General features: G+C 67.5%; 42 protein-coding genes and 1 tRNA gene (1 of these 43 running past the window's edge). 19 read left to right on the top strand and 24 right to left on the bottom strand.

Features of this window, described 5'->3' with window-relative positions:
* From rpsS to ON40_RS03565, 10 genes are all read right to left on the bottom strand, one after another.
* Positions 1 to 273 carry the 5' portion of a 30S ribosomal protein S19 gene (gene rpsS / locus ON40_RS03610; protein ID WP_025347177.1) on the bottom strand. Its footprint begins 9 nt before the window's first position, so 273 of the gene's 282 nt are visible here — the first part of the coding sequence; the start codon lies at positions 271 to 273; its stop codon lies off the left edge, out of view.
* 14 nt (positions 274 to 287) lie between these two features.
* Positions 288 to 1,118, bottom strand: a complete 831-nt coding sequence (gene rplB, locus ON40_RS03605; protein ID WP_040818434.1) for a 50S ribosomal protein L2 — start codon at positions 1,116 to 1,118, stop codon at positions 288 to 290.
* A gap of 33 nt (positions 1,119 to 1,151) precedes the next feature.
* Entirely contained in the window at positions 1,152 to 1,457 is a 306-nt protein-coding gene (gene rplW, locus ON40_RS03600; protein ID WP_040818433.1) for a 50S ribosomal protein L23, read from the bottom strand.
* Positions 1,454 to 2,125 (bottom strand): 50S ribosomal protein L4, encoded by a 672-nt coding sequence (gene rplD / locus ON40_RS03595; RefSeq protein WP_040818432.1) that lies wholly within the window; start codon positions 2,123 to 2,125, stop codon positions 1,454 to 1,456. Before rplD ends, rplW begins: the two co-directional genes overlap by 4 nt.
* A complete protein-coding gene (rplC, locus tag ON40_RS03590; RefSeq protein ID WP_040818430.1) occupies positions 2,122 to 2,787 on the bottom strand; it encodes a 50S ribosomal protein L3 in 666 nt (221 codons plus the stop codon). The genes rplD and rplC overlap by 4 nt, the downstream gene beginning before the upstream one ends.
* Before the next feature lie 14 nt (positions 2,788 to 2,801).
* Positions 2,802 to 3,107 carry a 30S ribosomal protein S10 gene (gene rpsJ, locus ON40_RS03585; RefSeq protein WP_003938093.1) on the bottom strand — a complete coding sequence of 102 codons (306 nt, stop codon included), beginning with the start codon at positions 3,105 to 3,107 and terminating at the stop codon, positions 2,802 to 2,804.
* A 444-nt stretch (positions 3,108 to 3,551) separates the two neighbouring features.
* Positions 3,552 to 4,103: a hypothetical protein gene (locus ON40_RS03580; protein WP_040818429.1), complete on the bottom strand. Its 552-nt coding sequence runs from the start codon at positions 4,101 to 4,103 to the stop codon at positions 3,552 to 3,554.
* 58 nt (positions 4,104 to 4,161) lie between these two features.
* Positions 4,162 to 5,340, bottom strand: coding sequence for a hypothetical protein (locus tag ON40_RS03575; RefSeq protein WP_040818428.1), 1,179 nt, complete (start codon positions 5,338 to 5,340; stop codon positions 4,162 to 4,164).
* A 94-nt stretch (positions 5,341 to 5,434) separates the two neighbouring features.
* Positions 5,435 to 5,881, bottom strand: a complete 447-nt coding sequence (locus ON40_RS03570; RefSeq protein ID WP_040818426.1) for a FixH family protein — start codon at positions 5,879 to 5,881, stop codon at positions 5,435 to 5,437.
* Positions 5,878 to 7,779, bottom strand: coding sequence for a DUF8832 domain-containing protein (locus tag ON40_RS03565; RefSeq protein ID WP_051192640.1), 1,902 nt, complete (start codon positions 7,777 to 7,779; stop codon positions 5,878 to 5,880). Before ON40_RS03565 ends, ON40_RS03570 begins: the two co-directional genes overlap by 4 nt.
* 176 nt (positions 7,780 to 7,955) lie before the next feature.
* On the opposite strand from ON40_RS03565, the gene ON40_RS03560 reads away from it, so the two are divergent.
* The 5 genes from ON40_RS03560 (at position 7,956) to ON40_RS03540 (ending at position 11,059) form a co-directional block, all read left to right on the top strand.
* Entirely contained in the window at positions 7,956 to 8,432 is a 477-nt protein-coding gene (locus ON40_RS03560; RefSeq protein WP_040818424.1) for a hotdog fold domain-containing protein, read from the top strand.
* Positions 8,433 to 8,471: 39 nt separating this feature from the next.
* Complete coding sequence (locus ON40_RS03555; protein ID WP_040818423.1) at positions 8,472 to 8,807, top strand: WXG100 family type VII secretion target; 336 nt, start codon at positions 8,472 to 8,474, stop codon at positions 8,805 to 8,807.
* On the top strand, positions 8,807 to 9,103 hold the full coding sequence (locus tag ON40_RS03550) for a WXG100 family type VII secretion target (protein ID WP_040818421.1): 297 nt from the start codon (positions 8,807 to 8,809) through the stop codon (positions 9,101 to 9,103). The genes ON40_RS03555 and ON40_RS03550 overlap by 1 nt, the downstream gene beginning before the upstream one ends.
* Positions 9,104 to 9,108: 5 nt before the next feature.
* The gene (locus ON40_RS03545; RefSeq protein WP_040818418.1) at positions 9,109 to 10,491 is read left to right on the top strand and encodes a hypothetical protein; all 1,383 of its coding nucleotides are present in this window, start codon (positions 9,109 to 9,111) and stop codon (positions 10,489 to 10,491) included.
* A 136-nt stretch (positions 10,492 to 10,627) separates the two neighbouring features.
* Positions 10,628 to 11,059 (top strand): hypothetical protein, encoded by a 432-nt coding sequence (locus ON40_RS03540; protein WP_169541814.1) that lies wholly within the window; start codon positions 10,628 to 10,630, stop codon positions 11,057 to 11,059.
* 141 nt (positions 11,060 to 11,200) lie between these two features.
* Here ON40_RS03540 and ON40_RS03535 read toward each other — a convergent pair whose 3' ends face one another.
* Positions 11,201 to 11,809 (bottom strand): TetR/AcrR family transcriptional regulator, encoded by a 609-nt coding sequence (locus ON40_RS03535; protein ID WP_040818713.1) that lies wholly within the window; start codon positions 11,807 to 11,809, stop codon positions 11,201 to 11,203.
* Positions 11,810 to 11,900: 91 nt separating this feature from the next.
* On the opposite strand from ON40_RS03535, the gene ON40_RS03530 reads away from it, so the two are divergent.
* Positions 11,901 to 12,647 (top strand): SDR family NAD(P)-dependent oxidoreductase, encoded by a 747-nt coding sequence (locus ON40_RS03530; RefSeq protein WP_040818415.1) that lies wholly within the window; start codon positions 11,901 to 11,903, stop codon positions 12,645 to 12,647.
* Between the two features lie 70 nt (positions 12,648 to 12,717).
* A complete protein-coding gene (locus ON40_RS03525) occupies positions 12,718 to 13,932 on the top strand; it encodes a lycopene cyclase family protein (protein ID WP_051192639.1) in 1,215 nt (404 codons plus the stop codon).
* A 16-nt stretch (positions 13,933 to 13,948) separates the two neighbouring features.
* Here ON40_RS03525 and ON40_RS03520 read toward each other — a convergent pair whose 3' ends face one another.
* Positions 13,949 to 14,977, bottom strand: coding sequence for an SDR family oxidoreductase (locus tag ON40_RS03520; protein ID WP_040818413.1), 1,029 nt, complete (start codon positions 14,975 to 14,977; stop codon positions 13,949 to 13,951).
* A gap of 123 nt (positions 14,978 to 15,100) precedes the next feature.
* Complete coding sequence (locus ON40_RS03515; RefSeq protein ID WP_040818411.1) at positions 15,101 to 15,904, bottom strand: enoyl-CoA hydratase-related protein; 804 nt, start codon at positions 15,902 to 15,904, stop codon at positions 15,101 to 15,103.
* Between the two features lie 132 nt (positions 15,905 to 16,036).
* Here ON40_RS03515 and ON40_RS03510 point away from each other — a divergent pair, with 132 nt between their 5' ends.
* A complete protein-coding gene (locus ON40_RS03510; protein ID WP_040818409.1) occupies positions 16,037 to 17,269 on the top strand; it encodes a TetR/AcrR family transcriptional regulator in 1,233 nt (410 codons plus the stop codon).
* 6 nt (positions 17,270 to 17,275) lie between these two features.
* Here the strand turns inward: ON40_RS03510 and ON40_RS03505 are convergent, their stop codons facing one another.
* Complete coding sequence (locus ON40_RS03505) at positions 17,276 to 18,790, bottom strand: aldehyde dehydrogenase family protein (protein WP_040818408.1); 1,515 nt, start codon at positions 18,788 to 18,790, stop codon at positions 17,276 to 17,278.
* Between the two features lie 394 nt (positions 18,791 to 19,184).
* Between ON40_RS03505 and ON40_RS03500 the strand changes: the two genes are divergently transcribed.
* Genes ON40_RS03500 through ON40_RS03490 form a run of 3 tightly spaced genes read left to right on the top strand, consistent with a single transcriptional unit; the run spans position 19,185 to position 21,837 of the window.
* A complete protein-coding gene (locus ON40_RS03500; protein WP_040818406.1) occupies positions 19,185 to 20,177 on the top strand; it encodes a daunorubicin resistance protein DrrA family ABC transporter ATP-binding protein in 993 nt (330 codons plus the stop codon).
* The gene (locus ON40_RS03495) at positions 20,174 to 20,986 is read left to right on the top strand and encodes an ABC transporter permease (RefSeq protein WP_040818405.1); all 813 of its coding nucleotides are present in this window, start codon (positions 20,174 to 20,176) and stop codon (positions 20,984 to 20,986) included. The genes ON40_RS03500 and ON40_RS03495 overlap by 4 nt, the downstream gene beginning before the upstream one ends.
* Before the next feature lie 11 nt (positions 20,987 to 20,997).
* Positions 20,998 to 21,837 (top strand): ABC transporter permease, encoded by an 840-nt coding sequence (locus ON40_RS03490; RefSeq protein ID WP_373281846.1) that lies wholly within the window; start codon positions 20,998 to 21,000, stop codon positions 21,835 to 21,837.
* Between the two features lie 28 nt (positions 21,838 to 21,865).
* Here ON40_RS03490 and ON40_RS03485 read toward each other — a convergent pair whose 3' ends face one another.
* From ON40_RS03485 to ON40_RS03455, 7 genes are all read right to left on the bottom strand, one after another.
* Positions 21,866 to 22,570: a polysaccharide deacetylase family protein gene (locus ON40_RS03485; RefSeq protein ID WP_040818401.1), complete on the bottom strand. Its 705-nt coding sequence runs from the start codon at positions 22,568 to 22,570 to the stop codon at positions 21,866 to 21,868.
* Positions 22,571 to 22,593: 23 nt separating this feature from the next.
* Positions 22,594 to 23,847: an Nramp family divalent metal transporter gene (locus ON40_RS03480; protein ID WP_051192638.1), complete on the bottom strand. Its 1,254-nt coding sequence runs from the start codon at positions 23,845 to 23,847 to the stop codon at positions 22,594 to 22,596.
* A 66-nt stretch (positions 23,848 to 23,913) separates the two neighbouring features.
* A complete protein-coding gene (locus ON40_RS03475) occupies positions 23,914 to 24,909 on the bottom strand; it encodes an alpha/beta hydrolase (protein WP_083895398.1) in 996 nt (331 codons plus the stop codon).
* A gap of 261 nt (positions 24,910 to 25,170) precedes the next feature.
* Positions 25,171 to 38,655, bottom strand: coding sequence for an amino acid adenylation domain-containing protein (locus tag ON40_RS54305; protein ID WP_245567645.1), 13,485 nt, complete (start codon positions 38,653 to 38,655; stop codon positions 25,171 to 25,173).
* 230 nt (positions 38,656 to 38,885) lie between these two features.
* On the bottom strand, positions 38,886 to 44,030 hold the full coding sequence (locus ON40_RS03465) for an AMP-binding protein (protein WP_051192637.1): 5,145 nt from the start codon (positions 44,028 to 44,030) through the stop codon (positions 38,886 to 38,888).
* 193 nt (positions 44,031 to 44,223) lie between these two features.
* The gene (locus ON40_RS03460) at positions 44,224 to 45,273 is read right to left on the bottom strand and encodes a helix-turn-helix transcriptional regulator (protein ID WP_245567644.1); all 1,050 of its coding nucleotides are present in this window, start codon (positions 45,271 to 45,273) and stop codon (positions 44,224 to 44,226) included.
* Entirely contained in the window at positions 45,255 to 46,055 is an 801-nt protein-coding gene (locus ON40_RS03455; protein ID WP_245567643.1) for a M23 family metallopeptidase, read from the bottom strand. The genes ON40_RS03460 and ON40_RS03455 overlap by 19 nt, the downstream gene beginning before the upstream one ends.
* Before the next feature lie 266 nt (positions 46,056 to 46,321).
* Between ON40_RS03455 and ON40_RS03450 the strand changes: the two genes are divergently transcribed.
* Both ON40_RS03450 and ON40_RS03445 read left to right on the top strand, forming a co-directional pair.
* Entirely contained in the window at positions 46,322 to 47,365 is a 1,044-nt protein-coding gene (locus ON40_RS03450) for a nitronate monooxygenase (RefSeq protein ID WP_174435000.1), read from the top strand.
* Positions 47,366 to 47,422: 57 nt separating this feature from the next.
* Positions 47,423 to 47,815 carry an SCO5389 family protein gene (locus ON40_RS03445; protein WP_040818394.1) on the top strand — a complete coding sequence of 131 codons (393 nt, stop codon included), beginning with the start codon at positions 47,423 to 47,425 and terminating at the stop codon, positions 47,813 to 47,815.
* A 79-nt stretch (positions 47,816 to 47,894) separates the two neighbouring features.
* Here ON40_RS03445 and ON40_RS03440 read toward each other — a convergent pair whose 3' ends face one another.
* Both ON40_RS03440 and ON40_RS03435 read right to left on the bottom strand, forming a co-directional pair.
* Positions 47,895 to 49,514: an acyl-CoA synthetase gene (locus ON40_RS03440; RefSeq protein ID WP_051192636.1), complete on the bottom strand. Its 1,620-nt coding sequence runs from the start codon at positions 49,512 to 49,514 to the stop codon at positions 47,895 to 47,897.
* A gap of 12 nt (positions 49,515 to 49,526) precedes the next feature.
* Complete coding sequence (locus ON40_RS03435) at positions 49,527 to 51,161, bottom strand: long-chain fatty acid--CoA ligase (RefSeq protein WP_040818393.1); 1,635 nt, start codon at positions 51,159 to 51,161, stop codon at positions 49,527 to 49,529.
* A 238-nt stretch (positions 51,162 to 51,399) separates the two neighbouring features.
* On the opposite strand from ON40_RS03435, the gene ON40_RS03430 reads away from it, so the two are divergent.
* From ON40_RS03430 to ON40_RS53075, 5 genes are all read left to right on the top strand, one after another.
* Positions 51,400 to 52,878, top strand: coding sequence for a flavin-containing monooxygenase (locus ON40_RS03430; RefSeq protein WP_040818392.1), 1,479 nt, complete (start codon positions 51,400 to 51,402; stop codon positions 52,876 to 52,878).
* Positions 52,879 to 52,976: 98 nt separating this feature from the next.
* A tRNA-Arg gene (locus ON40_RS03425) sits at positions 52,977 to 53,049 on the top strand.
* Positions 53,050 to 53,303: 254 nt separating this feature from the next.
* Positions 53,304 to 53,900: a DUF5994 family protein gene (locus tag ON40_RS55925; RefSeq protein ID WP_373281841.1), complete on the top strand. Its 597-nt coding sequence runs from the start codon at positions 53,304 to 53,306 to the stop codon at positions 53,898 to 53,900.
* Positions 53,888 to 54,052, top strand: coding sequence for a hypothetical protein (locus ON40_RS03415; RefSeq protein ID WP_157186181.1), 165 nt, complete (start codon positions 53,888 to 53,890; stop codon positions 54,050 to 54,052). The genes ON40_RS55925 and ON40_RS03415 overlap by 13 nt, the downstream gene beginning before the upstream one ends.
* A 437-nt stretch (positions 54,053 to 54,489) precedes the next feature.
* On the top strand, positions 54,490 to 54,633 hold the full coding sequence (locus ON40_RS53075) for a hypothetical protein (RefSeq protein ID WP_169541813.1): 144 nt from the start codon (positions 54,490 to 54,492) through the stop codon (positions 54,631 to 54,633).
* A gap of 275 nt (positions 54,634 to 54,908) precedes the next feature.
* On the opposite strand, the gene ON40_RS03405 is transcribed toward ON40_RS53075, so the two are convergent.
* Complete coding sequence (locus tag ON40_RS03405; RefSeq protein WP_040818385.1) at positions 54,909 to 55,397, bottom strand: hypothetical protein; 489 nt, start codon at positions 55,395 to 55,397, stop codon at positions 54,909 to 54,911.
* 366 nt (positions 55,398 to 55,763) lie between these two features.
* Here ON40_RS03405 and ON40_RS03400 point away from each other — a divergent pair, with 366 nt between their 5' ends.
* Positions 55,764 to 56,915, top strand: coding sequence for a N(5)-(carboxyethyl)ornithine synthase (locus ON40_RS03400; protein ID WP_040818383.1), 1,152 nt, complete (start codon positions 55,764 to 55,766; stop codon positions 56,913 to 56,915).
* Positions 56,916 to 57,671 lie beyond the last annotated feature (756 nt).

The raw sequence follows: 57,671 nt of genomic DNA, 5'->3' as shown, positions 1-57,671 counted from the left end.
CTTGCTCTTCCGATCTTCCTTGACGTGGCTCCGGAACGTGCGGGTCGGTGCGAACTCACCGAGCTTGTGCCCGACCATGTTCTCCGACACGAACACCGGCACGTGCTTGCGGCCGTCGTGGACCGAGAACGTGTGGCCGATGAAATCGGGGATGATGGTCGAACGCCGCGACCAGGTCTTGATGACCTGTTTGGTGTTCTTCTCGTTCTGGACGTCCACCTTCTTGAGGAGGTGTTCGTCGACGAACGGGCCCTTCTTCAGGCTGCGTGGCATGTCTTAACCTCCTCTTAGCGCTTCTTGCCGCGACGGCGGACGATGAGCTTGTCGCTCGGACGGTTGGGTTTACGAGTACGGCCTTCCGGCTGACCCCAGGGCGAGACCGGGTGGCGACCACCGGAGGTCTTGCCCTCACCACCACCGTGCGGGTGGTCGACGGGGTTCATCACGACGCCTCGGACCGTGGGGCGCTTGCCTTTCCAGCGCATGCGGCCGGCCTTGCCCCAGTTGATGTTCGACTGCTCGGCGTTGCCGACCTCGCCGATGGTGGCGCGGCAGCGCACATCGACGCGGCGGATCTCGCCCGAGGGCATACGCAGGACGGCGTAGGCGCCTTCCTTACCCAGCAGCTGGATGCTCATACCGGCCGAACGGGCCAGCTTGGCGCCGCCGCCGGGACGCAGCTCCACCGCGTGCACGGTGGTACCGGTCGGGATCGAGCGCAGCGGCAGGTTGTTGCCGGGCTTGATGTCCGCACCGGTGCCGGACTCGATGCGAGTGCCCTGCGTCACGCCCTTGGGAGCGATGATGTAGCGCTTCTCGCCGTCCGCGTAGTGCAGCAGCGCGATGTTGGCGGTGCGGTTCGGGTCGTACTCGATGTGTGCGACCTTGGCCGGGATGCCGTCCTTGTCCAGCCGACGGAAGTCGATCAGACGGTAGGCGCGCTTGTGGCCGCCGCCGCGGTGCCGGGTGGTGATCCGGCCGTGCGCGTTACGACCACCGGACTTGCTCAGCGGACGCAGCAGCGACTTCTCCGGGGTGGAGCGAGTGATCTCGGCGAAGTCCGAGACGCTCGCGCCACGACGGCCCGGCGTCGTCGGCTTGTATTTACGGATTGCCATGAGTTCTTCTCTACTTTCTGGATTCTCCGCCGCTTACGCGACAGAGCCTCCGAAGATCTCGATGGGCTTGCTGTCGGCCGAGATGGTCACGAGCGCGCGCTTGGTGCTCTTGCGCTGGCCGTAACCGAAGCGGGTCCGCTTGCGCTTGCCCTGACGGTTGGCGGTGTTGACGCTGGTCACCGTGACGCCGAAAACCTTCTCGACGGCAATCTTGATCTGCGTCTTGTTCGAGTCCGGGTGCACCAGGAAGGTGTAGGTGCCTTCCTCGATCAGTCCGTAGGACTTCTCGGAGATCACCGGCGCGAGCAGGATGTCGCGGGGGTCGGCGATGGTGGTCACTTGCTCTCCTCCTGTGCAGCTTCGGCGGGGCCGTGCACGAAGGCGTTGAGCGCCTCGACCGAGAAGATCACGTCGTCGCTCTTGAGGACGTCGTAGGTGTTCAGCTGGTCGGGAGCGATGGGGTGCACGCCCTGCAGGTTCGCCACGCTCTTCCACGCGGTGGCATCCTCGCGGCCGACGACGACCAGGATGTTCTTGCGCTCCGACAGCTCGGCCAGGAAGTTCTTGGCGGTCTTGGTCGAAGGGGTCTGTCCCGCAACGAGTTCGGTGATCACGTGGATCCGCTCGCTACGCGCCCGGTCCGACAGGGCGCCACGCAGCGCGGCGGCCTTCATCTTCTTGGGCAGACGCTGCGAGTAGTCGCGCGGCTGCGGGCCGTGCACGGTGCCACCACCGGTGAACTGCGGCGCGCGGGTCGAACCCTGACGGGCGCGGCCGGTGCCCTTCTGCCGGTACGGCTTCTTGCCACCGCCGCGGACGTTGCCACGGGTCTTGGTCGCATGGGTGCCCTGGCGAGCCGCGGCCTGCTGGGCCACGACGACCTGGTGCATCAGCGCGATGTTGGCGGTGACGTCGAAGATCTCCGCGGGGAGTTCGACGGTGCCGTTGGTCTTGCCGCCCGGCTCTTTGACCGGAAGCGTCAGGTTGGTCTTGGTCTCGGTGCTCATGCCCGCGCACCACCCTTCACTGCACTCTTGACGATCACGACGCCGCCCTTGCGGCCCGGGATCGCACCCTTGATCAGCAGCAGGCCGTTCTCGGCGTCCACCTTGTGGACCGAGAGGTTCTGCGTGGTGACGCGGTCGCTACCCATCCGGCCCGACATGCGCATGCCCTTGAACACACGACCGGGAGTGGAGCAACCACCGATCGAACCCGGGCGACGGTGCACGGCCTGCGCACCGTGCGAGGCGCCCTGGCCGCGGAAGCCGTGGCGCTTCATGGTGCCGGCGAAGCCCTTGCCCTTGCTGGTGCCGGTCACGTCGACGTAGGTGCCCTCTTCGAACACCTCGGCGTTGAGCTCCTGGCCCACCTCGAAGGTCGAGGCGTCGGCCACGCGGATCTCGGCGACGTGACGGCGCGGGGTGACACCGGCCTTGGTGAACTGGCCGGACTCCGGCTTGTTCACCTTGCGCGGGTCGATGGCGCCGAAAGCGAGCTGAACGGCGGAATAGCCGTCGCGCTCCACGGTGCGGATCTGGGTAACGACGTTCGGGCCCGCCTTGACGACGGTCACGGGAACGACGCGATTCTTCTCGTCGAAGACCTGGGTCATGCCGAGCTTGGTGCCCAGGATGCCCGCGGCCGGACGGCTTTTGTTGTCAGTCATATTCGAAGTCCCCGTCACTGAATGTTGACGTCGACGCTGGCCGGCAGGTCGATGCGCATCAGCGCATCCACCGTCTTCGGCGTCGGGTCGAGGATGTCGATCAGCCGCTTGTGCGTACGCATCTCGAAGTGCTCGCGCGAGTCCTTGTACTTGTGCGGCGAACGGATGACGCAGTACACGTTCTTCTCGGTCGGCAACGGCACCGGCCCGACGACGCGGGCACCGGTGCGGGTCACCGTCTCGACGATCTTGCGCGCAGATGCGTCGATCGCCTCATGGTCGTAGGCCTTGAGCCTGATGCGGATCTTCTGTCCCGCCACGCTGAGTGTCCTTTTCTCCGCTTTCGTCGTGATCCGGGAGTCACCTCCCGAAGCACCCTCATTTGCATGCCCGAACCTACGAAGACAGCAGACGCATCCGTACTTGCCCCGACCGGTCTCGACCGATCCATCGCCGCTGTTCATCTGTCATGGTTCTTCCGGTACACGCGGTCGGGCGTGTCGCCTCTCCGCTCATTCTTCGGCCCCGGATGAATCTCCATTGGGCCGGTAGAACGCTGTCCCGGACGTATCCGCGCCGGACTCGACACCGATACTGAATGGGTACTGCCCGCCTCCACCGATCGGGCTTGGTATCAGCGGTTTTCACCACGGACACACGCCACCCGGTGCAGGCAACCCGACAAGTATGCACGAGCCCGGCCGCCGACTTCAAATCGGGGTCCTGTGAGAACCACGACCCCCGTCGGCGGCGCGAGCCCCTGCTCAAATGCTCAGCGGCAGCTTACCCGGACGCAGCCTGCGCCATACCACCACGAGGAATATCACCAGCCCGGCCAGCGGCAGCAGGCCCAAGGTCCAGCTCAGCGGCAGCGGCGGGCCGGGCTGATCGAGCACCTGCACGCCCGCCAGCGCGCCCTCGCCGCGCCCCTGCGGGCCGTCGATGACGAAGGTGAAACCGTAGTCGCCGGCGACGTTGAGCGATTTGACGTCCAGACCCCAGGAGTCGCGTTTGCGCGGATGCCGCACCAGCGGTTCCACCCGGCGCGTCGCCCGGCGATCCGGGCCGTTGATCTTCAGGGTTCCGGATTTGTCGGCGATGCCGCCGTCGGGCAGGAAGGTGAAGTCCAGCGACTGCATGGCCCGGATCGGCCAGGTGGTGAAGCCGACGGTGACGCCGTACGGCCCGACCTGGACTCGTTCGGTGTGCACGATGTTCACCGGCTGATAGGCCGCGGCCGGACCGGCCGTGAGCAGCCCCAGCGTGGCCACCGCCAGCAGTAGTGCCGCCAGACGGCGAGCGGAGATACGTGGCATCACAGCAGCACCTCGCTGCCGGCTTCGCCGGTGCCGAGTCCGTCGATGGTGCGTGCACTCACGAGTTCTCCTGCGGTGTGAGCGTGTTCTCCTGCGGCGCGAGGGTGCGCAGCATGGCGGCGAAACGTCCGCCGAGGAATCCGGCGGCGAGTCCGAACGGGATCCCCAGAACCGCGATGATCGTGAACATCGACGCACCGATGTGCGCGATCGGATCGGTCAGGATCGTCTGCAGCGGCAGGCCGACGCCGAGGATGACCCCCGCGACCACACCGGTCGCCAGCAGCGTGCGATGCGGTTCCAGATTCCGGGCCCTGGCCAGCGCGAACATCCCCTCCACGGCGACCGCGGCCACGATCAGGAACATCGGCATGATGCTCGGGAACGAAGGCGGCAGCGGCAACAGCCCATCCCGCAGGGGCAGGCCCACAGCCGAGGCGTACACATGCGCGGCCCACGGCGAGAACCACCACAGCAGCCCCTGCGTCACACTCATCGCCACCCCGATGGCCAGCGCGGATCCGGCGCGCCCGAGCACCACCGCGCCCATGATGAGCAGCATCGGCGCGAACAGCACGGTGGCGGCGACCATCGCGTCGACCGGCAGCCGCAGATTGTTCAGCCCGTCGGCGGGGATCGGGGCGTAGGAGATCAGCAGCACGATCGCGAACACCAGCCCGATCCGGCCCCACAGCTCGTCGCGATGCGCGGAGAACACGATGATGCTGCCGATCATGGTCGTCGAGATCGACAGGAACAGCGCCACGTGCGACGGGGTGTTGAGCACCGCGTCGAATCCGTAGATCGAATGCCACTCCAGGTCGAACAGGCCGTAGAGCAGGAACAGCGCCGCGCCCGCGCCGGAGACCATATAGCCGATCGGTGCGGTGAGCGTGCCGCCGAAGACCCGGATCGGGGTGCCGCCCGCGCGCGGCGTCTCGCGTCCCGCCCGCTGCGCCGAGGTCGTCAGCACGACCAGGGCGAGACTGGCGAATCCGGAGATCGCACTGCCGGAGTAGAGGAACAGATGCGGCAGGGTGAAGAAGGTGTCCGGCCCGACGTCGTTGTGCCACTGGATATCCCAGCTCGTCCCGACCGTGGTGACGATGATGCCGAGCAGTACGACCCAGGCCCCGGCCCGCGCCGCCGTCCCGGTGGCGTCGGCCACGGCGATCGGGCGGGTGCGCACCGATCGCTCGCCGCCGGGCGCCGCATCGAACGGTATCGAAGTACTCACCGCGTCTCCCCCGTCTGCTCCGGCGATCCGGCCGGTCGCCGCCTGTGCTCACCCATCGTGATCCTCCCTTCCGGTGCTGCCGCACCGCTGTTTCTCATCCGCTGATCCACAGCGGTACGGACAGTTGGTCGGTCGCACCGCCGACGACGATGGACACCCGCAGATCCCACGGCCCCGTCATCATGAACGACACGTCCGGTGCGCGATAGCGACCCGCACCACTCGCCGACGCGGTGACGGGCGCATCCGAATACCCCATCCGAGGTTCCACCGCCTGCACCCGGACCACGGCGCCGTCCACCGACCGTCCCGCGCGATCGGTGAGCTCGATATCGATCCCGGTATCACCCATCCGCGGGCTGTCCAATGTCACAGTGACGATGTAATCCGCTGTGCCGCTGTGCATTACGAGATGTCCGGGCGGACTCGGCCACAGCAGCCATCCGATCAGCGCAACCAGCGCGATCACGAGTGCGAGCACCCCGCCCACCCGCAGTGTCCGGGCACGCGGACCGTGGGTGACCGGCTCTACGGTGGTCATCGCGCCACCCCCGCGGCCACATCGAGAACGACCGGGATGGTGAGCACGGTGTAGTTCCGTTCGACCTGGATCCACACCCGATAGTGGCCCGGGGTCGGGAAGGTGTACGTGAACGGGACCGCCGGGCCGTAGGCGGCGACGGTTTCGTCGGGCGCGCTGTCACCGTTCACCGGGAGCATCAGCATCGAGCCGCCGGGATTCGTGGTGTTCATGCCCGGACTCGGAGCACTGGTCACCGAACCGGCGCGCGTGCCCGGCGCGGATGGAGCGGTCGAGTCGTGGCTCATCCCAGGCATACTCGGCATCGGCGCAGCGGTCGAATCGTGGTCCATACCAGGCATGCTCGGCATCGGCGCGGCACTCGGGTCGTGGTCCATACCAGGCATGCTCGGCATCGGCGCGGCACTCGGGTCGCCGTCCATACCGGGCATGTTCGACATGTCCGACCTGGACTGCGGCGATTCGTTCGGGCTCGGCTCGGCGTGCGTGCCCGGGGTCGGCGAATGACTGGAAGCCGTTGTCCCGCTGGCGGACTGGTCATTCATTCCCGACATCGACATACCACCCATGGAATGTGCGTGGCCCCAGATCTGGGCGTTCTGCACCGCGGTGCCGATATCGGCGTCCGAGTCGGGCAGTGGCCCGGCGACGATCATGTGCCCGACCATGCCGAGCCAGGGTTGCAGGTCGGAGGCGTTGCCGACGGTTGCGGTGAGGGTGATGGGCACACCGGCGGTCGCCGCCGTGGTGGTCACGGCGATCGAGGTGCCGTCGACAGCGGTCGACGCGGCCGTCGCCCCCTCACCCAGGTGGACCGGATTCGCGGTGTGCGCGAGGGGCGTATCGCCGGTCGGTCTCGGCGCGACGGTGAAACCGCTTGCGGCGCGGACCATTTGCACGCCCCCGCCGCGCCGCGCCAGTTCGGCGGACAGCGCGTAGTGCCCGGCCTCGGGCGGGGTGAGGTGAATCCGGAAGTGGCCGGGCGCGATTCGGATCGGATGCAGATGCCAGAGTTGCCCGCTCGGGCCGATCACCAGCAGGTGGATCAGCGCGCTGTCCTCGATGATCAGATCGTCGACGGCTGCGCCGGTGGCCGCATCGGTCAGGTTCAGATCCAGATCGCCGGGCTGCCCCGCTTTCAACGGCGCGCCGCCCAGACCGAGCATCACCGGCGGCCGGGAGAAGTCCGAAATCAGCGGCTGCCCAAGGGCGTACGGGTTGCTCACATTGTCCACGTCGGGGTCGAGCTGCACGCCGGGCTGCGGCGGCAGCGGCAACGAGGCGGACAGCACCGCGGCGGTGATCGCCACCGCCAGGCCCGCCACCATCCCCCCGGCAGGCAGCAACGCCCACGCGCTGCGCCGAGCTCGCACCGCCACCAGAATCGAAACCGGCAGCAGCACACCGGCGGCCAGGAATCCGCCGTAGACGAAACGTTCCGGCGACGTGGTCACCTGTTTCGCCACGACGAACGGAATCCGCGCAACCTGCTGCCCATCCCCGATGGCCAACTCCCAGGGCCCCGCCCGATCCACTCGCAACGTCGTCGAGTACATCCCGGGCGCAGCACCCAATTCCACCGCCCCCCGGTCGGTCGGCGCACCCGGTGCAGGCGACGACGCCGACGACGAGGCCCCGGTGGGCGTCACGGCCAGCGTCAGCTTCCCTCCCGCGGTCCCCGCATGCGTAACCACCTCCACCTGCAGCGGCCCCGGTACCGACGTCACCCGCCGCAGCACAACGGTCAATTCCCGATCCCCCAACGTCTGCGCGACGGACACATCCCCACCCGCCGAGGGCGCATCAGCAACCGCGGGCCCGAAGTCGACCAGCCCCACCAGCAGAAGTACCCCCACCAGCACGACCAGACGACGCCGAACCTTCCGCCCAACAGCCATCACACGCCCATCGTAGAAACGCCGACCCCCGATTCCATCACCTCGCAAGTTGATCCCGCCTCCCCCACACGGGTGATGCCGCACGAGAAATCCGCGGGTATCCCCCGACCCATTCAGCTTCGCGTCGTGCCCACCGCCCCGCCCGCCACTAACTTACTTTCGAGTAATATATGGGTATGACGAACGAGACCGCCACCTTCCGCGGCTGGAAGAAGCTTCCCGACAACCGCATCGGGCATGCGCTGTTCTCTCTGGGCATGATCGCCCGCGTGCCGTACTTCGGCACCGTCGTGCCGAACGTCGTGCGTCTCGAACCGGGCGTCTGCGAAGTGACCGCCCCCAAATGGTTCGGCATCCACAACCACCTCGGCACCTTCCATGCGATCGCCGCCTGCAACCTCGCCGAAGTAGCCATGGGCATGCTCAGCGAAGCCACCGTCCCCACCACCCACCGCTGGATCCCCAAGGCCATGAACGTCCAGTACCTCGCCAAGGCCGAATCCGGCCTCCGCGCCATCGCGAAACTCCCCGAAATCCCCGATTTCACCGCGATCACCGAAGGCCGCGACCTTACCGTCCCCGTCTCGATCTACGACAAACACGGCGTAGAGGTCGTCCACGCCGACATCACCACCTGGATCACCCCGAAGTAAATCGGCATCGGCCCGCTGTTGCCGATAACATCGGTAGCCATGGGAGAGCAGGGGAACTCATCCGCAGCGGGGCAATCGGTTTCGGTCGTTCCCGAGGACATGGCAGATCTCGGACGTTATGTCTACGGCGCCGCGGAGAATCTCCGGTCCGCTCTGAGCGCGGTGAACCGCGAGGTCGACGCATTGGCGTCGGGAACGTGGACCGGAACTGCCGCAACAACATTCGGTCAGGGCTGGCACGAGTGCCAGGACGGCGGCGGCAAGATCATCGATGCACTGACCGCGATGGCGGAAAAGCTCGGTGTCACCGCAACGAACTTCCACGCCCAGGACACCCGAACCTCCACCGCCATCTCGAGTCTGGACCTTCCCTGATGAGCGGCCTTTTCGGCGTCGACCTCGAACATCTGGATCAGGTCGTGGCCCGCCTCGACGGATTGGCCGGATACCTCAGCGAAACCTTCGACGAGATCGACCGCCGAGTCAAAACTCTCCAGAACGGCACCTGGGAAGGCGTTGCCGCGCAGGCATACGCCGAGGCCCACACCCGATGGCTCACCGGGGCACAAGAATTCACCCAGGGCGTCACCGACGCGAGCGCCGCTGCCCGCGAAGCACACGGCCACTACACCCGGGCGGTCGATACCAACGGCACCATGCTCAACGGCTGAACCTCGTGACCACGCTGAAGATCGACCCGGACACCTATTACAACGCCGCCAAGAAACTCATCCTGCTCGCCGACCAAGCGGTCCTGCCGTTCATCGCCCTGCACAACAACCTGCACGACAACGGCGGCATGGCCGGAAACTACCAGGGCGTCGAGGCCTGGACCTCCCCCTACGACACCCAGGCGCAGGACTTCCACCAGGCTTACATCGCATATATCAACGCACTCAACCACTTCGGCGACATCCTGAACGCCACCGGATACAACTGGGACATCGGGAACTACAACGCCGACAAGAACCCCCACAAAGGCAAGGAACCGGACAAGCCGACCGTAGCCACCGAACTCCTCGTCGAACCCACCCTACCGACCCCGCCCTCGGCCAAATCGGCGAATACCGCACCCGGGCTGGACGAGGGCCCACTGCACGGCCTGCTCGCCAAGATCACCCACCCGGTCCCCAACGGCGACCTCGGCAAACTGGCCGCCGTCCACAGCACGTGGGACAACTTCGCCGAACACAACGCGGTAACCAGCGCCCAAGGCGCCATCAAACAACTCATCGACACCTTCACCGACCAAGGCACCGTCGACCCCCACCTGCCCCGCATCCAGGAATACCTCACCGACCTCTCCACTGCCGCCGGCAATCTCGCCCAGGCATCGACCGCCATCACCAACACGGTCGCCAACCACCACGACCAACTCTCCACCCTGCGCGGCAACATCCAACGCGACCGCACCGGCGCCCTCATCGCCATCGGCGCCACCGTCATCACCGCGGGACTACTCTGGTGCCTCACCGTCGTGGCCACCGACGGCGCAGGCGCAGCCGCCACCGGCGTCGAAGTCGACGCCGCCCTCGCCGCCACCGACGCCGAAATCACCACCGCCGCAGCCGCAATCACCAGCGACATCACCGCCAGCACCCTCCCCGCCCTGCTCGCCGACGGCACCGAAATCTTCAGCGGCATACGCCAATTCACCAAGGCCGACGCCCAAATCCTCGCCATCCAAGCCTTGGTCGTCGCGATGGCATCCGGGGACAGCGCACAATCACAGTCTTCTGATGGCGAGGATCTGACTGCCAAAGCCAAGAAGGTACGCGATATCGTCACCGACAGCAGCGGTAATTTGATCGGCGATGAGGATGCTACTGGTGTGCGAATCGTATCCGAGGCAGAACTCGAGAAAGCACACCAAGAACTCGAGGCCACACTCGGGAAGCCCGAGGTGAAAGTAACCCCGAAGGGAAATATCGAAGTTTGGAAATTGTCAGGCGATCCCAAGTCGACAGTCACTTACCGGCCTTTCAGCGCGTCCGGCGGTGAAACATTGGACTTCAACGATGTTCCCAACGTCCCGACCAAACGATGGCATATAAAGTGATACGTGAGTACAGTCGACCCATGGAAGCGCGAAGGACGGTGCGAGGATGACCGCTATAATTCGCTATGAGGGACGAGAGTTCATAAACTTTCGCGACTTCGACTTCGATCCCGGCAGCAGTCATAGATTCCAGTGGGTGGACATCAAAACCTTTCGTCTGCTGGACATGGACGCCGATGACCACCTGGTTCTCGAGGCTCTGATTCGCACAATCGAGTTCAGGGATGATTATGTAGGAGGTGGCGTAAACCCGGACGGAGATGTTCACGGACCGTATTTTCTGGACAAGCTCACACCGGATGCGTTCACACCAGCACGCAGCAGCACCCTTCAGGAAACCTTCAGAAAGTGGACGAACCTGTGTGGATCATTACCCGACAGGCTTCGTGACACTCTGCTCGATCAGGTCATAAACCCAATCGAGTCAGCGACTACCAGATTTCAACTGCGAAACCTCGGCGAGGTCGCAAAGAATGACTACGCAGATATTCACAATGAGTTCCACGAATTTGTTCTGATAAACCGAGTGGAACGACGCCTGATATTGATCGTGGCAACCGACGACTGACCTGTTCGGGGGCGCTACTAGACACGAGCTGATGCGACGAGCGCACCGATGGATCCGGTTGCCGGAGAGATTATCCACCCAGCCGAAGGTGTCCGATGATCGTCGGAGGCGGCTCAGGAATACGAAGTGCGCCTGCGCAGCTCAGATTGGCGGCCAGCTGAGTAAGGCTTGGTCCGCGACGTCGTGGAGTTCGGCGGCTTCCACGCCGGTGGCGGCTTGGACGGCGATGCCGAAGGCGACGGTCATGATGTAGCAAGACAATTGCCGAGCATTGGTGTGCGGGGGGAGGTCGCCCTCGTCTATGGCGCGTTGGAATCGCTCCTGTAGGTGTCGGCGGGCGGTTTGTCGCCATTCCAGGAGCATTGCGCGGGCGGGTTCGCCTGCGTCGCCGGATGCCAGAGAGCCTTGTACGCCGAGGCATCCCGAAGGGTGGCCGGGGCCGGTGGTGGTTTCCACTGCACCGTGCAGGAAAGCGGTGGCTACTGCTACGGCGGTCTTTTCCTGCATTGCGCGCAGGCCGTAGGAGGCGGGGCCGGCGGTGTAGCGGTCCAGGGCCTTGCGGAAGAGCTGTTCCTTGTTGCCGAATGCCGCGTACATGCTGGTTTTGGTGATGTTCATGGCGTCGGTGAGGTCGGTGAGGCTGGCGCCTTCGTAGCCGCGCTCCCAGAAGACCAGTAGGGCGCGTTCCAGCGCTTCGTCGGCGTCGAAGGCACGCGGACGTCCGAGGGGGGCCTTCTCCCGGCTACTCACACCGACGATCATAACCTTTCTGTACCGCTCGGTACCAATCTGCTACGGTGCTATCGGTACCGATCGGTACAGATCTAAGGAAGGGTGCACCATGGCAGGACAGCTGGAGGGCAAGACTGCGGTCGTGACCGGCGGCAGCAGCGGCATCGGCCGGGCCGTTGCCGAGCGGTTCGCGACGGAGGGGGCGCACGTATTCGTCACCGGGAGAAGGGCGGACGAACTGCACGCGGTGGTCGAGACGATCGGATCGGCCACCGCCGTACCGGGCGACATCTCGAATCCGGCCGACCTCGACCGGCTCTACGAGGCCGTCGCGGCGCGCGGGAAAGGTCTGGACACACTGTTCGCCAACGCGGGCGCGGGATCCTTCGCGACGCTCGAGCAGACCACCCGAAAGCACTTCGACGAGATCTTCGACACCAACGTCTGGGGCACGCTGCAGACCGTGCGCAAGGCTCTGCCCCTGCTCAACGACGGCGCGACCGTCATCGTGAACACCTCCGTGCGCGCCGACGACGGCATGGAGGCGTTCGGTGCGTACGCGGCATCCAAGGCCGCCTTGCGCTCCTACACCCGCACCTGGGCCGCCGAACTCACCGGACGCGGCATCCGGGTCAACGCGATCGCCCCGGGCACGATCGACACCGCCGCGCTCGCCACGGTGGGCGGTCCGGAAGACGCCGACGCGGTCAAAGCCGGGTTCGCGGCGAACGTTCCGATCGGCCGGATCGGCACGGCAGCAGAGGTCGCCGGGGCCGTCACGTTCCTGGCGTCGGCGGACAGCAGCTTCATCGTGGGCGCGAACATCTACGTCGACGGCGGTGAGAAGCAGCTCTGAGCCCCACCACGATTCGGTGGGCCGACACGCGGATGCCGCCCGACCCCGCACGGCTGATTGAATGAGAGACATGAGCGGTCAGCGTGTCGGGGAGGCGGATCTCTGCGTGGTGGGGTTGGGGCCCACCGGGCGCGGGCTGGCGCATCGGGCGGTGCGGGCCGGGATGCGGGTGGTGGCGATGGATCCGCGGCCCGAGCGGTTGTGGCCGCCGACGTTCTCGTGCTGGATCGACGAGTTGCCACAGTGGTTGCCGCACAGCACGATCGCACAGCGGATCGAGGCGCCGACGGTGTGGACGAAGACCGCGCATCGGATCGAGCGGCCGTATTGCGTACTGTCCAAACCCGGTCTGCGCGACGCGCTTCCACTCGACGACGCGACCGTGCTGAGCGGGCGGGCGACCTCGGTCGGTGCGCACCGCGTCGAGCTCGACGACGGCACGATCATCACGGCCGCAGCGGTTTTCGACACCCGAGGGCTGCCGTCGCCGGGTACGCGCCGGACCGCGAGTGCGCACGGGATCTTCGTCGATGCTGAGCGTGCCGCGCCGATGGTCGCCGATGGTGAAGGGCTGCTGCTGGATTGGCGCGCGGAGAACGGGGCCGGGCCGGATGAGCCGCCCTCGTTCCTGTACGCGGTGCCGCTCGGCGACGGCACGGTGATCTTCGAGGAGACCAGCCTGGGGCTGCGCGGCGGTATGCCGCAGCGCGAGTTGCGGCGACGCGCACTCAGTCGTCTTGCCGCACACGGGATCACACTGCGCGGTGACGAGCCCAGCGAGGCCGCGCACTATCCCTTGGACCAGCCGCCGCCCGCGATTCGCGCCGCCGCGCGGGCCGGGGATGCGGTGCCGTTCGGCTCCCGGGGCGGAATGATGCACCCGTGCACCGGATACAGCGTGGCGGATTCACTCGCCCTGGTGGACACGGCGATCGATGCGTTGCGCGCGGGCCGCGACCCGGTCCAGGACCTGTGGCCGTGGCAGGCACGCCTGGTCTACTGGATGCGCATGCGCGGGATCTACGGACTCGGCAGACTCACCACCGCCCAGTCGATCTCGATGTTCGAGGCGTTCTTCACCGCCTCACCCCGCGAGCAACACGCGCTGCTGTCCGCGCACGCGGACTACGCTCCCCTGGCCACGGTCCTGTTCATGACCGTGGCCCGCACCTGGCCGTTCCGCTGGCGCTACGACCTGGTCGGCTGGACCAACCGGAATCGTTGGGTCGGTTACGAATACGCGCCCGCCGAGCCCCGCACGCAGGCCGCGGTCGACGACATCTGAAGCCCTTGCCCGCGACTCACACCCAGTTCTCGATCCAGTACTTCCAGATGACCGGCGCGTAACCCGCCAGCGGCGGAACGCGAATATCGGTGCCCGCCAACGCGGCAGTCGTATTGCGGCAGTCGAACCAGCAGCCGAATTCGTTCTGCTCGAGCACTTCTCGCGGCACACCCAGATGCGGCAGCACCGCGCCGACGCCCGGCAGCCGCACCATCATGTCCAGGGTCTGCCGGGGCATGACCTCCACCAATCGGGGAGCGCCCGCCTCCTGCGCGAACAGATTGAGCACGTCGGCGGCACTCTGACGACGCGGGTCGACCAGGTGATAGGTGGTCCCGCCGGTGACCGGCCGATGAACGATGTGCCCCAGCGCCCGGACGACGAAATCCACTGGCACCATGTTGGTTTCGCCCAGTTTGGGCACCAGCAGCGGCAGGATTCGCGGTAACTGGGCGGCCATCCGCAGCAGCCGGAAGAAGTAGTACGGCCCGGTGATCCGATCGATCTCGCCGGTGCGGGAGTGGCCGACCACGATCGAGGGCCGATAGATGTGCCAGGGCACCGCCGAACGTTCGCGCACGACGCGCTCGGCCTCGAAGGCCGCCCGCTGCGGCGCGGTGGGCAGCACCTGCCCCACGTCGAACATGTCCTCGCCGAACAGCCCCTTCGCCGTCCCGGCCACCTCCACGGTCGACATGTGGTGCAGCGCACCGGCTTCCAGCCGCTCGGCGAGATCCACCACGTTGCCGGTCCCCGCACCGAGCCCGGCCGCGTCGTAGCCGACGGCCAGGTGAATCACATGGTCGATCGAACCACGGTGCGCGGCAATCCAACCGGGATCCAGGCCCAGTGCGGGCGCGCCCAGATCCCCGCGCACCCGTCGAACCCGCTCGCCCGCACCCCACTCCCGCGCACACCGATCGAACCGGTACGCCGGGTCGGCCCCGGGCCGCACCACGACATGAATATCACCGCTATGTTTCAGCAACTCTGGGACGAGATACCGACCGATACACCCAGTTGCCCCGATAACCAGGTAATTCATGCAGTCACAGTAACGCCCACCCGCCGACACGCATCATCCGCATGTTGCACGCTGTGTTCACGGCTTCCGCTTCGCTACAGCGGGCCGGGGCCCTATTGACCCCGGTCCCCGCCCGGTTCCGCACTACTCGGCGAAAACCGCCTTGCGCTTGGTGAGCATGGCGGTCGCACCCTCCATGAAATCGGGCGACTGGAGCAGTTCGGACTGCCCGGTCTTCTCGGCCGCCAATGCGGCATCCAACGAGGTCAGCGAGGCCGCATTGAGAGCGCTCTTGGTGAGTTCGAGGGCGCGGCGCGGGCCGGTGGACAGTTTCGCGGCCGCGGCCTCCACCTTCGCGTCGAGTTCCTCGGCGGACAGCACGCCGGTGACCAGGCCGTGGCGGACCGCGTCGGCGATCGGCAGCCGCTCACCCAGCAGCGCCATCTCCGCGGCGAGCGGACGTCCGGCCGCGGCGGCGATCATGGCCGCCGCACCGCCGTCGGGCATCAGGCCGATGTTGATGAACGCCAGCAGCAGGTAGGCATCCTCGCTCGCGTAGGTCAGATCCGCGGCCAGGGCCAGCGCCACGCCGACGCCCGCCGCCGCGCCGCGAATCCGCGCGATCACCGGCACCGGCGCGTCGACGATGGCTTTGACCAGTCGGTTCGCCGCATCCATGGTCATCTCGGGGGTGATCCCGCGCTGCGCCTCGGACACCACGCCGGACAGATCCGCACCGGTGCAGAAATCCTCGCCCTCGCCGGTCAGCACGATCGCGCGAACCGTGCGATCCTCGACGACGGCCTCGAACGCGTCACCGAGCGCGACCATGGTGTCGTAGTTGATGGCGTTCTTGCGCTTGGGATTGGCGATGGTGACACGCAGCACCCGGCCGTCGTGGACGACACGCAGGCCCGTCGGGGCGGTGGTCTGCTCGACGTTGCTCATAACAACTCCCAGGTAGGCCGTCGACGCTGGCGGCGGCGCGAGAATGACGGTTAACATTGCGAATTGTGGTTAACTTAGGTTGAGTTGTGCGGCGCTGTCAACCAGGCGGCGGTGTGAGAGAAGGAGAGGTGCATGGTCGCGGATCCCAGCGAGTCCGGACTCGCTTCCGCGCGGGGAGACGGCACGACGGTCCGGCGACGGCCGAAGAACAGGAAAGCACAAATCGTGCGCGTCGCGGCCCAGGCGTTCAGCGAGCGCGGCTACCACCCGGTCGGTGTCGACGAGATCGCGGCGGAGGTCGGCATCTCCGGCCCCGCGCTGTACCGGCACTTCCGGAACAAGTACGCGCTGCTCGTCGCCGCGGCCGAGGGCGGCGCGCAATTACTGCTGGACGCCGCGCACGCGGCCGACGACCCCACACTCGACCCCGAGGCCCGGCTCACCGCACAGATCCGCGCGCTGGCCGAGCACACCATCGACGTGCGTCGCGAGGGCGGGCTGTACCGCTGGGAGCGCCGGTATCTCGAAACCGAGGACCGCCACCGCATCCGGAAGATCTACGACGAACTGCACAGGACGGTGGAATCGGCCATCGCCGGACTGCGCCCCGACGACGATCCGGCCGACATCAACGTGCTCGGCACCGGCATGCTGGGCGCGATCGGCAGCATCACCCTGCACCGCACCACCCTGTCCACCGCCCGTCTGACCGATCTGCTGCAGGACATCTGCTGGTCGATCCTGCGCACCGAACTGCCCCCGGCGCCGACCCAACCCGCACCCGAGACGCCCGTGCGCGGCCTGCCGCTGAGTTCCAAACGCGAACAGCTACTGACCGAGGCGATCCGGATCTTCGGCCGCCAGGGATACCACGAGGCCAGCATCGAGGAGATCGGCGCGGCCGTCGGGATCAACGCCTCGAGCGTCTACCGCTACTTCCCGAGCAAATCGGATCTGCTGGCCGCGGCCTTCCACCGCACCGGTGAGCGCGTCGCGATCGCCAACTCCGAGGCGCTGGCCGAGGCGAGCAGCCGCGCCGACGCCGCACTGCGCATCGCGGACCGCTTCGCCCGGCTCACCTTCGCGATGCCCGAGATCCTCCCGGTCTACTTCGCCGAATTCTCGAATCTGCCTGCGGCCGAACAACATCGACTGCGCGCGATTCAGCGCCAGAACGTCCTGGAGTGGGCGAACCTGCTCGACGGCGATCCGGCCGAGGCGCGTTTCCGGGTGCACGCCGCCATCGCCCAGGTCGTCGACGTGGGCCGCCGCCTGCGTTTCGACCGCCGCCCGGAAAGCCTTGCCCGCGTGCACGAACTCATGCGCGCGGTACTGCTGGGCCCGAATGCGCCCGCCGAAAGCTGAACCGCCTCAGCCCTGTCCGTGCCGCATCCGGAAGACGGCCTTGGCCAGGCGCAGATTTCGCGGATGCCGGTCGAACGTGGTCAGGTCGACCATGCCGCGATAACGCTTCTGCGCGATGGACAGGGTGCGGCTGAATTCGCGCAGCCCCGCCTCGCCGTGCGTGTGCCCCTGGCCGTATTCGCCGACGCCGCCGAAGGGCATGGCCGGGATTCCGGAATAGGCCATCGATGAATTGATCGTCACCACACCGGTTCTGATGCGTTCGGCGAATTCGGGGACCATCCGCACGTCGCGGGTGAACACCGCGACCGCCAGGCCGTGTTCGGCGGCGTTGATGCGCTCCACGGCCTCGTCCATACTCGCCACCGGATTCACGATCAGCACCGGTCCCGCGGCCTCGCCGGTGATCGCCTGGGAGTCCTCGGGCACGCCGGCCAGTACGATCGGCTCGACATAGGGTTCGCGGATCGAGTCCAGACCACCGACCACCAGCCGCCCGCCCTGCGCGACCGCATCCTTGACCTGCCGCCGCACCACTTCCACCTGCGACTCGAGGATCATCGGGCCGTAGGAGGCGCGACGGTCGCCACCGGGGCGGAGCTTTCCCGCACGTGCGGCGACCCGCTCCAGGAACGGCTCGTACACCGATTCGGCGACATAGGCGCGCTGGATTCCGGCCGGACTCTGCCCGGCGTTGGACATCGCGCCGAAGACCGCGGCGTCGGCGGCGGCGTCGAGTTTCGCGTCGACCTGAACGACCATGGCGCCCTTGCCGAAACGTTCCACGACCACCGGTGTCATCGTCTGCGCGCACAGCGAGATCACCTCGCGCGCACCAGCATCCGAACCCGCGTACGCGATCTTGTCCACCCGCGCCCGGCACAGTGCCGCGCCGGTCGAACTGTCCCCGGTGACCACCTGCAGCACAGGCTGATTCGGCGCGAGCCGGGCCCAGCTCTCGGCCAACCACACCCCGACGCCCGGGGTGAGTTCGCTGGGCTTGAAGATCACGGCGTTACCGGCGGCCATGGCGTAGGCGATCGAACCCATCGGCGTGTAGACCGGGTTGTTCCACGGGCCCAGCACGCCCACCACGCCGAGTGGAAGATAGCCGACCGAGGCGCGTTCGTTGCGGGTGAACCAGCTCCCGCCCAGTCGCCGACGACCCAGGGCCCGTTCGGCATTGCGCGCGGCCCAGTCCAGATTCTCCACCGCCTGCATCACCTCGATGGCCGCATCGGCCTCGGGTTTACCGGTTTCGGCGCAGATGAGATCCACCAGTTCGCCCGCGCGCCGGACGATGATCCGCTTCCAGTCCAGTAACCAGCGTTTACGCCCGGCGAATCCGAGTGTCGCCCACCATTTCTCGGAGGACCGCGCGGCGCGGACCGCACGCGTCAGATCGACCTGGCCCATCACCGCGTAATCGCCGACGGATTCGCCGGTGCGCGGGTCGAAGGACGTCAGGACTCGGGAGCGGGCCGCGAGCCCGCTGTGCGCACCTCGGGCAGACTCTGCCATCGGTCAACCTCTCGCCGACGTGAGCCCGCGGCAACCGGACGCCTCGCTCACCGGACGAGGCTGCCGCAGACAACTGACTGTCCGTCTCTTCCCCTTGCCGTCAGCGTATGGGCGGCCGGGCCCATGCGACAAGGTTTCGTCGCACGCGCCGTACCGCCCGGTTCGTCCCCGTACCAGCAACGACAGCAAGGCCGTACCGGTCGGTTTCCTGAATTGTGAGTAACGCCACAGTTAATGACACACTTGATTCCAATCGCCCGAACAAGAGACAGCTGCTCCCTGCTCGCATTTCCAACCAGTAACATCGCCCCCGGTGGAAGGGATCACCAAACCGGACGTACGAACAGGCGATCCGGACAATCCGATTGCCGCCCCCGGCCATAGTGGAGAGTCGATGCCGAGCTTGGACAACGCAGAGTCGCCGCCCGAAACCGCGGTGCTGGTCGCCGACGTGCGCAAGTCCTTCGGAGATGTCCACGCGCTGCAGGGCGTCAGCTTCACCGCCGCCCGCGGCTCGGTCCTGGGCATCCTGGGACCCAACGGCGCGGGGAAGACCACCACGGTCAAGATCCTGTCCACGCTGCTGCGCCCGGATTCGGGCACGGCCCGGGTCGCCGGGCACGACGTGCTGAGCGATCCGGCCGGTGTGCGGCGATCGATCATGATGACCGGCCAGTACGCCGCGTTGGACGAGAATCTGTCCGGCCGCGAGAACCTGGAGTTGTTCGGGCGGCTCATGGGGTTGGGCAAGAAGGCCGCCCGCGACCGCGCCGATACGTTGCTCGAGGAGTTCGACCTGGTCGGAGCGGGCAAGCGCGCGGTGCGCGGCTACTCCGGCGGTATGCGCCGACGGGTCGACATCGCGTGCGGACTGGTCGTGCGGCCCGAGGTGGTGTTCCTCGACGAGCCCACCACCGGTCTGGATCCGCGCAGCCGCCAGGGTGTCTGGGATCTGGTCATCGCGCTGAAGAACCAGGGCATCACGGTGTTGCTGACCACGCAGTACCTCGAGGAGGCGGACGTGCTCAGCGACAACATCATCGTCATCGATCGGGGCACGGTGATCGCCGAGGGCACCGCCGACGAGCTCAAGGAGAAGACCGGCGGCAGCTACTGCGAGATCGTGCCGCTGGATCCCACGCGGGTGGGAATGGCCATCGAGGCGCTGGGCGATCTGGCCCCCGAGTCGATCGCGAAGGAATTCGCCGATCAGTCCGTCGGAGTCGACCGGATCTCGATCCCCGCGCCCGAGGGGGCGACCACCCTGGCCGAGGCGCTGCGCCGCCTGGACGCGGGCGGGGTCGAACTGGCCGATATCGGGCTGCGGCGGCCCTCGCTGGACGACGTGTTCCTCTCCATCACCGGCCATATGGGCGGACACGAGTGACACAGCAGCTCACCGAGTCCGATGGTGGTCTTTTCGCCGGGGTGACCCGGGTGCGCCCATCCGGATTCGCGCAGTGGCGGGCCTTGACCGGGCGGATCGTGCGGACCATGGCCACCAAGGGCGAACTGATCGTCGCGGTGATCACGCCGCTGGTGTTCACGCTCGGGTTCTATCTGCCGCTGCGGTGGGTGATGCGGGTGCGCGGCATCGATTACGGGCAGTTCGTGATGCCGATCATCGTGCTGCAGACCATGTCGTTCACGATGATGTCCAATGCGCAGATCGCGGCGTTCGAAACGGCCAGCGGCCTGAATACCCGCATGCAGACCATGCCGGTCGGCCGCATGGTCCCGCTGCTGTCGCGACTGTCGGCGGGGCTGGTGCGCTCGGTGATCTCGCTGCTCGCCGCGCTGGTGTTCGGGTACGCGATCGGATTCCGGTTGCATTCGGGCGTCTGGCAGTCGGTCCTGTTCTGCGCGTTCTCGCTCGGCGTGGGCACGGTGCTGGCCATCGGGGCCGATGCGCTGGGTTGTCTGACCAAGAGCCCGGAATCGCTGAGCCAGGCGCTGACGCTGCCCACATTGATCTTCGGCATGCTCTCCTGCGGATTCGTCCCGGAGACCGGCTTTCCGACGTGGATTCGGCCGTTCGTGCGTAATCAGCCGATTTCGCAATTCTCCTTCGCCATGCGGGATATGGCCGCGAGCGGAGTGAGCTGGCATGTGCTGTGGATGCCGCTGGTGTGGTTGGGCGGACTCGCGGTCTGCTTCGTGCCGCTGGCGATCTGGGCGAGTATGAGGCGGGAATGAGCGTTGTTGTGATGGAGTCCGCGCAGACCTCCGGCGAGCAGGCCCCGCTGCCGATCGTGCCACCGCAATCCGAGCGCGCGTTCGGAGCGTGGGTGCAGCACAGCCTGATTCAGTGCAAACGGCTGCTGCTGGTGTGGCTGCGCGATCCGGCGACGACCATCCAGACGCTGATCTATCCCGCCCTGACGCTGCTGATGCTGCGCGTCGTGCTGGGCGATTCGATCACCGCCGCCACCGGTATGCCCAGCGAGTACGGGACCGTGCCGATGATCACGCTGGTCGCGGCGATGTCGGGTGCGGTGGTCAGCGCGCTGGGGTTCAAGAACGAGCAGTACACCGGGCTGCTGGGCCGGCTGTGGACGATGCCGGTGCACCGGGCGGCCGGACTCACCGGACGTCTGCTGGCCGAGGCGATCCGGGTGCTGATCACCACGTTGTTCGTGATCGTGGTCGGGTTCTGCATCGGTTTCCGGTTCTGGAACGGCCCGCTGGCCGCGCTGGCGATGATCGCCATCCCGGTCCTGTTCGGCGTGGCGTTCGCGGTGCTGGTGACCGCGCTGGCCACGGTGTCGGGCGGGGTGATGCTGGTGAACATCGTCGCGATCGTGAACACCCTGCTGATGTTCTTCAACTCCGGATTCGTGCCCACCACGGTCTACCCCACCTGGATGCAGTCCACGGTGGCGAATCAGCCGATGAGTACCGCCATCGATGCCATGCGCGGCCTGGCCTGGGACGGCGCGGTCACCGTGCCGCTGCTCAAAACGCTCGCCTGGACGCTCGGCGCGATCGTCGTGTTCGCCTACCCGGCCATTCGGGGGTATCGCCGGGCCGCGGAATCCAGCGGCTGAGCACCGTGCCGCCCGCGTGTGCGGGAGTTCAGTGTCGAATCAACTCGGAGACGGTGACGAATCGGTAGCCGCGACCGCGCAATTCACCGACGATCCGGGGAATCGCGGCCAGTGACGACGCGCCCGACGGATACATCGCGTGCAGCAGGATGATCGATCCGGGGCGGGACTTCGACACCGTTTCCGCGACGATCTCGTCGGTGGTCGGATGTTTGCCGGAATCGGGTTCGACATCCCAGGTCACGGTGATCCGGTTGTGCCGCGACAGGTACAGCGGCAGTGCGAACAGCTTCTTGCCGTTGGGCGGGCGGAAGGTGATCGGGCCCGGGTAGCCGATGTTCCGGATCTGTGTGTCGGTGCGCTCTACCTCGGCACGCGCGGTCTCGGGGGTGATGAGCACCATCCGCTGGTGGTGATAGGTGTGGTTGCCGATTTCGTGGCCTGCGCGGGCGATCGCGGCAGCCCGGTCGGGGTGTGCGGCGATCTGGTCGCCGATCAGGTAGAAGGTGGCGTGGATGCCCGCGGCGGCGAGCGTTGCGAGGATCTCGGGGGTGCGATCGGACGGCCCGTCGTCGAGAGTCAGCGCGACCACCTTGTCAGCGGTATCCACCCGATGCACCAGTCGTCCGGCCACCTGGTACGTGCGGGAGTTCATCAGCACGTACAGACCGGTACCAGCGGCCAACAGCACGACCAGCACGATTGCGCCGGTGAGCATGAGCTTGCGTCGCATCCGCGGGATGCTGACAGCCGGGCCTACGCTCCCCCGCCGGTGACGGTGAGGTAGATGAGGAACAGGTTGAGGGCGGTGATCAGGACCGCGATGAGCCAGGCCAGCGCGGTGGTGACCCGGTGGTTGACGTCGACGCCCATCAGTGTGCGGTTCGCGGTCAGACGCACCAATGGGATGAGTGCGAACGGTATTCCGAACGAGAGCACCACCTGCGAGACGATCAGCGCCCGCGTCGGATCGACTCCGGCGGCGAGGATGATCAGCGCGGGCACGAGGGTGACCGTGCGCCGCGCCAGCAGCGGGACGCGGCGGCGCAGCAGTCCGTCCATGATCATCGCGCCCGCGTAGGCGCCGACCGAGGTCGAGGCGAGGCCCGAGGCGAGCAGGCCGACCGCGAGCAGCAGCGCCGCGAACGCCCCCAGCGAGTGATGGACCGCGTGGTACGCGTCCTGGATGGTCGAGACCTCGGCATGTCCGGCGAAGGTGTGCGCGGCCATCAGCAGCATGGCCAGATTCACCACACCCGCGATAAGCATCGCGATGCCGACGTCCCACCGGTTCGCGCGCAGCAGCCGGGTGCGAGCCGGACCGGGCTCGCTGTGGCCGTGCCGATCACGCGACATCCCCGAATGCAGGTAGATCACGTGCGGCATGACCGTCGCGCCGATCATGGCCGCGGCCAGCAGCACACTGTTGGTGTCCTGGAAGCGCGGCACCAGCCCGCCGGCGGTCTGCGCGACCGACGGCGGCGAGATCACCAGACTCGCCACGAATCCGATCGAGATGATCGCCAGCAACCCGACGATCACCCGCTCGAACCGCTGCTGCCCGTGCCGGTTCTGCACCGTCAGCAGCAGCATCGAGACCACGCCGGTGATCAACCCGCCCAGTAGCAGCGGCAGCCCGAACAGCAGTTGCAGCGCGATCGCGCCGCCCACCACCTCGGCGAGATCGGTTGCCATCGCGGCCAATTCGGCCTGCGCCCAATATCCGAGCCTGCTCCGCGGCCCAGCGGCCGCACGCACCAGTTCCGGCAGCGAACGTCCGGTGACCACGCCGAGCTTCGCCGAGAGATATTGCACGAGCGCGGCCATCAGGTTGGCCAGCACGACCACCCACACCAGCAGGTACCCGTACTGCGCACCCGCGCTGACGTTGGCGGCCACATTCCCGGGATCCACATAGGCGATCGCCGCGACGAACGCGGGCCCGAGCAGCAGCGACGCGGACCGGGCCCGCCGGAACGCGGCAGCCGGCGTGGCGATCGCGATGCTCATCCACCCAGTTTACGGGTACCCGAACTTTTCTCCATAGGGGAGCCGAAAATGTGACGATCCGGACTGCTACACCCCGAGACCCTTGGCCAGAACCGGCCAGGAACTCAGGAAATCGTCATGCCAGTAACCCCAGGAATGCGTGCCGGAGTTGCGGAAGTTGTAGGTCGCCGGGATGTGCAGGGAGTTCAGCCTGTTCTGCAGATTGTGCGAGCAGTAGTTGACCCCGGCCTCGATGACGCCGCCGATCAGCAACTGGTTGGCCAGGCCGTACGCGCCGGGCAAGGCGTACTTGTTGTTCATCGTGTCGTAGACGCCCGGCAGGCCGTTCCCGGAGGAGATGTAGAGGTTCATCCCGCGCAACTTGTCCGCGTGCACATACGGATCGTTCTCGGCCCAGGCCGGCGCACCGTCGGGGCCGTACATGTTCAGCACATCGCCACCGCCCCAGACGTTCACGGTGAGCTTGACGAACTCGCGGCCGACCGGATCGGCGGTCTGCGCGCACCCGGAATACGCGGCGACGGACTTGTACAGACCCGGCTTGGCGATCGCCAGATTCAGCACACTGGTACCCGAAGTGGACAGGCCCGCAATGGCATTCACGCCGTTGGTGCCCAGCGCCGCGTTGATCAGCGGCGGCAGCTCCTGGGTGAAGAAGGTCTTCCACTTGTTGCGGCCCAATACCGGATCATCCTTGATCCAGTCGGTGTAATAGCTCCACTTACCGCCGATGGGCTGGACCACGTTGACGTTCTTGTCGCTCAGGAAGCCCTTGACGATATCGGTCTTCTTCACCCACGACGCGTCGTCCTCACCGCCGCCCGCACCGTTGAGCAGATACAGCGTCGGCCGCGCCTTGGACGCGTCGGCGGGACGCTGCACGTCCACCGGATAGGTCTCGTCCATCGCCGCCGAATACACGTACAGGCGGATGTTGCGGTTGTCGGTGTAGGTGGCCCGGGTGATGTGCGAGCCGTCGGGCGCCTTCGGATCGGCCAGCAGGGCCTTGGACGCGATGATCGGATCGTCGGCCGAGGCGGTCGTCGCACCGACCCCGGTCAGAACTCCGGCGAGAACTCCCGTGGCCGCCAGGACGGCGGCGGCTCGCAGGCCACGCCGGACGTGTCGACGAATCACTTGTGCACACCTTCACTATCGGTTCGAATTTCCAGCAGTCCGGTCGGAACCGGTGCGCCGACTCCCCCGCGGGCCGTGCGACATCCCGCCCGACGATACGTCACCAGCGGCCGCCACATCATCCCGGATCGCCGCTGTCCGAAGAGATTTCAGCCCCGCGGCGCATCCGGTCGAGGTTGCGGGACATTATCGGCCCACCCCGGCATCGCTCGGCGCGGGCTCGATGTGCAGGTCCAGATCCGCGATCAGAGTGTGCGGCGCTGCCGCGATCTGCCGGATCACCGATGCCAGCCCGTAGGACAGGACATTCGCTACAGATTCGCTGATCTCTTCGGTCAGATAGCGTAGCGACAACCGGATCGGCCCGTTCAGCACCACGGCCACCGCGACCCGATCGGCGAACGCGGGCGCCGAATCGACACCGGCGATGCGGATGCCGTCGATGATTCCGGACAGTTCGGCCAGGTCGGCGGCGTCGTCGCGGAACATCACCACCGAATCCAGCAGCCGATCCACACCGAGGGACCGGGCCATATCGGCCTGACTCGGGCAGTAGTGCCCGGGGCGGGCCGACCACTCCGACCGGATCCGCAGCAGCAGTTCTTCCAGAGATTCGTCCGGCTCCGGGCGCACCCGCACCGGAACGATGCCGCCGAACCGGCCCACCAGCGTGTCGATGTGCGGCACCTGTGGGGAACGTCCAGGGGCGACGACGCCGAACACCACATCGTCGCGATCGGCGAATCGCCCGAGCAGCAGACCCCAGGCCGCCTGCACCACCATCTGCACCGTCACGCCCAGGCGGGTGGCCAGACCGCTCAGTTCCACGGCGTCGGCGGGCAGCAGCTCCACGCTGACTTCCGCAGTGGCCGAGGAGGTTTCGCGATCGCCGTCGCCGTGTGCGAACAGCGCCGGTGTGTGATATCCGGACAACGCCTCCCGCCAGACCGCCCGCGCCGCGGCGCCGTTCTGCTCGGCCAGCCACATCGGGTAGGCACGATACGGATGGACCGCGGGCAGCTGCCGCGAGCGCGGACCGCGCGCGTAGACGGTCAGCAGATCGCGCATGACCAGCCGCAACGATCGATCGTCGAGCAGCAGCGGATGTGCGGTGAGCAGGATCCGATGCGTGCCGCTCGCCGATTTCAGCAATGCGATCCGGAGCAGAGGCGCGTACTGCGGATCGAACGGCGCGAGTCGATCCGCGGCCTGATAGCGCTCGACCTCCACCCGCGCGTCGGCCGCCGCCAGATCGGTGAAATCGACTGTTCGCCAAGAGATGTCGACGGGATCCGAAATCACCTGAACCGATCCGTACGACCGGTCCCCGAAGGCCACGCGCAGCCCGTCGTGCCGGTCGAGTACGGCCTGCGCGGACAGGCGCAGTCGCCGGTCGTCGAGCGGGCCGCGCAGATCCACGGCGAATTGCGCGGCGCCGGTGCTGTGCGCGGTCGCGAGCAGGCCCATCTGCCCGGGCGCGACCGGCCAGATCTCGGCGAGATCCGGGTTGTCGTGCCGGAGCCGGTCGATATCGTCCTGGGTCAGCGGCACCATCGGGAAGTCCGAGGGGGTGAAACCGCCCGCCTCCGGCCGGGTTCCGTGCTCGGCGAGGCCGCCCAGCGACCGAACCCAGTGTCCGGCCAGCTCTTTGACCTCGTCCGCCTCCAGAACCGCGGACGCGTAATCGAATCGGGCCCGGAAGCCCTCCGCGGTCGCGTCCACGGTGATATCGAGGAACAGATCGGCGGCCGGAGTGTCCGGGTAAGGGCGCGCAGGTCGCAGGTCGCGATAGCGGAATGCCGTGCGGCCGTGGGCGAGTGCCGACATCTCCGGGGAAGTGGCCGGGTCGAGGTAACGCAGCAGGCCGTACTGCGCACCGCCTGCGGGCACCGTGCGACGCTGCTCCTTCACCCGGGAGATGGCCGCACCGGCCGAGGCACCGCCGCGCAGGGCGTCGTCCGGGTCGATGCCCTCGACGTTCGGCACCAACGGGTAGGTCGCGGTGAAACCGCCCACCGCACCGGCGGATTCACCTCCCCCGAGCGCTCGGCCGTCCACGGTCAGCTGCACCACCGGGCCGAGGATCTCGGCCGCGCGGGTATCCGGCACCATCGCCAGTGCCAGCGCCGTGAGCAGAACGTCCTCGACGTCCGTGTGATACGAGGCCGCCACCGATGCCACCGCCGCCGCACCCTCCGCGGTGATCACCAGCGACACCCGGCCGCGAGCGGTGAGATCCACACCATCCAAAGCACTTTCGGCGGGCAGGTCGGCCAGTGCGCGCCGCCACCAGGACACCTCGTGACGCACCGAATCGTCGGCCGCGGGCCGGGCGAGTGCCTGCGCGACCGCGTCGGGTGCGGCCGGCGCGGAGTCGCCGAGCACGGTGTGACCGCCCGACCATGCCTGGGACAGTTCCTCGATGATGATCCGCCACGAGGCGTCGTCCACGACCAAACCATTGGCCGCCACCACGAGGGTGCGCGAATCATCTTGCGGTTCAGCGGATTCCGGCGGGTCGATCAGGCCGAAGCCGATATTGCGGCCCTGGCCGGGATCCAGCTCCACGGCCAGCGTGCGCACCGCCATCTCCGCGACGCCCTCCGAGTGGACGAACCGGCGCGGTGAGATGTCGGGAGGCGTCTGGGCGAGTACCAGCCGAGCCTCGCGGGCCGACCCCGCGAAGACGGGCGACCACGCGCGCAACGGGTCGTCACCGGACCGGCCCGGCACCGCGAGACGTGCTGACAGCAGCGGATGCCGCTCCAGGAGCGTCCGCACGGCGGCGCGGATGTTCTCGGTGGGCACCCCGGCCGGAATGTCCAGGGCGATGGCGCGGCTCTCCCGGCCGGACGGGTCGATCTCCAGCAGCCGGACCGCTCGCGGTGGCAGCGGGAGCGAACCGTGGTCGTCCGGTTCGGTTTCGGAGGTCGATGGCATCGACTCGGCGACCGCATCCGGTTCGGCGGGCTCGGCCGCACGCGCGCCGCGCCGCGGGAGGGCGGGCGCAGAGGTGCTGCGGTTCGGGAGCGCTCGTCGGGGCGAGGTGTGCGCCGGCGCGGACAAGGCTGTGGCGCTGTCGAATTCCTCCGGAGGCGGGGCGCTCGCGCGGGCCTCGGCGATGATTCGTTCCGCAGGGGTCATCGGGCGATCGGCCGGTGCGGGGTGCTCTGCGTACTCGGACTGCTCAGGCTGTTCCGGGTATTCGCGATATTCGGAGTATTCGGCCTGCTCGGAGTAGTCGGCCTCCTGGGAGTATCCGCCCTCTTGCGAGTATCCGGCCTGTTCCGAATGCTCGGCTTCCCACGAGTACGCGGTCTGCTCCGAATACTCGGCCTCCTGCGAGTACCCGGCCTGCTCCGAATATCCCGCGTGTTCGAGTTGCTCCGACTGGTCGGCGTACTCGGCGTGTTCGGTGTATCCGGGCTGTTCCAGCTGCTCAGGCAACCCGTGGTACTCAGCCTGTTCCGCGTACGCCGTCTGCTCCGAGTACTCCTGTGCCGCGTACTGCGCCTCTTCCGAGTACCCGCCCTGCGCGGAATAGTCGTCCTGCTCGGAATATCCGGCCTGCTCGGCGTGCCACGACCCGTCCGCCGCCGAATACTCTTCTGCCACGGCGCGATCGGTCACCACGACCTCCACACCGTCCAGGGATGCGGGGTCCACCGTGCGCAGTGCCGCCTCGGGCAGGAACGCGTGCGTCACCCGTTCGGAGCGGATCAGCCGCGCCAGCTCCGGGCCGCCGCCGATGGTCGCGGGGGCCACGACCAGCGCCGCGGCCGCGCCGAGGGCCAGGACCAGTTCGAGCACGGCCTCGTCCGAGGACGGCGCCGCCAGGGCCAGCACGCGTGAATCACGGTGCAGCCGATAGTGACTCGCCTGTTCGGCCAGATCGGCCAGATCCTCGTGGGCCACCACGATGCCCTGGCTGTGATCGATGTCGGCCGACCCGTACAGCACGTACGCGCCGTCGTCCGGCAGCAAGGCGGTGATCCGCTCGGCATCCGAAATCGGCTCGCCCGCTTGTGAATCCACCTCCGCAGCGAAGTTCGGGTGGTCCAGAACCAGCCATTCGCCATCGATCTGCGGCAGGCCCGCGATGGCAGCGCGAACCGTCACGCCCAGGATCGCACCGGAATCCGACACCAGATCGGTGATCCGGTCACCGGGCAGACTCGGCTCGACCGGCACCACCGCCGCGCCGGTCTTGGCAACCGACCACAGGGTCACCAATGCCTCGAGCGAGCGCGGAATCGCCACGGCCACCGGCTTCTCCGGTCCCGCACCGAGCTGAACCAGGCGCCTGGCCAGCTTGGACGATGCGCGATCGAGCTGGAGGTAGGTGAAACTGCGACCCCGGAACACCACCGCCGGACCGTTCGGATTGGTGGCCACGGCGGAGGTCATGAGTTCCGGGATGGTGCGCGGCCGGGCGGCCTGCTCACCCAGCTGAACCGGCGTGCCCAGCGCGACCGACCAGAATTCCCACACCGCCAGATCGGATGTCGCAGCCGTCGCCAGGAGCGCGCGGCCGTCGGCATCCAAGCCGAATTCGGATGTGCTGCCGGTCAATTGTCCCACGGCACCGGCGTGTGAGACGACCACCCGCTCGGCCCCGGCGGACTGGATGATCCATGCCGGATGTGCGGCGCGCAGCGGTTCGATCCGTTCCGCATCCGCGAGCCGGTGAGTCGGAATGCCCTCCAGATTCAGTCGGTCGATCCGCACGACCATCGGCTGCCCACCCGTGGCGGGCCGGTGCGCGGGCGTGCGTCCGATCGGGGTGAGCAGTTCGGTCGGCGCGTCGAAACTCCCGTCCCCACCGGAACGATTCGACGCCACGAAGGGATACTCCGCATCGGCCAGCACACAGACCGGCCCCGCTCCCGCGAGAATCTCCCGGTTGCGTTCCACCGCCCCCTCCGGATCGATGGGCAGCGCCGCACCCCCGGCCTTCGCGACCGCGTACACGGCCACACCGAGATCCACCGATCGCCGAACAGCAAGCGCCACAACCGATCCGCGCCCGACCCCGAGTGAAATCAGATACCGCGCCAGCCGGTTGGCCCACGCATCCAACTGCCCGAGCGTGAACTCCGTTGCCCCACTTCCGCTCTCCGCGGCAGAGGCAATGATTCCCACGCCCTCGGGCCCGGCTTCGGCCGCCTCTTCCAGCAGCGAGACCAGGGTCGGCCCATCACCGGAACCCGCATCCTCGGAAGCCTCGGAATCACTACGCCACCCGGCATCCAAGCTCCGGTGATCGGCCGAATCCTCGTAGGCATCATTTCCGTACCCGGAGTCCCAACCGGCACTGTCTCGTCCACTTGCCGAGGCGACGGCATCGCTCGCGTCGACCTCGCTGCCCTGGGAACCGAGCGCGGAACCCCAACGCCCGTTGGCGGAATCGTCGCCCTGGAATTCATCCACAGGCCGGTCCACGGAATCCAGGGGGTCGGATCCCGCCTGGTTCGCAAGCTCGGTCTCCTCGGCCGACGCTGGTGCCCGTCGCAGGCTGTGCAAACCGAACACCGAGCCTCTGGCCACCTTGGTGTCACTCCGATCGTTGTCAGAACCACCGGTCTCGACCTCGTCCGCCACGAATCCCCGCGGACGTTCCGGTACCCGTCCGGAGACCTCGGCGTCATTCTCATCACCGACATCACCAGGCGATTGCGGCTCGCCGGTGCCACGCCGCTCCTCGGCCTTCTCTGGTGCGAAGCTGGACCCGCGACGCCGAGCCAACCGCGGCAGCGCGGAAAGTGCGTCGACGGACTCGGCGTCCCGGCCGGCTCGCCCGGAAACCTCGCTACCGTCCTCACCGACACCACCACCGGGCGACTGCCATTCACCGGCCGCACGCGAATTCTCGGGGCCCTCTGCGGCAGCGCCGGACCCCCGACGCCGAGCCAGCGGCGGCAGCGCGGCGATCGGATCGGCAGACTCGACATCCCGATGAGCACGGCCAGAAACCTCGGCATCGTTGTCACCAACGACATCACCAGTAGATTGCGATTCACCAGCCTCACGCCACTCGTCGGATACCTCCGCTGCGGCGCGAGACCCCCGACGCCGAGTCAACGGCGGCAGCGAGGCGATCGAATCGGCAGACTCGACATCCCGATGAGCCGGCCCGGAATCCTGAGCGGCTGTGTCGAAGTCGTCGGCTGCTGATGCATCAGAAGTTGCGCCGAGTACGGCCGGGTGGTCGGCGTTCACTGGTTGCGGAGCCGAGATCGTCAGGGCAGCAGCAGTTTCAGTGCTGTCTGCTGTCGCGTCGTCGGAGCGGGTGGATAGTTCGGGAGCGCCGATGCCGATGGCGCCCAGGGGTTGGGCGGGATCGCTGACCAGGGTGGTCAGGAGGTCGGCCAGACCGGCGGTCAGGTCTTCGGCCGCAGTGCGGTCGAAAATGTCTGTGGCGTAAGCGATTCTGCCGTCGATACCGGACGGGTTGCCGTCCGAGTCGTAGGTTTCGGTGACGGTCAGGCTCAGGTCTACCGGTGCGACCTCCAGCTCGGTGTCGATGTCCTCGACCGTCAGACCGGGCAGATCCATCGTGATACGCGCAGGGGTCTGCACCGACACGCCCACCTGGAACAGGGGGTTGTGGGCGGTGGAACGGCCGAGACCGAGCGCCTCCACCAGGCTCGCGAACGGCAGGTCCGCATGCGCGAACGCCTGCTCGCGGCTGTCTCGCTGGCGAATCAGCAAGTCACTGAACGACTCCGCGGGATCCAGGCGGGTGCGCAGCACAACCGTATTGACGAATGTGCCGATCAGATCCTCGAACTCGCCCGCGGCACGACCCGGGACCGGAGTGCCGATCGCGATGTCGTCACCGTTCGACAGACGGGCCAGGAAGGCCGCGACGGCGGTCTGCAGGACGGTGGACAGAGTCGTCGCATGGGTGTGCGCGAGTTCCAGCAGGGCGGTGTGTGTGGCGGCATCGATGTGGACGCCGGTCCACGCGCCGGCCATCGACGCCACCGCCGGACGGGGGCCACCGCCGGGCAGATCGAGTACCTCGGGCAGCCCCGCGAGTTCACCGCGCCAGTAAGCGATCTGCTGGGCGGCAACCGATTCCGGATCCGATTCCGCGCCGAGCACGGTGCGCTGCCAGCGCACGTAATCCGCGTACTGCGCCGACAATGGCGCCCACCGCGGCGAATGGTTCGCGGTCCGCGCCGCATAGGCGACCATCAGATCGCCGACGATCGGGCCCAGCGCGGAGTTGTCCGCCGCAATGCGGTGCACGACGACAGCGAGCACGTATTCCCGGCGCGAACCCGGCGCCAGATCGGAGATTTCGAACAACTGCACCCGCAGCGGCAGTTCGGTGGTCACGTCGAACGGCGCGGCCGCGAGTTCCCGCACCGCCGCCTCGACCTCGGCCGCGCCGATCCGTTGCGCTGCCAGCGCAGGGCGCGGCGCGGCGGACAGCACCTGCTGCACCGCAACCGAATCCGCTTCTGCCGCAGCCGGATATACCGTGCGCAGCACCTCGTGCCGGGCGATCACGTCGTCCAGCGCCACACCCAGCGATTCCACATCCAGGCTGCCGGTCAGCCGCAGGGCGAACGGCAGGTGGTAAGCCGCCGGAACAGGCCCTCCCGCATCGTGTTCCGCCTGATTGAGCGCCCACAGCCACTCCTGCGCGGGCGAGAGCGGCACCGGTTCGACATCCGCCGCGACAGCGACGTCCGCAGCCTCGTCCGATTCCGGGCCCTGCGGCACCGACGGGCGAGGCAGCAGCATCGTTCGAGGCTCGGCCTGAGAATCGTTGTCCGACAACCACTCCGGTGCCGAATTCGAATCCGTCTCGCGGTCGGACCGCCGCAGCGGAAGACTCGGCAGCCCTGGTGACTGCGCGGGCTGTTCCGCACCGGACTCCGACGACGACTCAGTCGGCGACCCTCCTGCACCCGAACGCAATCCACGATCGAACCCCGCCCGCAGCGAGGACAGCCCGGACTGCAGTTTCGGCGAATCCGGCTCCGCGTCCGCCGTCGACTCCTCGGACGCCCATTCCTGGTCGCCCGGGTCGGACTCGGCCAGATCGTCATCGGCCGCATCGGACTCCGGCGACGACACCACCCGCGGCAGCCATCCGGCCTCCCGACGCGACGCCCTACCGGACCCCGAACGTGCCGAATCGGACTCCGGCTGCCCGTCGTCCGCGGCGCCGGACTCCGATGAGGACACCACCCGCGGCGACCACCCGGCCGCACGACGCGGCAACCGACCGGACTCCGCTCGCGAGGACGAATCGGACTCCGCCTGATCATCACGCGCCGCACCGGCCTCGTCCGAGGGCACCACTCGCGGCGACCACCCGGCCTGCGACCTCGACCCCGGAACATCTCCGGATCCCAGCTCCGACGATCCCGAACCATCCGGCGCGGAGTCGGAATCCTCTTGCGGTGCAGTCTGATTCGAATCAGATACCGCCGCGGCTTCCGACGAGGCGGTATCCGATTCGCCGACCTCGGCCCGGCGGCGAGCCGCATCCCGTGAGCGTCGCGGAAGTGGCGTGCGCCGTTCGGACTCCGTCGAGTCCGGTCCCGCCGACGCGTCGGGATCCGACAACGGACCGAGCTTCCACTGCTTGGACAACCATCCTGACTCCGCCGCAGAATCGGGCTCGTCGCGCACCGGCGTCTCGTTCTGCACCGGGGATGAGGAAACGGGATCGCCCGTGCGTGGCGGCTCGACGGTATCGACACGCACGACCTTCAGCGAGGACGACGTCTCGACACCGAGCGAGGGATCCGGCAGCGCGCGACGGTCGAGTTTACCCGCGGTCGTGCGCGGCAGCGCGTCCATGGGGACGACGACGTCCGGAATGAACTCCTCCGGAAGGACTTCCGCCAGCGAGGCCGCCACCCGCTCGGTGACGATCCGCTTCTCCGCGCGCGGCGCGACGTAGGCGACGAGCCGACCGTCCCGCGCCACCACCACCGCATCCCCGACCGAGGACTGCGCGAGCAGCGCGACTTCGATTTCGCCGGGTTCGATCCGCCGACCGCGAATGTTGATCTGAAAATCGGTGCGGCCCAGGAAATCCAGGCGCGCGGGCAGTTCACCCGAACCCTCGCGCCACACGACCAGATCGCCGGTGCGGTACATCCGGCCCCCGGCATCCTGGCCCGAGAACGGATCGGCCACGAACCGATCCGCGGTCAGATCGGGTCGATTCGCGTAGCCGCGGGCCAGTGCCGCGCCGGCAAGGTACAGCTCACCCGGAACACCCACCGGCACCGGACGCAACCGGTCGTCCAGCACGTAGACGCGAGTGTTCCACTGCGGCAACCCGATCGGCACATTCGCCCCGTCCGCGCTCCCGGCGGGCCAGTACGTCACCGAGACCGCGGCCTCGGTCGGACCGTACAGGTTGTGCACGCGCGCATCGCTGATCCGCTGGAACGCCGTGACGGTCCACGCGGGCAGCACCTCGCCGATCACGAAGATCTCCCGCAGCGTCGGGCAGATGCCCGGCGCGGTGCGGTCCACGAATGCCGCGAGCTGCGAGGGTACGAAGTCGGTGACCGTAACACCGTGCGCGATGATGGATTCCGCGAGATACAGCGGATCCGTGCGCCCTGCGGCGGCCAACCGCAGCCGCGCCCCGGCCCGCAGCGGCAGGAAGTATCCCCACAGCGAGGCGTCGTAGGTCGGCGGGGTCTTCTGCAGGTACACGTCGTCGCTCGCCAGCGGATAGGCCGCGAGCATCCAGGCGAGCTGGTGGTCGATGGCCGCATGCGAGACCATCACGCCCTTCGGACGCCCGGTCGACCCCGAGGTGAAGATGACATAGGCCGGATGGCCGGGACGCAGTGGACGCGACAACTCTTCGGGCCGGACCGGACTCGGGTCGAATCCGCTCAGATCCATGGTGTCCAACCGCAGAACCTGCGTATCGGGCGGCACCGGAACCGAATCCGCGACGGTGCTGACCACGCAGACCGGGCGCACCGTGTCGAGGATGTACCCGATCCGCTCGGCCGGATGATCCGGATCCACCGGTACGTAGGCGCCACCGGCCGTGACGATCGCATACATCCCGATCAGCAGATCCAACGATGGTGAAATCGCCAGTACCACCATGGTCTCCGGCCCGACGCCGCGCGAGATCAGCAGGCGCGCAAGCTGATTCACCCGGACATCGAATTCGGTGTAGGTCAGTTCGAGCTCGGCGCTGGACACCGCGATCGCGTCGGGATGCTCCCGCACCGCACGCCGATAGCCGTCCAGCAGCAGTCCGGGCTCGACGGAGTACCGAGTGTTGTTCCAGTCGCCCAGGATTCGCATCCGCTCGTCGGGCTGCAGCAACTCCACATCCCCGACCGGACGGCGCGGATCGGCCGTGACCGCCTCGAGCAACAGGACGAGACGTTCGGCGAATCCGGCGACGGTGATCTCGTCGAACAGGTCGGTGGCATAGGTGAACGTGGCCGACAACCCGTCGGCTTCGCCGTCCCGCGTCCGCGGGAACACGTTCAGCCGCAGGTCGAACTCCGCGACACCGCTGTCGAATTCCACTGCGGTAGCGGACAATCCGGGCAGGTTGACCTGGGAGACCTCCTGCTCGCGAACCGTCAGCGCGACCCGCAACCACGACGGATACACCCGCGCGGACTCGCCCAGCGCCTCGGCCAGCAGCCCGAACGGCAGCTCGGCATGCTCGGAGGCGACCAGGTCGTCGTTGGTCACCGTCGCCAGCAGGTCGGCGAAGGACATGGTCGGATCGAGCCGGGCGCGCAGGATCAGCGGATTCTCGAAAAGCCCGATGGCACTGCCGAGTTCACGCGCCCTGCGGCCCGAAGCCGCTGTGCACACGACGATGTCGCCCGCACCCGACAGCCGTGCGATCAGAGCCGCGAATCCCGTGTGCAGCGCGGTGAACAGCGTGCCGCCCGCGGTGCAGGCGAGGTCCAGGAGTCCGGCGTGCACCTCGCGATCCACCGTGAAGGCGTATACCGCACCGCGTCCCGAGGGCACCGCGGGCCGCGGCCGGTCCGCCGGTAGGTCCGGGCCGTCCGTGATCCCCGCCAAAGCCGTTCGCCAGTAAGCGATCTCCTGCGCAGCAACCGAATCCGGTTGCGCCGCATCACCGAGCACGGATCGCTGCCACAACGCATAGTCGGCGTACTGCACGGGCAGCGGAGCCCACGACGGTTTGGCCCGATTGCGCCGCCCCAACAGGGCCACCGCGAGATCGCGCAGGAACGGCGTCACACTGGCCTCGTCCGCGGCGATGCGATGCGCCACGACGACGACCACATGATCGTCCTCGCCGATCTGGGCGATGCCGATCCGAACCGGAATCTCGGTGGTCACATCGAACGCGATCCGCGCGTATTCGCCGAGCCAGTCCTCGATCTCGGATTCTTCCAGCGGCTCGGGCGCCAGATCCGCGAGCACCCGATCCAGCGGCAGCACGACCTGATATCCGCGCTCGTCCGACACCGGATACGCCGTCCGCAGCATCTCGTGCCGCTCGATGACGTCGACCACCGCAACCTGCAGCGCCTCCACCCGGATCCGCGCGCTGATCCGCACGGCGAAGCACACGTTGTGCGCCGCCGTCTCAGGATCCGACCGGTTGATCGCCCACATCCGCTGCTGCGCCGCCGACAACGGCACCCCCGGCAGCTCCGTGTCCTCGAACTCCACGGTGGTCGAAGGCCGCGGCATCGCCGTGAGCGGAATTGCTACGGCACTGGTTTCGGCCTCCGGACCCGACTCCGGCTCGGCGGCCGCGTCGAGTACCGACTGCTCGCTGCCCGCATCGGCAGTCCCCGCCGATTCCCGCCCACCGACAAGATCGTTCGCATCGAACGACCGATCTTCCCTCGGCCGCACATCGGAAGTATCGGCGGAAATCGCCTCCGCCGCAGTATCTTCCGCATCCGGGTCGACATCCGCCCAGCGCGTCACCGGTTCCTCCGCGGACAGCGGATCGAACCCACTTCCCAACGCGCCGGTCGCATTCGAGTCGGCACGCTCGCCACCCGAAACATCCGCCGGACCCGAACCCGAAGCCGTTGCGCCGGACGAATCCCACACGGCGAGCGAATGATCGATCTCGGTTGAGGGCACACCAGCCGAATCCGTCTCCGCAACAACCTGTTCGCCGCGCGCCGGGCCACCGATCCGCAAGTCCGGCCCCCACTCGGCAGCCGAATCCTCCGACGCCCGACCGATCGTCGGCACGGCGGAGCGCACCTCGACGGAATCCGTGTCGGAGACACCCGCGCCCGGCTGGGCCGCATCCCCGGCACCCACATCGGCTGAACCCTCGACCGACGACCGCTCGAGCCGATCCCGCACACCGGGCATGATCCCGGCAGTCACCACCGGGGCAGCAGGGCCGACGTACTCGACAGCGCCATCGGCCGAACGACGCACCAGATCCCCGGTGCGGAACAGTCGCGAATCGGCGGCGGAGAGCCCGACGCCATCGGGTTTGCCGAGGAACGGATTCGCCACGAAATGCGCCGCGGTCTGCGCCGGCCGCCGCAGGTATCCGCGCGCCAGCTGCGCACCGGCGACGTACAGCTCGCCGGTTTCCCCGTCCGGAACCGGCGAAAGCCGTTCATCCAGCACATATTCGGTGACGCCCGGATTCGGCGCACCGATTCCGGATGCCTCGGCAGGCGAATCCGGCGCACCGACATTGGTCAGCACCGTGGTCTCCGCGGACCCGTATCCGTGCAGGAAACGACGCACCGCAGCCCCGAACGGGCCCGCGCCGATCGGCCGCGTCCAGTCGTCCACCAGCTCGGGCGGATACGACCGGCCCGCGCAGATCACCACGCGCAATTCGTCCAGTCCGGCCGGATCCAACGATTCCAGCACCTCGGACGGCAGATACGCGTGTGTGACGTCCTCGCGCAGCAGCAGCGGAGCCAGTTCGTCGCCACCTCGCACGGTCGGCGCGGCCACCACCATCGTGGCCGCACCGCCGACGGCGAGCAGCAGTTCCAGCACCGACGCGTCGTCCGAGGGGGCCGCGAACGCCAACGTCCGCGAATCGCCGTCGGCCTGATAACGCGCCCGCTGCGCATCGGACAGCGCCGACAGTCCGGCCTGGGTGACCACGACGCCGTGCGGTGCGCCGATCGCGTCGACGGTGTACACCACGTAGGCCGGATGTTCGGCGCGCAGCGGGCGCAGCCGGTCGGCGTAGGTGACCGGGTCGGCGGCGAATTCCTCAAGCTCCACGGCGATTCCGGCGGTATCGACGGCCAGCCAGGGCGTCGTGCCGGGCAGTGCCGGGCGGGTCGCCGCGACGGTCAGTCCCAGCACCACCCCCGAATCCACGACGATGTGCGCGATGCGCTGGGCCGGATCGTCCGGATCCACCGGCACGAATCCCGCACCCGCCTTGGCGACCGCCCACAGCGCGATCACCGCTTCGAGTGACCGCGGAAAAGCCACGGCCACCAGGTCTTCCGGGCCGATTCCGCGGGCGATCAGCAGACGCGCCAGACGCGTGGACCGCTCGTCCAGCTCGGCATAGGTCAGCTCCGCGAGGGTGCTCGTCGCATCCGCGAGCACGATCGCGATGCCGTCCGGATCGGCTTCGACCGCGGTCGACATCAGCTGGGGCAGGGTGATCACGCGGGTCCGGCGGCTCCGGGACGGCCGCTGGCGAGTCGGCCGGCTCATGCTGGGAACCCTTGCCGGGTCACGTTGCGCCGTCCGAACACCCGAAGCACGTTGCCTCACACCCTGCCTGTTGTTGCTCATGCGCCGCTGGGGACGCCACCCTCGATCGATCGAACACGACAGCGGCCGATATCACCATCGTGCGGATATTCCGTGGCGGAGGGTAGCCGCCCGCGGAACCAGACCATTGTGGAGTACGGAGCCCCGATGGTCACCCGGTGGGCCGGAATTCACCGGATCAACTCGTCGAGCACCATGAACATCTCGGCGACGCCGAAGCCTCCGACCGGTATCGGGCCATTGTCCACGATGACAGCTCGCAAATCCTCCAGCGGTTCCGGATCCAGCGACACGAGCCCGGCCGGATCGATGAACAGGTGCGTCACCCATTCCTCGGCCAGCACTGCGGCGTCGACCGCGCCGTCTCCGTTTTCCGGCAGCACCAATGCGGCCCCCGCAACACCCGCCGCCACGATTTCCAGCAATGCCGCCGGGGACTGCGCAGCACCCTGATGAAAGGTGCGCGATTCGATATCCAATTCGGTGCCCGAACGCAATCGCTCCACCGCCGCGGCCAATTCGTCGTAACCCAGAACGGTGTCCGCGAGGACGAACGCCGGATCGGCGCCGCGCAGCGCGCGAGTGCGGTCGGCGTAGGTCACCGGACGGGCGGAGCGGCTCTCGATCTCGGCGGCGACGTCGGGATCGGCCAGAACCAGCCAGTCGATCCGAGAATCCGCGATCCGAGAATCCCACACCGGCACGGCGGCCAACCCGACCGTCACCTGCGGCTCCGGCCCGCCGTCCGCCGTGAAGACCACGGCCGCGCCCACTTTGAGCACCGCCCACACGGCCACCACCGCATCGATCCCGCGATCGAACCGGACCGCGACACCGGCGCCGGGACCGCAGTCGCGGTCGATCAGCACCCGCGCGAGCCGCGAGGATCGCGCGTCGAGTTCGGCGAAGGACATCTCGTCGGCGCCGGACACCAGCGCGGGCCCGTCCGGATCGTTTTCGACGATCGCGGCCAGCGCCTGGGACAGGGCGGGCCCGGCGGCACTCACCGCGCGACTGTCCGCAAGCGCGGCTTCCGTTGCTACATAACCTGATTCAGGTTCGCCGAGCGGATCCTCGGCAACGGACCGGACCGGCACGTCCACCGCATCCGCCCGGATCTGCTCTCTGCGCCCGGCGTATTCGAGTACGGCCTCACCGCCGAAACCGATCCAACGCCCGGCATCCCCTGTGCGATACATCCGAGAGCCCGGCTCCCCGAACGGATTCGCCACGAACCGCGTCGCGGTCGACCCCGCACGCCCCGCATGGTCGCGAGCAAGCTGCCCACCGGCGAGATACATCTCCGCGGCAACACCCATCGGCGCCGGATGCAACCGTTCGTCCAGCACGAAACAGGCCAGTCCCGGCAGCGCCCGCCCGATCGCGCTCACCGGATCGTCCGCCAAATGCTCGTCCACCGCAAGGAACGACGCGTGCACCGTGGTCTCGGTGCGCCCGTACATGATCACCAGCTGTGGCGCATCCGAGATGTGCCGCTCGTACCAGCGCCGGATCGACTGCGGATCCACCTGCTCCCCGGCCAACACCACATAGCGCAACGCGAGCCTGGCAGATCCTGTTTCGCTGCTGCCCGCGGCCCGATCCGCCTCGACCAGCCCGTCGAACTCCGACGGTGTCTGCTGCAGCACCGTCACCTGCTCACGAATCAGCAACTCCCGGATCGTCTCCGGCGACAGCGACGTCGGCCGATCGACCACCACGACCGCCGCGCCGGTCGCCAGCGCACACCACAGCTCCCACACCGACAGATCGACCGCGTACGAATGACACAGCGCCCACACGTCGGTCTCGACCACATCGAACAGCGGCCGGGCAGCGGCGAACAGCTCGATCACATTGCGGTGGGTGATGGTCACGGCCCTGGATCGGCCCAGGGAACCCGAGGAGTACACCAGGTAGGCCGTATTCTCCGGCCGCAGCGGGGAGATCCGATCGGCGTCGGTCACCGGGGCGTCGGAGAAGGTCCCGGCCTCGTCCAGCAGAACGACGGCAGTTTCACAGCGCGGCAGGCGCTTTCGCACGTCGGCGGTGGTCAGCAGGCACACCGGCGCGGTCTCGGCGAGTACGGACCGGAGCGAGTTCGGGCCCGGAGACGGGACACCTCCGACGGTCGCGGACTGCTCGTCCCAGTCCGGGTCGACGGCAACGTATCCCGCCCCGGACAGCAGTACGCCCAGCAGCGCCACCGGCAGTTCGGCATTAGGCTCGACCGCCACGGCCACCAGCGATTCCGGTCCCGCACCGCGCTGGATCAACGCCCGCGCCACCCGATTCGCCTGCCGCATCAGCTCCCCGAAACCGAGTCCGGCATCACCGGACCGGATCGCGATCGCGCCGGGACGCTCGTTCGCCCGCTCGGTGATCAGATCCACCAGCGTCACCGGCGGCGCCGGAGTCCCGGCCGTATTCCATTCGCGCAGCACGAGTTCGCGCTCACCGGGCAGCAGGACGTCGATATCGCCGGCGATCACCCGGTCGTCGGCGGTGACGGCGTCGATCACCCGGCCGAAACGATGTGCGAAATCACGGACGGTCGCATCGTCGAAAAGATCCGTGGCATAGGTGAACCGAGCCGTCATCCCCTGCGCGACGCCGTGGTCGTCCAGGCGTTCGGTCATGGTCAGTTGCAGATCGAATTCGGCTCGCGCGGTGTCGAATTCGATGTCGTCGAGGGTCAGATCCGGCAGTTCCGGACGGGTCCGGGCGGTATTCCGCAAGGTCAGCGCGACCTGGCACAGCGGATGCCGCGCCGCGGACCGCACCGGATCCAACTCCTCGGCCAACTGCTCGAACGGCACGTCGGCGTTGGCGAGCGCCGCTAGGTCCGTATCGCGCACCGCGGTCAGCAGATCGCCGAATCCGATACCCGGATCGATACTCGCGCGCAGGACCAGGGTATTGGCGAATACGCCGATCAGCTCGTCCAATGCCACCGCACCGCGTCCGGTGACCGGCGCGGCGATCGCGATGTCGCGGGTACCGGACAAGCGCGCCAGCAGGATCGCCAGCATCGCGTGCAGGACCGTGAACAGGGTCGCGCCGTGCTCGTGCGCCACCCGGTTCAGCACGGCGTGCACCCGGGCGTCGATCTCGAACTCCAGCGTCGCGCCCCGCTGGGAGGCGATCGCCGGACGCGGCTGATCCGAGGGCAGCTCCGCCTGCTCGTGCAGCCCGGCCAGTTCCCCGCGCCAGAACTCGATCTGCTGTGCCGGAATCGATTCCGGATCGTCCTCCGCGCCCAGCACCTCGCGCTGCCAGAGCGCGTAATCGGCGTACTGCACCTCGAGCGGCGACCACTGCGGCTGCTCACCCCGGGCCCGGTCCCGGTAGGCGGTCATCAGGTCGCGGGTCAGCGGGCCGGTCGAAAACCCGTCTCCCGCAATGCGATGCAGGACGCACACCAGGACGTGATCGGTCTCGCCCGCGGTGAGCACCCGTAGTCGAACCGGCGGTTCGCCGGTCACATCGAAACCCGTGCCGACGAACTCGGATACCAGCCCCAGCAGTTCGTTCTCCGCCGCCCGGACGACCGGAACGTCCGGTGTCGCACGAGGATCGGCGGTCGGCAGGACGAGCTGATAACCCGCGCCGCGGAATTCGGGGAATACGGTGCGCAGTACCTCGTGCCGCACCACCAGATCCCGGACCGCGGCGCGCAGCGCCTCGATGTCCAACCGGCCGCCCACCCGCATCGCCACCGGAATGTTGTCGGTCGCGCTCGCCGGATCGAACCGGTTGCGTGACCATATCCGCTGCTGGACATAGGACAGCGGAATCCGCTCCGGACGCGGCATCGGCCGCAGCGCTCGCGCGGACACCGAATCCACGTGCCGCCCGATGCGTTCGGCCAGACCTCGCACCGTGGACGCCTCGAAGACGAACCGGGCCGGAACCCACAGCCCCAGCGCGGCGCCGATCCGCGCCACGGCCACGGCGGCCAGTGCGGGATCGCCGCCCAGCGCGAAGAAGTCGTCGGTCGCCTCGATCCGGCGCGGCTCGGCGTCGGCACTGATCAGCAGTGCGGCGAAGGTCTCCGCGACGGCCTGCTCCAGCAGCGCGGACGGGACGGGCCCGCGCATCGCGGAGGTCGGCTCGGGCATCCGCGAGACGAATTCGATGGAACCGTCGGAGTCGTTGCGCCGCACCAGATCCCCGGTTCGGCACAATCGCATACCGGGCTGTCCGGTTTCGGCGCCGAACGGGCTGGCCACGAACCGTCCGGCGGTCGTCCCGGGGCGGCCCGAATACCCCTGCGCGAGCACCGGTCCGGACAGATACAACTCGCCCACGATGCCCGCGGGCACCGGGCGCAACCTCGAATCCAGCACGAACGCACCGATTCCCGCGATCGGAGCACCGATCGTCGCGATCTCGCCCGGCCGGCGCAGGCCGCTGACGGTATCCAGAATCGTCGCCTCGGGAAGTCCGTACGCGGTATGGACCGCGCGTCCGTCGCGTACCCATCGGTCGATCTGCTCCGGATCGAACCGGTCCCCGACCACCGCGACGGCCTCGAGGTCCTGCAGGCCCGACGGGTCCACCGGCTCGAGCGCTTCCGGAGTGATCAGCAGATGCGTGATCCGCTCGTGCCGCAGGAGATCCGCGAGCCGGTCGCCGGACGCGTCCGGCGGGGCGACGATCAGCATCGCCCCGGTGGAGAAGGTCAACAGCAGTTCCAGCATGGCCAGGTCGGCATCCGGTGCGCTCAGCTGCAGCACATGGGATTCCCCGTCGACGCCGAGTTGCTCGCGTATCGCGTTGACCACGGTGGCCAGACCGGTGTGGGTGACCACGACGCCCCCGGTCGAGTCGGCGGGGTGCACGAGGTAGGCCGGATGCTGCTCGGTGAGCAGGCGCACCCGGTCGGTGTAGGAGATCGGATGCGCGGCGCGCGCGGCGATGCGTTCGCTCGTGCGCGCCTCATCGAGTTCGAGCCACTCCACGTCGTCGCCGAGGTCCGCGCGGTACCCGGTGGTCGTCAAACCAAGTGCCGCACCGGATTCGGCGAGAATGCGCGCGATGCGTTCGGGCGGACCGGCCGGATCGACCGGCGCGCAGGCCGCACCGGCCTTGGCGATCGCCCAGACCGACAGCACCGATTCGATCGAACGGCCCATCCCCACGGCCACGACGTCGCCGGGCCCGATGTCACGCGCGATCAACTCGCGAGCCAGCCGCGAGGATTCCTCGTCGAACTCCCGATAGCTCAGCTCTCGCGCATCGGCCGGATCACCGCTCGAGTGCGCCCGGATCGCCACCGCATCGGCGGCCGATTCCACTGCCGCGGTGAGCAATTGCCCGAGGAGGGGATTACCGGAACGTCGACGACGATTTCCCCGTGCAGTACGACGAGCTGTATGCATTCGAGCGCTGTCACCTCTCGCGTTCGGCAGGTCCGCACCGCAGAACCAAGGTCGAGCCCCACTCGCACGGTCCGAGAAAGCATATACGGCTACGGATCTCGGCGTTACCGCTGCGGAAGGTCCCTCACAACCAACCGCGGCGGATCGCCTGTACGCCCGCCTGGAACCGGGTACTCGCACCGAGCCGCTCGAGCAGACTCGCGGTACGCCGCACCACCGTGCGCCGGGACATGCCCAGCCTGCGGGCGATGGTGTCGTCGGTGGCGCCCAGGCCCATCAGGGTCAGAATGGCGCGATCGCGCTCGTCCAGGGGCTCGCTCGGATTCACCGAGATCGGCGCCGACAACGACCACAGCACGTCGAAGGTGCGCATCATCATGTCCAGGGTCGGCGAGGGACCGATCCGCAGGCCCATCGGATCGCCGCGCCGCTCGTCGTTGTGCAGCACGATCGTGGCCCGCTCACCGTCCGCGACGATCACCTTCAGCGGCGGATCGGGCAGCGTGCGCGCCTGCGCCCCGGCGGCGGTGACGGCCAGCGCGTGCCGCAACCGATCCGGATCCTGATAGATGGTGTCCTGATACAGCAGCTGATAGCGCACCCCGGCGGCCAGTCGCGCGGACTTCAGCTCGAACAGCCGCTCGGAACGTTCCGCGTCGCAGACGTACGGACCGCGTTCGATCAGCCGCACATTCTTGCGCGCGCCGCGATGCAGATCCTCGAATTCCGCGATGATCTCCCGGGTTTCGTACATCGGCACGATGACGCCGTCACCGCGCCCCGTCCGCCGCACCGACCGGAAGGTCTCGCCCAGCCGGGCCGCGGCGGCATGCATCCGGGCCGTGTCCTGCTGACGGCGACGTGCCTCGGCCTCGGACAACGCCTCGGGTGCGTGCGCATCCCAGACGGTGCGGCCCCCGGCGTCGATCCGGACCACGGCCTGCACCTCGCACAACCGGTCGAGCGCGGCCTGGACCAGTTCCAGCGGACATTCCAAATGGGCGCCCAGTTCGGCGAGCGTGGCCCGGGGATGCTGGACCAGCGTGGCGTAGGTGCGCCCGTAGAGGGAGCCGGTGTCGAACAGCTCGTGCACGTCGGTCTGACCGCCCCCGACGACGGCGAGCCGTGGCCGCGTGCGGCCCGCGGCGCCCACCGCTACTGTCCCGATCCCCACGACTGCGCCTGTAATACAACCCCTTTGGCGGCCAGATACGGTGCCGGGTCGATCTTGTGGCCGGCCGGATCCCAGATCTCGAGGTGCAGATGCGGGCCGGTGGAATCGCCGCGGTTGCCGACCGTCGCGATGGTCTGGCCCGCGTTCACCCGCTGGCCCTCGTGCACGAGGATCTGGTTGACGTGGCCGTAGACGGCGGTGGTCCCGTCGTCCTGCCGGACCCGCACCCACAGGCCGAATCCCGAGGCGGGCCCGGCCTGGATCACCGTGCCGTTCTCCACCGAGGAGATCGGGGCGCCGATCGGATCGGCGAAGTCGACGCCGTAATGGAATGCGCCCCACCGGGAACCGTATCCGGAGGTGAGCTGGCCGGAGACCGGGCGAACGGCCTGCGCCTGGGTCTGCGGCGCGGCCTGCTGCTGAAGGTTTTTGATCACCTGCTCGGCCTGCGACAGCGGCCCGGCCACCTCGGGAGGCAGATTCTGCAGCCCGAAGGGCGCGGCCGCGGGGGCGGGCGCGGCGACCGGTGCCGCCGCCGGGGCGGGGGCCGCGGCCTCCAGCGGAACGCCCGTGTGCGCCTCGGCGGTCGGCGCGGCCTGCGCGACAGCGGGTTTGAGCGCGATGGTGTCGGCGCTGTTGGCGGTGTGCGCGCCCGGCAGCGGGGCGGCCTGGGCGAACTGGGCGGTGACGCCGATCAGCGCGCCGGTCGCGACGGCGGTGCCCGCGGCCAGCCGCATCCGATCGTGGCGCGGTTCGGCCCGATGCCGGGCCGAGCGGCTCACGACGCCATCTCCGAGCAGGTCCCTGACCGATACGGAATTGGATGTCTCCCGGTGCTGCGGCAAGGTTCGTCCTAGCGTCGATTCACTTCGGTTGTGTAATGCCGGAACGCTTCCGGAAGTCGAAACCTGCAATTCGGTAACGATTCGGCATCGGTGTGACGGAAACTGTACTCCGTCGTGACCTTTTCGCAACCTTTCGCGGAATAGACGCAGGTGAGAGTGGGATCACAAGCATCCCGCGGCCCTGTCGGGGCCACACTGTGAGAGTGATCATCGACGAGCTCCGAACCCCGATCGTGCTGGCTCCGATGGCCGGTGGGCCGTCCACTCCCGAACTGACCGCGGCGGTATCGCGCGCGGGCGGCCTGGGCTTCCTGGCCGCCGGATATCTCACGGCCCCGGCCACCGCCGAGCGGATCGCCGCCACCCGCGCCCTGGACGGCGGACCGTTCGGGGTGAACCTCTTCGTGCCCGGCACCCCGACCCCCGTCGACCGGTACGCCCGATATCTGGACGAACTCGGCCGCGCCTTCTCGCTCGGCGAACCCAAGTTCGACACCGACGACTGGGCCGCGAAATTGGATCTGCTCACCGCCGACCCGGTCCCGGCGGTCTCGTTCACCTTCGGCTGCCCCTCGGCGCAGGAGATCGAACGCCTGCACGCGGCCGGATCCGAGATCTGGGTGACGGTCACCTCGGTCGCCGAGGCCCGCATCGCCCGCGAGGTCGGGGCCGACGTGCTGGTGGCGCAGGGAGCCGAAGCGGGCGGACATCGCGGCACCTTCGCCGATCGCGCCGAGGACGACGCGACCGACCCGCTCACCATCCTGGCGCTGGTCCAATTGCTCACCGCCGCCGTGGATCTGCCCGTCGTGGCCGCGGGCGGCATCGCCACCGGCGCGGGCGTGGCCGCGGCGCTCGCGGCCGGTGCGACCGCAGCCCAACTGGGCACCGCCTTCCTGGACTGCCCGGAGGCCGGAACCGCACAGGTGCATCGCGACGCGCTGGCACTGGACATTCCGACGATGCTGACCCGCGCGTTCACCGGCCGCCGCGCCCGCGGACTGCGCAACCGGTTCATGCTCGACCACCCCGAAGCACCGGTCGCCTATCCCGAAATCCATTACGCCACCGGACCACTGCGCGCCGCGGCCCGCGCCTCCGGCGATGCCGATGCGGTGAACCTCTGGGCCGGTCAGGCCCATGCCCTCGCCGGTCGGGAACCGGCCGGTGAGCTGGTGCGCCGACTGTCCGAGGAGGCGAAAGCGGCTCTGGAAAAAGCACTTTCACGGAGAATCCAGTGTTATTGACAACGTTTTTCGTTTAGACTCGTAGGGCATCATCCGCCCTACCAGGAGGAGAGCGTCATGTCACTCGACGTACCAACCGCACTGCTCGAGCGCGCCGAACGTGGTGAAGTCTCCGACGATGAATTCGTCGACTGCGTCCGCAACTCACTGCCCTACGCCTACGAGGTGGTCAGTCGCGTCGCGGCCGAACTGCGTTCCGGCACAGCAGAATTCGCCGACAACCAGACCCCGCCACCGGATGAGACGGCGCGCGGCCAGCTGTTGCGCGCCATGGCGTCCGACTCCATCCGCGGCGGTCTCGAGCGGCACTTCGGCATCAAACTGGCCTTCCAGAACTGCCACCGCGTCGCAGCCTTCCCGATCTCGGCGGTCGGCGGCGACACCTACACCACGTTCATCTCCACCCGCGCCCAGCTGTTGAACCAGAGCCCCGAACTCCGCAACTGCTGATCCGGATCGGATTCCGGTGCGGGCGATCCCTTCCGCCCGCACCGGCTCTCCGCACAGGCAGCCTGCGCGCACGAAAACCTTAGAGCTCCTGCAGAACTCGCTTGAGCACCTTACCGGTGGGGTTGCGTGGCAACTCCGCGAGGAACACCACCTCGCGGGGGACCTTGTAGCGGGCCAGGCTCGCCCGCACATGGGATTTCACCTCGTCCTCGGTGAGTTGCGTATCCTCGCCGGTCACCACGAACGCCTTCAGCCGGGCGCCGAAGGTGTCGTCGGGTACGCCGATGACCGCGGCCTCGCGAATGGCGCTGTGCGCGTTGAGGAGTTCCTCCACCTCGGCGGGGAAGACGTTCTCTCCGCCGGAGACGATCATGTCGTCGTCGCGTCCGTCGATGAAAAGCCTTCCCGCGGAATCGAAGTGGCCCACATCGCCGGAGGACATCAACCCGCGCACGCATTCCTTGCCGCCACCGCCGGTGTAGCCCTGGAACTGGATGGCATTGCCGACGAAGATGCGTCCGGTCTCCCCGCGCGGAAGCTCGCGCCCGGTCTCGTCCAGGATCTTCACCACCGCGCCGAGCACCGGTTTGCCCACGCAACCGGGTTCGATCGCCAGATCTCGCGGCGTGGCGACGGTCGCGTAGGCGACCTCGGTGGATCCGTACAGGTTGTAGACGACCGGCCCGAAGATCGCCGTCGCTCGCAGGCACAGGTCCGCGCCGAGCTGCGAGCCCGCGACGAAGACGATCCGCAACGCGGACAGATCCTTTCGCGCGAACGCCGCGGGATCCAGTTCGGTCAGCCGGGCCAGCATCACCGGCACCGCGATCAGCGTGGTCGCCCGGTGCCGGGCCATGCTTTCGAGCACCTGGTTCGCATCGAAACGTCGCCGGATCACCAGCGTGGACCCGAACCCGATGGCCAGCATCGCCATCGCGAAACCGAACGTATGGAACAGCGGCGCAGGACATTCGGTGACCTCGCGGGTGCGGAAGGGCACCCGGCTCAGGATCGCGCCCAGCGGTTCGAGCGAACGCGGTTCCGGACGCGGCGCCCCCTTGGGCGTACCGGTGGTGCCGCTGGTCAGCAGGACGATGGTCGAATTCGTGCCCGGCGCGGGCGGCGCGTCGGGCGATCCCGCGGCGATGAGCGATTCGAGATCGCTGGCATCGCGCATATCGGACCACGCGCGATACGCTCCGCGACGCGGGCTCAGCGAACCCAGCAGCGATTCGTACTCCTCGTCGTACACCAGCAGATCCACGCCCTCGCGACGGGCGACGTAGCGCAGTTGCGGTCCACCGAAATCGGTGTTCAACAGGATGATTCGCGCACCGCACTTGGCGGCGGCGAAGACCGCGTCCAGCATTCCGCGATGATTGCGCGTCAGCACGGCCACGCCTTCACCATCGCGCAATCCGCGGATCCGCCACTGGTTGGCCAGCCGGTTCGACCGGTCATCCAGCTCGCGATAGCTCAGCGCACCCAGCTCGTCGATCACCGCGGTCCGATCGCCGTGGCGCGCCGCCGAAAGGCTCAGCGCCGCAGGCAGCACACCGTACTTGAGCAGCGCACTACCCGCGGACAGCAGCGTGGCGGGTGCGTCGATCCCGATCACGCCGCTGGCCACACACAACCGCAGATATTCCAGCTCGGTCCATGCCCGCACCCCCAGGGTGCGGACCAACCCCAGCGTCATCGTCGGAATCCCCTACAGCGTAACAACTTTCAGATCCCCGTCAGCGTACCGCGCACGCAGGCGTTTCTTGTCGAACTTGCCGACGCTGGTCTTGGGAATCTCATCGATGAACGTCCAGTGCTCGGGCAGCTGCCATTTGGCGAACTTGTCCACCAGGTAGCCCTGCAACTCGGCCGCCTCGGCGGTGAAGCCCTCCTTCAGCACGATCGCCACCAGCGGGCGCTCGTCCCACTTCTCGTCGGGGACGCCGATCACCGAGGCCTCCGCGACCGCCGGATGACCCATCATCGCGTTCTCCAGATCCACCGAGGAGATCCACTCGCCGCCGGATTTGATCACATCCTTGGAGCGGTCCACGAGGGTCAGATAGCCGTTGGGGCTGATGTGCCCGACGTCGCCGGTGCGCAGCCAGCCGTCGTCGAATTTGCTCGCGTCCACCTCGGCGCCGTCGGGCGAGTAATACGATCCGGCGATCCACGGACCGCGAACCTCCAACTCGCCCACCGACTTTCCGTCATCGGGCAGGACACTGCCGTCGTCGCCGACGATCCGCGCCTGCACCGAGGCCGGGAAGCGGCCCTGGGTGGCGCGATAGGCCCATTCCTCATCGCCCACAGCACCTTTCGGCGGGTGCGCGATACTGCCCAGCGGCGAGGTCTCGGTCATTCCCCAGGCGTGCAACAGCTTCACGCCGTACTTGTCCTGGAACGCACGCATCATCGAGGGCGGCAGGGCCGAACCGCCGACCGCGCAGGTGCGCAGGTGCGAGATGTCCTGGGGATGAGCCTCGAGTGCGGCCAGCACACCACCCCAGATGGTCGGCACCGCGGCGGCGAAGGTCGGCCGGACCTGGGCCATCATCTCCAGCAGCGGGCTCGGCTGCAGGAACCGGTCGGGCATCAGCAGGCTGGCCCCGGTCATCATCGCCGCATACGGCATACCCCAGGCGTTGGCGTGGAACAGCGGCACGATGGCCAGCACGGTGTCCTGATCGCTGAATCCCATGCTGTTCGGCGAGATCACCTGCATGGCGTGCAGCCAGTTGGACCGGTGCGAGTAGACCACGCCCTTGGGATCTCCGGTGGTGCCGGAGGTGTAGCACATCCCGGAGGGTGCATATTCGTCCAGAACCGGATAGTCGTAGGTATCCGGTTGTGCGGCAAGGAGTTCGGAGTAGGAGTGCACCTGGACTCCGGCGGGCGCGGTGAGTTCGGCCGGATCGCCGTTGGCGACGAGGACGTGCCGGACCGTGCGCAGCTGCGGCAGGTACTTCGCGAACATCGGCAGCAGCGAACCGTCGACGATCACCACCTGATCCTCGGCGTGATTGGCCACGTAGACCAGCTGTTCGGGGAACAACCGGATGTTCAGCGCGTGCAGGACCGCACCCATCGCCGGGACGGCCGCGTAGACGACCATGTGCTCGGTGTTGTTCCACATGAAGGTGGCGACCCGGTCACCCTCGCCGATTCCCAGCGCGCGCAGGGCATTGGCCAGCCGCGCCGCTTCGGCGCCCATCTCCCGATAGGTGATGGTGCGAACACCCTCACCCGTCCACGTCGAGATCGTCGCATCGCCGTGGAAACTCTGCGCGTACCGCAACAGCGTAGCCAGCGACAGCTGCTCGTCCTGCATCGTGCTCAACATCCGAACGCCACTCCTTCACCCGTGAACGAGGTCACACCTGCCGCGAGGATAGCTGATACCGCGCGTCATCGTTATTGAGTCGACTGAAGCCAGACCAACCTGCAACACGCCCTGGGAGCAGGGTAAATACCCGGATCATGATCAACTCCGCGACTCGCCCGCCAGGTTGGCCGAAAATATTGATCCGATGTCCGGCGTTCCCCTAGAAAACGCGGTCCGACCACATAATCTCTGGGGTATGACCCGCACGCCCTCCATCCTCATCATCGGAGCCGGATTCGCCGGGCTCGGCATGGCGCTCGAGCTGAAGCGCAACGGCCTGGAGAATTTCACGATCCTGGAGAAGGCCGCCGACCTCGGCGGGGTGTGGCGGGAGAACACCTATCCCAACGCCGCCTGCGATGTGCCCTCACCGCTGTACTCGTGGTCGTTCGAGCCGAAATCCGATTGGCCGCGGCGCTTTTCGCAGCAGGCCGACATCCACACGTATATGCGTTCGGTGGCGGACAAGTACCGCCTGCCCGAGAAGATCCGGTTCGGCACCGAGGTGACGGATGCGGAATTCGATGAGCGGCAAGGCATCTGGCAGGTCCGCACCGCGGATGGCAGCACCCTGACCGCAGACGTGCTGATCCCCGCGGTCGGCCAGCTGTCCCGTCCGGCGCTGCCCGACATCCCGGGCATCGACACCTTCACCGGGCCCGCGTTCCACTCCGCCGAATGGGATCACAACGTCGACCTGACCGGTAAGCGGATCGCCTGCATCGGCACGGGAGCCAGTGCGATCCAATACATTCCGGCGATCCAGCCGCAGGCCGCGCACCTGACGCTGTTCCAGCGTTCGGCCGCCTGGGTGCTGCCGAAATTCGACACCGAGTACACCGCGTTCCATCACGCACTGTTCAACCGGTTCCCGCCGAGCCGATGGGCCGAGCGGTTCGCGATCTGGCTGTTCTTCGAGGTGATGGCGCTCGCGCTCACCGATATCCCCGGCATCAAGGGTCCGGTGGTCGGCATCGCGGATCGGCATCGCGAACAGCAGGTTCCGGATCCGGAACTGCGTCGCAAACTCACTCCCGACTACGCCGCCGGATGTAAGCGCGGCCTGTTCTCCAACGAGTACTTCCCGGCGCTGAGCCGGCCGAACGTCACCGTGGAGACCACCGCCATCGAGGCGGTCACCCCGACCGGCATCCGCACCGCCGACGGCGTCGAGCACGAGGTGGACGTCATCGTCTACGGCACCGGATTCAAGGGCACCGAATTCCTCGCCCCCATGAACATCTACGGCCGCGCCGGACGCAAGCTCGCCGATGTCTGGTCCCCCGAGGGCGCCCGCGCCTACCTGGGCATATCGGTCCCGGAGTTCCCGAACCTGTTCCTGATGTACGGCCCGAACACCAACGTCGGCGCGGGGTCGATCATCTACATGCTCGAATCCCAGGCCCGCTACATCCGCCAGATCGTCCAGTACCTGTCCCCCCGACCCGGCCGCTACCTCTCGGCCCGCCCTGCCACCGAACAGTCCTGGGACGACTGGCTCCAACGCCGCCTGAAGGACACCCCCTGGAACTTCTGCTCCAGCTGGTACCGCAACGCCTCGGGCCGCATCACCAACAACTGGCCCGGCGCCACCGTCCTCTTCCGTTGGAAGACAAGAAAATTCACCCCCGCCGACTACGAAGAATCCACCGCCCCCACGCCCCCGCACCCCTGACCCGCCCGTACCACTCCCGACACCCGACCCGAAATCCCACACGATCGCCCGCATTGGGTAAACTCGCGCGGGCCCGGTACCAACACCGATACCGGCCAGCCTCCGTAGCTCAGGGGATAGAGCAACCCTCTCCTAAAGGGTAGGCCGCAGGTTCGAATCCTGCCGGGGGCACCCAGAGGCCGTAACCATCGCCTAAAGGCCAGGCCGCAGGTTCGAATCCCGCCGGGGGCACCCAGAGGCCGTAACCATCGCCTAAAGGCCAGGCCGCAGGTTCGAATCCCGCCGGGGGCACCCAGAGGCCGTAACCATCGCCTAAAGGCCAGGCCGCAGGTTCGAATCCCGCCGGGGGCACCCAGAGGCCGTAACCATCGGATGTACGCGGCGGGGAGGCTGCCGAGCCGCTCGTCCCCGAACAGACCGATTGCATGAGCACTCTGCGGTCATTTCCCCGACGGCGCGGAGAAGTTCACCGCCACGGTGATCGAACGCGTGACCCGCGACCAGCGCTTGAACACGCCCCTCAGATTGTGCTCCAGCCAGTCGAAGGGGCCATGGCTTCCTGCCCGCGTTCCGACATGACCGGTGAACCTGTGCCGTCGCCGGGGAAGGCGCGGCCTCGAGCGCCACGGTTGGTGTTGCGCGAGCCAGACGCCGCCACCGGGTCAATCGACGGCGCATGGTGGCCGCGCACCGCCGAGCCGATGACCGAACTGCACGAGGTGATCGCTGTTCTCGCGGCGCGCCTCGGTCGGCTGGAACACATCGGATTCGACTGGAACACAACAGTATCCAGCGCCGATGGTTGCCAGGGCGGCATCGTGCACCTGTTCGGACCGCAGGGCGCACGGCTGGCACTGCTCGTAGTACCCGCCCACACCGCACCCGAACAAGCAGCCACCCGGATGCGTTGGGCGACCGGACAGCCCCTGCCGTACGACCGATGCACTCGGACAATCGCAGCGAGAACATATGCGAAGCGGACGGCTGCCGTCAGCGCCAGGAGCAGCAGATGCCCGCAGTAAGTGAAAAGAACTACCTGGAATTGATGCGCGACCTCGCCGCACTCCGCAGAACACGAGCCGCCACAACCGATCCCGCGAGCCGCCGCCGACTCGACCACACCATCGAAGAACACGACGGAGAAGTACGCAAACGGAATCGACACGGGCGCTGACCATTTCTTCCGCGTGTACCGCAGAGCACTGCTCAATGAATCGTCTGGATCCGATGGAGACTCTGATGTTCCCCTGAGTTCTGCTCGGGGCAGTAGTGGACGAATGTATGTCACCGGCAAAAGCACACTGTTCTGCCGGATGGTGCGCGTTCAGCGTGGTGCACGATCATCTTCGGCGCTGGGGGTGCCGAGAGGATGAGCAACGCCGTGTCGACGTGCCCACGCTTCACGACCGTACATACCCGCCCGAGGATGCACTCGTCGGCTGTGCGCGCCGTTCGGCTGAGGCCGGATGCGTTGTCGGACAACCAATGCGCGCTCGTCGAGGAAACGCTCGAATGCCAGCGCGCCGCGCTCTGATCCGGGCCGGAACCTCCCCGGGGGCGTACTGTCGAGGGAACGAGACCGCCGAGGTCTTGCAAACAAAGGATGCCCAATTGTCCGACAAATCTCCGCGTAGCACGATGTCCAAGAAGCAGGGAAAATCGATCAAGGAGAAGCGAGCGGAGAAGAAGGCCAAGGCAGCCGCGCCTGAGTCCGGTGTCGAAGCCCTGGAGAACAGGAACAAGAAGCGCAAGTAGACATACTCCTGTCCGGCGTCGGAGCTCAGCCCTCACAGGCTCAGCTCCGATACGGGAAGATCGACGTCGCGCCGAGTCGGTGAACCGATCCTGTCCGGACTCGTCACAGCCCGGATCAAGCCAACGGGTACGCGTCGGCGACAATGGAGCAGGCAGCGCCGCGGGCGTTCTTCACTCGCCCGAGGAGGTGGACGCAAGAGCGAGAAGTCGTGGTGCAGAACTCGCCTCGACTGCCGGAGTGGTCAATGCCTCGATCGCATCGACGCGGATTGTTCTCACGGTTTCGACCAGCGCTCGTGTGCGGACTGCCGGGTTATGCGGGCGGCGCGGCCGATATCGGTCCAAGAAGCTCCGCCTGCGCGGGCCTGACGCACAGCTTCGATGCGCCGGTGTTCAGCTTCGGCGATTTCGTCGGTGATTACCTCGATCTGTCGCAGCGCTTGGAACGGGCGGATATGGGCGTACCAGTCCTGCATGGCAGCATCTCCGAATTCGCCGGAGTCCTCGGCAAATCCGTGACCGTCGTTGAAACAATAGTGGGTATCGGCATCATCGGCTGCGCGTGTCCGGGTCCAGACCGGGCCCCGCCAGTGAATGCGCCCACTGCCTACCGCAACGCACGCCACCTGCCAGCCGGTTATCTCCTCTTCGGCGCGATAGCACTCGCGGTCAACGATCAGTGAACCATCCGGAGCGTGGGTGACCGGGATGCCTTCGCTGCTGTATCCGCCGCCGCCGCCGTAGCCATCTGCGAACAGCTGCATGACCCATCCCTCATGCTGTCCATCTTCGGTGCTTCTACTCATACCTGCCTTCGAATCCGTTGCCTGAATTTCCTGACAGTCTATCGGCTGTCAGGAAATCCTGACGGCCCATCTGGAGTGGACTTCTCCAGAACCACCAGCACAGCACGCGGTAGCACCCTTTTTTTCGCTCCGTTACTACCGGGACGCCGCCGTCCTTGATCTGCCTCCGCTCGGCGGCAGTGCGAGCAGTTGCGTGCTGTCGGTGTCGTTCTGGTCCGTGGCAGTCGTGAAGGTGTGCTGCGCGAGGTCGGGACTGGGCACCACCCGAGGACACGACGATTGCCCGGGGTGTGCTAAGACTAGTTCCTAGCAAAGGGGCCTCCGGTGCACCAGCTCAGTCTCGGCGTCGTCGCGCGTTCACGAAAAGAGAACGAACGGCGGTTGCCGATCCACCCGCGCCACCTCGACCGGATCGACGCCGATCTGCGGGAAACCATCTACCTCGAACACGGCTACGGTGAACCCTTCGGCGTGCCCGACGAGCGATTGGCGGGCATGGTCGCAGGGATGCGCACGCGCGAGCAGCTCATCGCCGAGTGCGAGGTCATCCTGCTGGCCAAACCGTTGCGGGAGGACGTCGCCGAACTGCGGACCGGCCAAGTGCTGTGGGGCTGGCCCCACTGTGTGCAGGACGTCGAGCTGACCCAGCTGGCCATCGACCGTCGACTGACCGTGATCGCGTTCGAGGCGATGAACCATTGGCGGCGCGACGGCTCGTTCGGCCTGCACGTCTTCCACAAGAACAACGAGCTGGCCGGCTACTGCTCGGTGCTGCACGCCTTGCAGTTGATCGGGTCGACCGGGGACTACGGCCGCCGACTGCGAGCGGCGGTGATCGGCTTCGGCGCGACCGCGCGCGGCGCGGTGACCGCGCTGAACGCCCACGGGATCCACGACGTCGAAGTTCTCACCGCCCGTGGCCTCAGCACGGTCGGATCGCCGATCCATTCCGCCACGATGGTGCATTTCGACCACGACGCAAACAACCCGGGCGACCCGCGTCGCAGCTACGCGCACACCGAGCCCGGCCGGGTACCGTTGGCCGGGTTCCTCGCCGAGCACGACATCGTCGTCAACTGCGTGCTGCAGGACACCGACGCGCCGCTGACCTTCCTCATCGAACACGACCTCGCCGCTTTCGCCCCGGGTAGCCTCATCGTCGACGTCTCCTGCGACGAAGGCATGGGCTTCAGCTGGGCGCAGCCCACGACGTTCACCCAGCCGACCCTCCCGGTCGGCGACGGGGTCACCTACTACGCTGTCGATCACAGCCCGTCCTATCTGTGGAACTCGGCGACCTGGGAGATCAGCGACGCGCTGCTGCCGCACCTGCGGTCGGTCCTTTCCGGACACTCCACCTGGGACGATCACGAAACCGTCCGACGCGCGATCGAGATCCGCAACGGCACGGTCCAGAACCCCGCGATCCTCTCTTTCCAACAACGCCTACCGCAATACCCGCACCACCGCCGCTGAACACCAGCGACCGCGCCAACGCCGAACTCGTCGAACGCCTGTCGCGCAGACCACGAGGATGAGCCGACCGGTGGCTCGAAAACGCGCGGGGGGAGCAGATCGCCGACTACATCTGTGTCGGGGCCGCCAGGAAGCTCGAGGCAGAACCTCCGCCGTATCCGGGTCGTCGTCCGTTGACGACATTCCCCGAGGTGGACAGCCCGTCGTTCGACGGTATAGGACGACTCCGAACGATCGGACGATACTCGCACCGTTGCGCCAGCCGCCGTCTTCCGGCGGGTGTGAGTGGGCCATCACGGTGAGTCACGGCGGGTCTTTCGTGGTGGCGTATGCAGCGATTGACATTCTCATCCTGCCGCCGAACGGCCCCTCCTTGGACCCACACCCGCGTTGCGCCACCAACATCATGATCCCAACAGTTGGTCGGCGATGACTCTACCGCGGGCATGGCCGGTCGCGACGTCGGCGATGAGGTCGACTGCGGCGCGGCCGTGACGGCCAGGCCAGCCAGTATGGCGACGGCATCGTCGTTGACGGCGATTTCCGGCGGCAGGGTGATGGATCCGACCGTCGCGTTCATCGAGACCGAGATACCGGCGACGTCGATGCGCGGGTTGACGGCGTGCCCGACGAGGGTGCGACACTGCTCATCGGTCACTGCCGGTGTCGAGTAGGACCGCGAGGCCGGAGCTGGTGATGTCGTCGGGGTGGGCGTACCACTGGTCGGGGTCGGGGTTTGGGAAGTGCGGTTAGGAC

The organism is Nocardia jiangxiensis NBRC 101359, assembly GCF_000308615.1.
Taxonomy (GTDB): domain Bacteria; phylum Actinomycetota; class Actinomycetes; order Mycobacteriales; family Mycobacteriaceae; genus Nocardia; species Nocardia jiangxiensis.
Note: the sequence above shows the minus strand (reverse complement) of the source record. Positions and strands in the feature narration are given on the sequence as shown.

Coding starts and splice junctions, on each gene's coding strand:
- ON40_RS03525 (WP_051192639.1), top strand. CDS start 12,718: ATGAGCGGTCAGCGTGTCGGGGAGGCGGATCTCTGCGTGGTGGGGTTG.
- ON40_RS03580 (WP_040818429.1), bottom strand. CDS start 4,103: ATGCCACGTATCTCCGCTCGCCGTCTGGCGGCACTACTGCTGGCGGTG.
- ON40_RS03570 (WP_040818426.1), bottom strand. CDS start 5,881: ATGACCACCGTAGAGCCGGTCACCCACGGTCCGCGTGCCCGGACACTG.
- ON40_RS03510 (WP_040818409.1), top strand. CDS start 16,037: ATGGTCGCGGATCCCAGCGAGTCCGGACTCGCTTCCGCGCGGGGAGAC.
- ON40_RS03480 (WP_051192638.1), bottom strand. CDS start 23,847: ATGAGCATCGCGATCGCCACGCCGGCTGCCGCGTTCCGGCGGGCCCGG.
- ON40_RS03405 (WP_040818385.1), bottom strand. CDS start 55,397: ATGCAGCTGTTCGCAGATGGCTACGGCGGCGGCGGCGGATACAGCAGC.
- ON40_RS03530 (WP_040818415.1), top strand. CDS start 11,901: ATGGCAGGACAGCTGGAGGGCAAGACTGCGGTCGTGACCGGCGGCAGC.
- ON40_RS03440 (WP_051192636.1), bottom strand. CDS start 49,514: ATGACGCTGGGGTTGGTCCGCACCCTGGGGGTGCGGGCATGGACCGAG.
- ON40_RS54305 (WP_245567645.1), bottom strand. CDS start 38,655: ATGAGCCGGCCGACTCGCCAGCGGCCGTCCCGGAGCCGCCGGACCCGC.
- ON40_RS03565 (WP_051192640.1), bottom strand. CDS start 7,779: ATGGCTGTTGGGCGGAAGGTTCGGCGTCGTCTGGTCGTGCTGGTGGGG.
- rplB (WP_040818434.1), bottom strand. CDS start 1,118: ATGGCAATCCGTAAATACAAGCCGACGACGCCGGGCCGTCGTGGCGCG.
- rplC (WP_040818430.1), bottom strand. CDS start 2,787: ATGACTGACAACAAAAGCCGTCCGGCCGCGGGCATCCTGGGCACCAAG.
- ON40_RS03550 (WP_040818421.1), top strand. CDS start 8,807: ATGAGCGGCCTTTTCGGCGTCGACCTCGAACATCTGGATCAGGTCGTG.
- ON40_RS03430 (WP_040818392.1), top strand. CDS start 51,400: ATGACCCGCACGCCCTCCATCCTCATCATCGGAGCCGGATTCGCCGGG.
- ON40_RS03485 (WP_040818401.1), bottom strand. CDS start 22,570: ATGCGACGCAAGCTCATGCTCACCGGCGCAATCGTGCTGGTCGTGCTG.
- ON40_RS03555 (WP_040818423.1), top strand. CDS start 8,472: ATGGGAGAGCAGGGGAACTCATCCGCAGCGGGGCAATCGGTTTCGGTC.
- ON40_RS03435 (WP_040818393.1), bottom strand. CDS start 51,161: ATGTTGAGCACGATGCAGGACGAGCAGCTGTCGCTGGCTACGCTGTTG.
- ON40_RS55925 (WP_373281841.1), top strand. CDS start 53,304: ATGAGCACTCTGCGGTCATTTCCCCGACGGCGCGGAGAAGTTCACCGC.
- ON40_RS03520 (WP_040818413.1), bottom strand. CDS start 14,977: ATGAATTACCTGGTTATCGGGGCAACTGGGTGTATCGGTCGGTATCTC.
- ON40_RS03560 (WP_040818424.1), top strand. CDS start 7,956: ATGACGAACGAGACCGCCACCTTCCGCGGCTGGAAGAAGCTTCCCGAC.
- ON40_RS03505 (WP_040818408.1), bottom strand. CDS start 18,790: ATGGCAGAGTCTGCCCGAGGTGCGCACAGCGGGCTCGCGGCCCGCTCC.
- ON40_RS03500 (WP_040818406.1), top strand. CDS start 19,185: ATGCCGAGCTTGGACAACGCAGAGTCGCCGCCCGAAACCGCGGTGCTG.
- ON40_RS03415 (WP_157186181.1), top strand. CDS start 53,888: ATGCCCGCAGTAAGTGAAAAGAACTACCTGGAATTGATGCGCGACCTC.
- ON40_RS03445 (WP_040818394.1), top strand. CDS start 47,423: ATGTCACTCGACGTACCAACCGCACTGCTCGAGCGCGCCGAACGTGGT.
- ON40_RS03515 (WP_040818411.1), bottom strand. CDS start 15,904: ATGAGCAACGTCGAGCAGACCACCGCCCCGACGGGCCTGCGTGTCGTC.
- rplD (WP_040818432.1), bottom strand. CDS start 2,125: ATGAGCACCGAGACCAAGACCAACCTGACGCTTCCGGTCAAAGAGCCG.
- ON40_RS03490 (WP_373281846.1), top strand. CDS start 20,998: ATGGAGTCCGCGCAGACCTCCGGCGAGCAGGCCCCGCTGCCGATCGTG.